Raw genomic sequence first — 57,671 nt, forward strand, 5'->3', positions numbered from 1 at the left:
CCGCATGCGGGCGCAGGCCGAGCTGACGGGCGCGGCGCATGCCCGCCTGCACCAGCGGCTGCTGCGGTATCACCCGCAGGATACGCTGGCGCAGACCAAGCGGCGCCATGTAGATGCGGAGCGACTGCTGCGCACCGCGATGAACAGCATATTGAAGGAAAAAAGCCAAAAGCTGGCTTATAGCATCAGGCAGTTGGATGCACTTAGCCCATTGAAGGTAATGGCTAGAGGATATAGTCTTGTGTATGACGAGAAAGGACAGCGCTTGGTGAAGTCGCTGAATGATGTAGAGCCTGGAGATTTGGTTAGGGTCAAGCTGACCGATGGTGAGCTGGATTGCCAAGTATGGGGCATGAGGGGGGAAGGTGACGATCATGGAGACTGAGAAGCAAACTCAAAAGGAATTACAGGGGCAGCCAGAGCAGGATTACAGCTTCGAGCAAGCAATGAATGAGCTGGAGGATATCGTATCCCAATTGGAGCATGGAGACGTTCCGCTGGAGAAGGCAATCGATCTTTTTCAAAAAGGAATGCAATTATCGCAATTATGCGGCCATAAATTATCGCAGGTCGAACGAAAAATTGAAATGATCATGGAGGCCGACGGGGAAATCGTGAAGAAGCCCTTTGATCCACTGATCGAAGAGAGCGGTGATTCAGTTGGATAAGTTTGTTATCACCCCATATATTGATGAAATATCAGCTCTAGTAACATCTTCTTTAAAGCAGGCCGTTCCGGCAGCCTGGGATGTGCCTGCTCATCTAAAAGAAGCGATGAGCTACTCTCTAATGGCGGGCGGCAAACGCCTTCGTCCACTGCTAGTTATTGCTGCCGCAGAGGCGCTTCAGGGCAGCCGCGAGGCGGCGCTGCCCGTCGCCTGCGCCGTTGAGATGGTACATACGTATTCCCTGATTCATGATGACCTTCCGGCCATGGATGATGATGATTTTCGTCGCGGCAAGCCGACGAATCATAAGGTGTTTGGGGAGGCCATGGCCATATTGGCGGGTGACGCGCTGTTGACCCATGCTTTTTACAGTGTCGTTCAGGCCAGTAAACATCATGGGGTTCCCGCTGAAGCCTCTTTGGCCATTGTAGAGGATTTGGCGCGCTTTGCCGGGCCTTCCGGCATGGTTGGCGGACAGGTTGCCGATATGGAAGGGGAGCAGGGGCTGACCGACATTGACGAGCTTCGTTACATCCACGAGCATAAAACGGGGGATTTGATCGTATTCTGCCTTATGGCTGGGGGACGGATCGCTGCCGCTACTGCAGAGCAGCTTCAAGCTTTGGAGACCTTTGGCAGATCGATTGGACTTGCTTTTCAAATCCAGGATGACATTCTTGACCTCGTTGGCGACGAGAGCAAATTAGGTAAAAAAACGCAAAGCGATGTCAAGCAGCAGAAGGTCACTTATCCTTATTTTATCGGTTTGGAGGCATCGCGTGCTGAAGTAGACCGTTTGACCACGCTCGCTCGGGAAGCGGTTTCAAATGGAGTTATTCCTCATCCTGAACGTCTGATTGGCATCGCCGATTATTTAATGAACCGAGATCGTTAGACATCGATCTGTAGAGCTAAAGAAACCTGGATAACTTCGACAAAAGTTATTCATATGTTATAATTAGTGTCATTATATTAGCAACATGAGAAATCCAATGAAGGAAGCGGGGAATTCGCTTTGCTGCTCTCTCAAATTCATGAACCCAACGATCTGAAACAGTATTCAATCGAACTATTGACGCCACTAGCTGCCGAGATTCGCCAGTTTCTAATAGAGAAGCTGTCTGTGACGGGAGGACATCTTGCGTCCAATTTGGGTGTTGTGGAGCTTACAATCGCGCTGCATTACTGCTATAACAGTCCCAAGGACAAGTTTATATTCGATGTGGGTCATCAGGCATATGTCCATAAAATCCTAACCGGACGCAGGGATCGCTTTGATACATTGCGTAAGCATAACGGCTTGTGCGGATTTGTTAAACGCTGTGAAAGCGAGCACGACGTATGGGAAGCCGGGCACAGCAGCACGTCTCTTTCGGCAGCTATGGGTATGGCGCTAGCTAGGGATCTGAAAGGCGAAGACAACAAAGTCGTTGCCATTATTGGCGATGGCGCTCTGACAGGCGGCATGGCCTTTGAAGCGTTGAATCACATCGGTCATGAACAGAAGGACTTAATGGTTATTCTGAATGACAATGAAATGTCGATTGCGCCTAATGTTGGGGCGATGCACAATTACTTGACGAAGATCAGATCGGATAAAAATTATTTGCGCGCCAAAGATGAAGTAGAGCAATTGCTCAAGAAAATTCCAGCGATCGGCGGCAAGCTCGCCAAAACGGCGGAGCGGCTGAAGGATAGCTTGAAATATATGATGGTATCCGGTGTTCTTTTTGAAGAACTCGGCTTTACGTATCTTGGCCCTGTTGACGGTCATGACCTGGCGGGACTAATCGAAGCCTTTACCCAAGCCAATAATGTGAGCGGCCCGGTGCTGGTTCATGTGTTGACGACGAAGGGGAAAGGCTATACGCCTGCGGAAGAGGATTCCCACAAATGGCATGGGATTACGCCGTATAAGATCGAATCGGGACAGGTGCTTAAGGCAGTGGGCAATCCGATGTACACGGAAGTGTTCGGCAAGACTTTAATTGAACTAGCGGAGAAGGATCAGCGAATCGTAGCGGTTACGCCAGCGATGCCGGGAGGCTCCGGGCTGGTCAAGTTTGCGGAACGATTTCCGGATCGGATGATCGACGTAGGTATTGCCGAGCAGCATGCGGCCACGATGTGCGCCGCGCTGGCGATGGAGGGGATGAAGCCGGTTTTTGCGGTGTATTCCACGTTTATGCAGCGGGCATACGATCAAATCGTGCATGATATTTGCCGCCATAACGCCAACGTTATGTTCGCCATCGACCGGGCAGGCTTTGTCGGTGCCGACGGAGAGACGCATCAAGGGGTATATGACATCGCGTTTATGCGCCACATTCCGAACATCGTGCTGATGATGCCGAAGGATGAGAATGAACTGCGCCATATGATGAAAACGGCGCTAGAATACAATGATGGGCCGATCGCATATCGTTACCCGAGAGTCAATGTTCCTGGAGTTCCACTCGATGAAGAGCTTGTCTCGATCCCGATTGGAACGTGGGAGAAGGTTCGAGAAGGGGAGCAAGTGGCGATAATCGCCGCGGGTCCGATGGTGCAGGTTGCGGAAGAAGCAGCCGAGGCTTTGAAGAGGGAAGGCGCCAATGTAGCTGTGGTGAACGCGCGCTTTCTTAAGCCGTTGGATAATAATATGTTAATGAGCCTGGCGGCGTCCGGAACGAAGCTGATCGTGCTTGAAGAGGCATGTCAGGCCGGCAGCTTGGGCAGCGCAGTGCTGGAATTCTATGCTGAGCAGGGACTAACCGGCGTAGATGTAACCCTAATGGGTATTCCCGATCGCTTCATCGAGCATGGCAGCATTAAAGAGCAGCTTGAAGAGGTTGGATTGACGGCCGAAGCTGTTGTGAAGCAAATCCATCAGTACCGTGCAGAACATCAATTTACTTTTGGCAAAAAAGTTAAACCATCATAACAAGACAAAGTCAGGAGAATGTTATGGCTGTTTCCAAAGAACGCATCGATGTCTTGTTGGTCGAGCAAGGTTATTTTGATAGTAGAGAAAAGGCCAAGACCGCAATTATGGCTGGACTCGTATTCGGAAATCAGGAGCGGATCGAGAAGGCTGGAACTAAAATACCGAGAGACACGAAGCTGACGGTCAAGGGGGCTGTTCATCCTTATGTAAGCCGTGGCGGATTGAAGCTGGAAAAAGCCTTGGAGCATTTCCAGATCGACATGAAGGAAAGAGTTATGCTTGATATCGGCTCGTCAACCGGCGGTTTTACGGATTGCGCTCTACAGCATGGCGCCAGCTACGTATATGCGATCGATGTTGGATATAACCAGCTGGATTGGTCGCTGCGAAACGATGAACGCGTCAATGTCAAGGAGAGAACCAATTTCAGGTACATGACCCCGGAAGACTTGGATGGGCCGCCTCCTAACTTTGCCAGCATCGACGTTTCATTCATCTCACTGCGAATTATTTTACCGCCGCTCCTTAGCCTGCTGAATAAGCCAGCGGATATCGTTGCTTTGATCAAACCGCAATTTGAAGCAGGACGTGAGAAAGTCGGGAAATCTGGCGTAGTACGCGAGGCAAAGGTACATCAAGAGGTGCTGGAGACCGTGCTTGGTTTCGCGACAGAATTAGGGTACACTTTGCAAGGATTAACCTTCTCTCCGATTACAGGCGGTGAAGGCAATATCGAATTTTTGGCCCATTTAAGACTTCTGCTACCTGGAGGAATGGAACAGCCCGCAGACACAGAAGTATTACAGCATATCCGCGAAACCTCGTTGCGAGTCGTGCAGGAAGCGAAGGATACATTTACGACGAAAAGCCCATCCTATTGATGGGTTTTTCTGTTTCTTTTTAATATATACATTTATTCATTAGGATGTTGCATACAGAACATCTGTTCGTTTATAATGGTTTTATACGAATAAATATGAAGCAATACTTAACAATATCCACTTTGGGACAGGAGGTTGTTCGCAAAACGTCGAATAAATCATCTGAGGTGATTTCGATGAGTGAATATACCGATGGTCTTCTCATGGTGGTCATTACGGGAATTGCGCTGCTTCTGCTGTATCGCGGATTTAGGATGTGGCTGCGCAAACCATTCACGCTGGGCTCAGGGATTGGCTTTGAGTTTAACGAGAACATCCAGGAGCATCCAGCCGTTGATTTGCTGGAGTCGGCGGGCTATGAGATTGTAAGCGACAAGCTGAAAGTTCCTCTGGCATTTCGGGTGGAAGCTCAAATACTGCACAGCCGGCTATATATCGATTATGTTGTGAAGAAGCACGGTGAATACTATATAGTGAGGAGAACCAGGGAGCGTCAGCCTGTGGAGTGGACGGGCGCTGGACTCCGGAGGGATATTCTGCCCTACCTGCTTCTATATCCTGATTGTGCTGGGGTGCTCTACATCGATGCTGAGCTGGGACAAATCAAAGAAATCACCTTAAGTACGGATTTGGATGATGCCGAGCAGGCGTCACATATTACAGATATATGGAGGACAAGATGAAGGGTCAACGGCATATTAAAATTAGGGAAATTATTTCCGGTCATGAAATTGAAACACAGGATGAGCTCGTCGAAGCGCTACGGCAGGCGGGATTTCAGGTGACGCAGGCCACGGTATCTCGCGATATCAAGGAGCTTATGCTCATAAAGGTGCCTACCGATGATGGGAAATATAAATATTCGATGCCAACGGCACAGCGCTACAATCCGGTGCAGAAGCTGCAGCGGGCGCTTGTAGACAGCTTTGTACATATCGACCATACCGGCAATTTGGTTGTCATGAAATGCTTGCCGGGGACAGCGAATTCGGTAGCGGTTCTACTTGATAATATGGAATGGCCTGATTTGCTCGGTACGATTTGCGGAGATGACACGATTTTGCTGATTTGCCGAAATGAACAGTACAGCCATTACGTTATCGATCAAATTATGGCTTTTATTTCGTAATATGCTTATTTATCATTTGTTTTAGTTGTATTTGCAACCATTGGCGAAGGGAGTGCCGTTAACTTGCTGGTTCATTTATCCATTCGGAACTTGGCCGTTGTTGAAGCGGTTGATGTCACGTTTGACCGGGGCTTTCACGTGCTAACCGGTGAGACTGGGGCAGGTAAATCGATTATTATTGATGCACTAGGGCTCTTATCCGGAGGCAGAGGCTCGTCCGATTTGATCCGTTATGGCTGCGACAAGGCAGAGATGGAAGCCGCATTTGATTTGAAGGAACACCATCCGGTTTGGGCTATTTTGGCCAAGCTTGGCATAAGCGCAGATTCTGGAGAAGCGTTGATTATCCGTCGCGAGATTAGCGCTCAAGGCAAGAGCTCGGCTCGAATTAACGGTCATTTGGTCAACTTGTCCATGCTTCGCGAGGTGGGGGAGAGCTTGATTAATTTACACGGTCAGCATGAACATCAGACCCTTTTGCACCCAGAGCGGCATTTAAAACTGCTTGATGCCTTTGGTTCTGACGACATCGCGGATGCAAAGGCTAAGTACCAGGAGGCTTATTCTGCATTTCAGCGAGTTGATAGAGAATGGAGAGAACTGCAAAGTACGAGTCAGCAGGCACTGCAAATGCTAGATTTATATCGTTTTCAGCTGGAGGAAATCGCGGCCGCTGGGCTGAGACCCGGCGAGGATGAATTACTTTCCGAAGAAAAGGTCAAGCTATCCTATAGCGAGAAAATGATGGATTCGGTGTCCGGGGCTTATGATCTACTCTATGGCCCCCAAGGGCTGGAAGCCATTGCCAAGGCGGTATCCCGGTTAGAGGACGTTACGAGCTATGACACGAAGGGAATTGCGCCGTTGTTAGAGCAGCTGCAATCAGCTTATTACCTGCTTGAGGATGTTTCGTTTGGACTGCGGGATTACCGTGACAACATTGAGTTTAATCCGTCTCGCCTAGAGGAGGTTGAGAACCGCTTAGACCTAATCTCTTCGCTGCGGCGTAAATACGGAGACGATGTCAAAGGTATTCTTCAATATTATGAGCAGATTTCCCGCGATACGGACATTCTAGAGAATAAGGACGAACGATTGGAGAAGCTGACTGTGCAGCGGGAAGAGTTGCTCCAGATTGCGCTTAAGGATGCGGCTGTGCTTAGTGCTGTACGTAGGCAGAAGGCTGCCGAGCTTGCGCAGCAAATCGAAGGGGAGCTTAAGGATTTGCAAATGGGCAGGACAAAGATTGAAGTCAAGCTGGAAGTAACCATCGATCCGCAAGGTGTTGCATGGGAAGGCAGCTTGGTACGGCTTAGCAAACAGGGGATGGACAGCGCCGAATTTCTAATATCACCAAATCCAGGGGAGCCGCTTCGTTCTTTGAGCAAAATTGCCTCTGGCGGGGAATTATCCCGGATCATGCTCGCATTAAAGAGCATATTTGCCCGTCATGACGAGGTTCCTGTGTTAATTTTTGATGAGGTCGATACGGGAGTTAGCGGTCGAGCGGCCCAATCCATTGCAGAGAAGCTGTATCGTTTGTCCGGTATGTGCCAAGTGTTCTCCATTACCCACCTGCCCCAGGTCGCTTGCATGGCGGATCAGCAATACTTGATTGAGAAAATCGTGGCAGAAGGCCGCACGATGACGAGAGTAGAGCATTTGGAGGAGGACGGGCGAATTAATGAGCTCGCACGTATGCTTGGGGGCGTGGAAATTACCGACCGTACTCGACATCATGCTCAGGAAATGCTTAAATTGGCCGAGGCGCAAAAGGGTGCGATTTAACGAGCGGAACAATGATTGACAGTAATAAAAGACCACACCCGGGGTATCTTATAGGTACGCAATTGGCGACCACCTTTTCGTCAAGCGAAAGAAGCTAAGGGAGCGTGACAGCCATTGAACCCCAACCTCAGGAGTAGATTTCTCGGTCTTTTACTAGCCTTCTTCTTTTGTTTTCTTGGCACGTCTGCCGTTGAAGGTCATTCGCCGATGCTGCCGGATGAACTGCGCATGTTTCAAGGCCAGGGTGCACAAATCGATTTGGCCATACCGGTACAGGCAGAGGTTAGTGTTGATCGACCGGATGTCGTGATGCTGAACAATCAACCTAACCCCTCAATGAAGGTATCCCTCGGCTCTCCGCTTAAGCTGTCCTCGCTTAGCAGCGGTGAGGCCAAGCTCCGCATGAAGCTTTTTGGACAAATTCCTCTGAAGACAGTTAAAGTAAATGTAATACCCGATTTAAAGGTTATACCTGGGGGACAAACGATCGGCGTAAAAGTGAAATCCGATGGCATTCTTGTTGTGGGGCATCATCTTGTTAATACGGAGAAGGCCAAAATGTCGCCGGGTGAGGCGGCCGGAATTCAACCAGGTGATTTAATTACTCATTTGAACGGTTCTCATCTCAAGGATGTTCATGAGGTGGCATCTTTGGTTGAGCGGGCAGGCAAGAATAACCAACCGCTCAATGTCATTTACAAACGAAATAATCAAAGGTTTTCCACAACCCTAACCCCGGCCTTTGACAGGCAGGACAAGGCTTGGAGACTCGGGTTATACATTCGCGATTCGGCGGCTGGAGTCGGTACTTTAACTTTCTATGCACCTAATCAAGGAGTATATGGAGCACTTGGGCATGTCATTACGGATATGAATACACAGACGCCGATTGCTGTCGGCAGCGGACAGATACTGCAGTCCAGTGTAACGTCCATTTCCAAAAGTGAGAGCGGAGAACCTGGAGAGAAACGGGCCCATTTTGTCAAAGAAGGCAAAACGCTTGGCACGATTGAGCGCAATACGCATTTCGGCATTTTTGGCAAGATGACGGAAAATCCAGACCATAGCGTATATAAGACACCGATTCCTGTTGCTTTTTCCGAAGAGGTTAAAGAGGGCCCCGCAGAAATCTTAACCGTTGTTGAGGGCCAGCAAGTGGAACGATTCAAAGTGGAAATCGCGCATGTGTCCAAGCAAAGCGCACCACAGACTAAAGGCCTAGTCATCCGCATTACCGATCCAAGGCTGGTGGAGAAAACAGGCGGGATCGTACAAGGGATGAGCGGCAGTCCCATCATTCAAAACGGTAAATTGATCGGAGCCGTGACCCATGTATTTGTTAATGACCCGAGATCAGGCTATGGCTGCTTTATTGAATGGATGCTGCAGGATGCAGGCATCTTGAAGAGGGACAACGCATCAACCAATCTTAAGGCGAGCTAGCGCCTTAAGATTGGTTTTTTATTTTGTGGTTTGCTTAGTTGAAGTACTGTATTATTAGATTTATGAAATTTTTTAATAATGGGGATGTGATTGAATTAATTGTTTTTTTTCTGGATACTTGCTTCATCAGGGTTTTGACTATATGCTTGTTGAGGAATGGAGGATTATTGGCGAAGGAAAATTAACAGAATGTATGTACTGTGGAGTATCAGGCACTCGATTACGACATGGTACGTCAATGCTTGTCGAATAGAAACGAATTACATCACTATTTGTAAGTAACAATCAATTATATATCAAATTATAAAAAAAATAAATAAAAATAATTTTCGACAGAAGGAATTTACTTTTGAGTGTCGAATCCTAGGAATTTACTTTTGAGTGTCGAATCCTTATTCTGGAAGAATGATTAAGGAAACTCATAACATAAGGAGGAAGTCGTCGGTGCAAAAAATTGAAGTGTTGTTGGCGGATGATAATCGGGAATTCACGAATTTGCTTGCAGAGTACATTTCTGAGCAGGATGATATGGTTGTTTCAGGTATTGCCTATAACGGCGAGGAAGTTTTGGAGATGATTGAACATGCTTCTAAAGTTCCGGATGTTCTAATCCTGGATATCATTATGCCGCACTTGGATGGATTGGGTGTGCTGGAACGTTTACGCGATATAAATGTATCTCCGCAGCCAAAGATCATAATGCTGACTGCTTTCGGACAAGAGAATATTACGCAGCGTGCGGTTCAGCTTGGGGCATCGTATTATATTCTGAAGCCTTTCGATATGGAAGTGCTCGCTAATCGAATTCGTCAGCTGGTGGGAGTCCAGAGCCTTTCCTCCAGCAGTTCACCATCCTCATCCTTTACGAGGTCGAATGTAGTACCGCTTGGCAAAGGCAAGAATCTGGATGCAAACATTACTTCCATCATCCATGAAATCGGTGTTCCTGCCCATATCAAGGGATACCAGTACTTGCGGGAAGCTATCACGATGGTATACAACAATATTGAAATTTTAGGAGCGATCACCAAAACATTGTATCCTGCGATCGCTGAAAAATTTAAGACGACTCCATCCCGCGTTGAACGGGCGATTCGCCATGCCATTGAGGTAGCTTGGACACGCGGCAATATCGACAGCATAAGTCATTTGTTTGGTTACACGATCAATATTAGTAAATCAAAGCCAACGAATAGCGAATTTATTGCCATGGTGGCCGACAAGCTGAGAATTGAGCACAAGGTAAGCTGAAAGCAATAGTATCAAGGGTTTTCGGGTTTGTATAAGCCAACCAATTATCACATCTGGGAATGGAATTGACGATGAAAAGGCGACTAATATCTATACATCATAACGATAAAATCACTGCTTTATTGGCTGATAAAAAAGCTGATAAAGGAGTGATTTTTTTTGTGACTGGACTTGAATTTGAACTGGATAATTTTATGCTGTACTGCACTTCAAGGAACTTGTCCAAAAAAACATTAGCAAGTTATGAGCAAGCATTAAAATTATTTTGTAATTATTTGCAGGAACATTTTAATATTGTGGATGCTAATAATGTGCAGTCAGGACATATTAGGCAGTACATCAAGTATTTGCAGGATAGGGGTAAGTATACGGTTGTTAGCAGGGAGCAATCTAAGCAGAGTAACTTTCCGAATAATCGAACAGATCACGGGAAACAGGTAAGCATGATTACGATTGCTAATTATGTCCGTAATATAAAGGTCTTTTTCAATTGGCTGCATGACGAGCGGGGTATTACCAATAACCCAGTAGCCAAAGTTGCAATCCCAAAAATTGAACGCAAAATGAAGACGCTACTTACACCGGAGCAATTAAAAAAGGTGCTTGCTCAGTTTGAAACAACTACGTTTACAGGATATCGCAATTGGATGATAACCCGCTTACTGCTTGATACAGGTTGCAGGATAAGTGAATGTTTATCAATTCAGCCAGAGCATATTGACTTTAATCATAAAAGTATTTTGATCGTCAATCCAAAAAATAAGCAAGAGCGATATGTGTATTTTTCATTTAAATTAAGCGGAGAACTAAAGAGTTGGCTAAAATATCATGATCGTTACTCTAATAGTCTGTATCTATTTCCAACGATAAGAGGAACGCAATTAGATATCAGAGGATACGAAAGGGCGCTAAAGCAAGCTGGGGCTAATGTAGGCGTTCAAATACATCCTCACCAGCTTCGTAACAACTTTGCCAAATATTACATTTTGAATGGTGGCGATTGGTTTAGCCTTTGCAGGATTTTAGGGCATTCAAGCGTGGAAGTCACGCAAAAATCTTACGCGGATTTTAGCGATTTAGAAGTCGGGAAGAAGTATCAGCAGCACAGTCCACTGTCCACGATGGACATATAGGTGGTGGCAATTATGGACACTCTGCAAGCCCTCAGGGCAATCGCTAGGAAGCAATCAGAGCTGATAAAGGAGCACCAGAGTAATAATACATCCCCAAGCCGCAAGAAGGCTCTAATGTACGAATGGGAGCGTCTGAGGATGCAGCGGGAATCATTAGCAAGGGAGGCTGGAAAAAATGGTAGTTGAACTATACGATAATGCTTTGTCACTCAATCGCTTAATGTGGGTTATGTCCAACGAAGATTTTGATAAGATGATCGTAATATCCAAACTGCATATATCACTTGTGAGCGAACATATTAATTCAAATACAACACCAGAGAGAAAAAGGGAAATCATCCGAGAAATAGAATTATTAAGGGATGCACGAGATCAATTATTTATCAAATATTTAAATCAATCAAAAGGAGAGATTGAAAAATGAAAAAATTTTTCGAGAGCCAAATGGAAGAAGTCGGAACAGATTCACTCGAGTATACTTTACTCAAGCAATATGCCAAAACGCCGGAAGATGTGAGCCGCTTTTGCAAAATTGCGAATCGAATTACTAGCGCGGATCGGCAACCGCTTATGTCGGCGATATTATATTATATCGAAGATAAAGTATTAGATACTCTAACGACTAACCAATTGGATATTATTTTCTCGTTAGCGTTTGAATCCAAACAGGGGTTATTGGAACTTATCCGCTTAGATGGGATTAATAGCTTTGACACTTATCAGTTTGTCGATGAGTGCTATACGGATGAGATAACGAAGCAGTTCGGGCAGGTATTTAGCGGTGATTTTGATCTGCTAGACTATGAGTTATTTGAGTTCTTTGAATATCTGAATCCAGCAGATGCCTGCTAAAAGTTTAGACGAAAAAAGCAGGGGCGATAATACCCCTGCTTTAACTATTATGTTGACTTCACAACTTGTCCATATGTAAAATTAAAAATAGGAGTGCATTCACCTAATTTATATTAGGTAGTTACTCCGATAGTTTTTTATGCTCTTTTTTGGAGGTGTTGCCTATATTATTACTGCCTATATAACGTATATAGGGACTAATCACTATGAAGTAGTATAAGTCATGTTTATTTAGGTGTCAAGTTTTTTTGAATATTATGAGGAGAGATATATTGCAAGTAAAAAAATTATTAAAAGAGTGGGTATCTGCCTTCAAGGATGCGAACGATGAAGGCAGACAGCAGGTAATCAGTCAACTATTGGAGGTAAACCAAAAGACTGGGGAGATAACCTTTAAAGATGGTCAGTTATTATCAATATACCTTGATGTGTCCCGCAGGTTCTTTTGGTTGCTGGGTGAAGACCTAAATAGCGAGTTCATTTTAGTTGTGCTTGAAGCGTTGGATGCAATTAAACTACATAATCATAAGACTGATACACAATACACGAATGGTCAAATTATAGAGTACTTTAAGCGCTACATAAATAACAAATTTATCGATCTAACGAGGACATGGGACCTACATTACCAAATGGAAGGGTTAGAGTCTGAGCAGGATAAATCCTACGAAGAACATAACGCTATTGATAATGACACTCCTATACGATTGTTTATAGATGACGTGGACATCCAAACTAAGTTACATAGCGATCCCAATCAATTTACAACTATACAATATCCTAGCTAATGATGCGTCTGTATTGCCCGATAGCGCGTCTATGAGGGACATAGCCAATGTACTAGACATAGGCAAATCAAGCGTACACAGGCGAAAACAGAAGCTAGAAACGACATTACGACATGAGTTTGATAACTGGCACGATCGCCGAGGTAAGCACTTAGTAAGTAGTAATCTTACATATATAATTGAGGATTTTCTTTCTTCAGGTAAATATGAGTTTGATAGCATATTTGAGTTTATATCCAGTAATTACACACTAAAAAAAGAAGAGTACGAAGAGGTTGACGACCAGGAAGCGTTGTGGGAGAGGCTAACGCTCAACAAGCCTGATTATAGATATACTATGATCAATCTATTAGAGGATTGTATGGATGATAGAGACATGTTTATTACACTATGGCGTTGCCTTAAGTACAACAATACCGATTGGCTCAGCATGGAGGATAAGCAAAAGATAGCTAAATGCGTGCTAATTTCATTGAGAAAATACATAAATAATAAATATAACATATAAACGGGACAGATGCAAGTATATAGTTTGTAGGTGTATAATTTTACTCATTTATAATTACCTTCTTACTTGTCCCTGTCAGCCTTGATGGGGACGCTACTTTTTACAATTCTATTTAAATTATTAAATGAAAGGAAGATTAATGTGTCAGTTACTACTTACACACAAGAGCAAGTACAAGAGCAAGTTAATCAGGCGATTACTGAAGCTAAACAGGCTTGGGAAAAAGATATTTTAAATCCTGTAATCACGGAAAGGGATAATTTGATGCAGTATAAACCTGTAGAGCTATCCGAGGAGCAAAAACAAATCAAGCAATTGAAAGCTGATCTAATGCAGGCGAAAGCCGTTGCTGCTCTTCGGGATGCTGATTTGGACGATTTTGTTGATTTTTTGAATGTAGAAAATGAGGAAGAGTTGCAAGTTAAGATTGATAAACTTTCAAAAGTTATCAATGATCGCAAGCTCAATAATAGATACATCCCGAGTGAGCATAGACAGACGGGTGCTTATAGTAATGCACAGTCCAAAGGGGACACAGTAGGTATGATACAAGCCAAGTTCCAAAAATTATTCAATCAACAATAATAAAAAAGGATGATATTTAATGTTTAAATCAAGCAATTTTATGCGAGATGAATCCATCTCCCTGAGCGAAGAAATCACGAAATTAGGAGTGAAACAAGCTCCTCTTACATCACTGTTAATGAGTCTTGGTAAGACGGGTAAAATCAATGCACCAGTGCATACATGGCGAGAGGTTACCCTTGATAATACTGATGATATCGGAGCGATTGAAGGTAACAAGGATATCCAATTTTATCAATCTCAGCGTGCTCAACTCAACAATGTAGCGGAGATCTTCCAAAAAGGAGTTTCGATCAGCGGCACAGCAGAAGCCATGTCAGGCAATGGTATTGGTAATCAATTCGCACAGGAGACAGATAACCGCCTTCTCGAATTAAAGATTAACCTAGAGCGCAAGCTGGTGTCAGGCGCAAAAGATGACGGTTCAGCTTCTCCTTATATCCGTAGGCTGCAAGGTGTTGAGAACTGGGTAGATAGTGCAAATATCACCACGGCGGCAACACCAGCAACTGTATCTGAGGATGATATTATTGCTACGTTGCAAAAGCTTTGGGGTAATAGCGGATCGGGTGCTTATTATGCTTTGGTTAATGCACCAATCAAAAATCAATTAGATAAGCTATATAAAGATGCCTACCACTATGTAGCTCAAACAAATTCTTTCGGTTTGACGGTGAATCGTATCCAGACCTCATACGGAACAATTGACGTGTTGTTGTCGCCATTTGCGGATGCCAATAAGATGACAATCTTTGACCCTAACGACTTAAAAATTGAATTCCTGCGTCAACCGCAATTCCAGCCGCTTGGAAAGCAAGGTGACGCTACAGAGGGCTTTGTAGTTGCAGAGGCTACACTATATGTAGCAAGCGGCAAAAAGCTTGCACAGTTGGATATTTCTTAATACATAAACATAACAATGCAGGGGAATCCCTCCCCTGCGATTTATTATACATTACTATTTAAATACTTTAATCCTAAGGAGGTTACAGGTTGCACAAAATCAACGAAAGAGAGTCATATACAGCTGTGCGGCGACGTAAAAAAATTACGCTGCGGGAAATTGCTGAATATATCGGGTGTAGTGTGAGCCTGATCTCGCAATACGAGAACGGGTCTAACAGGATACTGCCCGACAAAGTGCGTAAATACAAGCGATACATAGAGGACTACAAAAATTGAATTATGAAGAATTATTAGTTCATTTTGGGCTGGAAACGGCAGGACGTATAAAATATAGCTTTCCCATATACATGACGAATCAAGCAGTGCGACAATATCATAACGATATAGCTGACTTTGTATCAATGCCGTTGCACCATAAAATCAAAGATGCGGTAAGTTCTTTCTTCCCCAATGTAAGGATTGGGTATCACGCCACATCTAACAATAATCTCCCAAGCATCATTAAGGACATGGAGATTGCTTCAAAAAATGGAGTTTATTTTAGTGATTTTCCTATTTATTTTGCTTTCCAAATGTTTCAACAGGGGATAGCAGATTTATCAATTTTATTTTTTGATATGGATAAAGTTTCATATCAAACCGTAGACATGACAATACCAGAGTTCAATCTCGCACACTACGATGGCGAAGTCACAATAAACAAAGAATTTATTACTAGTGATCCTATTGCATTGGGTAAGATTTTCGGCATCATCCAAATTGAGGACTATAAAATTAAAGAGTTACACGTGCACGATCCACAAAAAGAAAGATTTACAGGATACAAGAGTAAGAAATGGGATAGGATTATCGATTTTTAGGAGGTAAAACAAAATGAAACTACATATTAAATTCAAGGATGGAACTGAAGCCAAAAGCCGCGAAGAATATACGGTTGAACAAGTGAAACAATTCATAGATGCGCTGGAACAAGGATATGAACTCAACCTTAATCATGACACGCTAAGCCCACACATATCCACGCCGCAACAAATTAAATATATCAAGGTGATACTGTGAGCATGATTGTTTATATGGGCTACGAGGATAAAGCTTGGGTATACAGCGATACTAGAGTATCAGCAAAGTTGGAAGGCGTTGACTATTACATTCGTGATGGATTTGATAAGGCTAGAGCATATGGTGATAAAGTGGTAATGGTCATGGGTAGCTTGCCAATGGCAGAACAAATATTTTACGATATTGATTTTAGTGATTACCAACTAGATACAATAGTGTCTATCACGAGTAAAGTATATAAAGAACATAATCAAGGTGAGATTGGGGTATATGTCCTTGCCTTAGATGATAATGATAAATACGTCATACATACAATTAGTAACTTAAACGATTTTGCAATTGAAACTGAAGTAATTACAAACAACGTAATAGGTGCAGCGGGAGCCAACAGCGATAAAGCTTTACAGCATATCAGCGAGCAACTTAAGGCTGGAATCCCAAGACATGAAGCAATTAAAAGCGCTTATCAACATGTAGCAGACGAAAAGGTTGGCGGGGATTGTATATTACATCAACTTGACAACACGAAAGAGTTTACTTTGATAATCAATAGATATAAAACGTACGAGATATTTGACGAGAACCCACTCCGTAAATTTAGCGAAATGGCAGCCATGGACGGGACAGCAAAGTTCAAGAAGTTAATTCTCACCGATGGTAATAACACTGCATTACTCAACAGTGAGACGAGAAAATTCCATTTGAATAATTGGGATATCGAAGGTGTAGGTTCCTTAGATGCTCAATTCATCCAAGCAAGCGCTCTAACGGCAGAGGATGGATTTATCAACGATCTCACCGTGAACGCGCTTAAGACGCTTGATAAGACGGATACAGTAGGCTCTAAGATTGACTATGTGCAAGCCAAGGATAATTTCTTGAAGTTGGTCACAGGTACAATTACAAATCGTATTCATGCACAAAATAGTAATGGAGAATTATTGTACTGGACAGATGCCAACAAGACAAATTTAACAACTAGCCCAACACCTTATCCATTTTATGATTTAACTTACAATCCGATTGATAAGTTCAAACTATACCTTGAAGGTGCAGGGGATACATCCTATCCACGTATGATACTAGGTGTAGGCGATGGCGTTACTGAGCTATCAGGCAAAGCAATCATCGAGAAGCCTACAGGGAAGCTTAATATTAGCTATCACAAGAGTAATACAGGCACTGTGCGAGAGGTTACGCTGGATGACATGGGAATTACGATTAGAGCTAATAACGATGGCACAGTAACGATAGAGGGACAGAATATAAAGGTAACGGCGACTAATAAGATTACATTGGATGCGACCAATGGGTACGATTTTGCTTAAGATCAATAGAAAGGGACTGGGGAGATAAAAGTTTGAATAATATTTTTAATTTAAATGATAAAGAAATACAAGACCTAATAGATAATAATATAGGAGAGGAACAAATATTTAAAAACTATAAAGAGCTATGTAGAACAATGCATATTTTTCCTGCTGAAGGTGGAAAAAACACTAGATTACAGCAAGATGAATTGAGAAGATTTATTGACTGGGAGAAGGTTGAAGGGGGCGGCAATAAAATTAGAATTATTAAAAAATATTCTAAACCCGAAAAGTATAATGGCAAACCCATAGGCAGGAAAAAAGCCGAATATTTAGTATTTATCAAGCAATTACTGATCGTCTTGCTAGTTAAAAATAATGGTAGGCTTATTAAACGTAAAAGTGAATTATCAGAGGAACTAAGCTTGATCAACAAAAACTATGGATTCTGCAAAAAAAGACATGAAAAGTTTTCAACCTATCTTGGCGTTGATATGATGAATGCCAATGAGGTTTTTAATTCGGTTGATGATATGATTGAAAATAATGTATCAAATGTACTAAATCAAATGGAGAAGGAAGAGCTAATTAAAAAACAAGAATTATTTTATGTTTGTGTCGTTGAGCAGCCATTTGTAGAAATAAACGAATTAGGCAAAATAAAATATGATAAGCCGGAAATCATTGTAGATGAATACGGTGAAGAACACTACAAGCATAGTATAAAAAGGAAAGGGAGTGAAACCCATAGACAAGCAACGTCCGAAGAAATCAAACTTATTACCGACACCGAAATGAAGCTGCTGGAAGAGTACAAATGTAAAAATAAATCTGAGATTAGGATTAAAGGCAAAAAAAAGGATTTCGACAAGCGATTAGGGGACACTTTATTTAATAGAGCTAATATTAGATATTCGTATAAAGTATTTGATGTTTACACAAATGAATTAGCCATCATTGAACGATGGAATAGATTAAACCCAGAAAATAAATTGAGCCTAGAGGATCAAGCAATGCTGGAAGAGATGTTAAATAAAAGTGTAATAAATCAAGCAAGAAAAAATGCAGTAAATCGACACAATAATGCATTAAAAGAACCTGACAGACAAAGAAAGCGACAAGAGCAACAAAAAAAGCTTAGAACTACATTTGGAGGGAAGTACATAAAGCCGAAGCACTCAAAACCGATGAAGCCAGAAGTTCAAGCGCGAAGAGCAGATAAAAAATATGTCTATGAACAACATACCATCATTGACGCAGTAATGAAAAAAGATGCACCAAATATCAGAAAAGCAGTTTTACAAACAATGATAAATTAATAAAAGATGGTACTAATTAATTCCCTTATATATTTGTATTATATATGGGAAACAATAGGTACCATCTTTTTAACTCAGCGGGGGTGTGGGGGTGCAATCATTGTAAGCCTTGGCGCACAATGCCCCCACTATATAAGCTTCTCAATGCAAAGCATTGTTCAGCTTTGCCTTTTCGATTGTTCCAATCGAACGGCTTAAATTATAAGGAGTATCTATTAAAATGGAAAATATATATGATTATGCAATTAATTCCTGTTGCACTGCATGCGACAAACAAGAATGTGAATATATCACATCGAATATATATGAGACACTTACAGGCGAATTGATTAGAGTCCCAGGCTTATTATTGTTGCGCTGTAGGGCTTGTGGTGTACTTCGTGTTCCGCCATTTGAGATAAGTAAAATTGAAAATGCTATGAGTAATATTAAAGGTAAAGGGTGATAAGAAATGAATAATATCTACAATGCATTAAAAAATATTACACCAAAGAGAAAAGAATATTTTCTCTGGAAATTTAATCTCAATTTTAGACAAGGGAATGAACGTAAATCTGAGGAAGAATTCCTTAAAGTTGTGGGCAATAAGACGCTGGATGGATTTCTTGCGTGGGAGAAATCAGAAGAGTATAGAAGTCTTGTTGCTATTTTGCTTAATACTCGATTTGACCAGGACTTGGAAGAGATCTATTCCTCCTTATCTAATAAAGCTAAAACAGGAGACGAAAAGAGTATCCGCTTATTGCTTCAAATGGGCAAAGAAATTAAAGAATACAGTAAGCAAGCAGTTAGGCAGATGACAGTAAAAAGTGAGAATGACAAAAATAATGATGATGGTTTGATTGTATAGGATTCCTTAATTGCAGGAGTCCTATTTTTTATGGAGGGGGATAAATTGACGAGCAAAACAATGACAACAGATAAAAAAATACAAAAAATCATGAATGACTTTAAGCTATTTAGTCTTAATTTTATAAAAATTGTAGATAATCACGGTGAATTGATCCCCTTTAAGTTTAATGATCAACAAAAGGAATTTATAAATAGTTGGGATAGATATAATTTTGTACTTAAGCCAAGGCAGTTGGGATTTACTACAGTTTCCTTGGCTTATTGTTTATATATGGCTTTAACCAATCCTAATACACAATATCTTATTGTCAGTTACAAGGGAGATAGTGCAAGGGACTTATTTAATAAAATTAAGCGTATGAACAGCAATTTACCTAGAGATAGCTTTCCATCATTATTTCCTAAAGTCAAACGCGAAAATAGGGATGAACTAACATTTGAAAATGGCTCAACAATTGTATCGACTACAGCTGGTAGCAATGATGAATTAGGACGTGGAATGACATTGATGTATGTTCTCCTTTCAGAGGCCGCCTTCTATGATGAATTGAAAGGTGTATTGACCAGTCTTGAGCCTTCGCTCATGAAAACGGAAAAGGCGAAAATTGTAATTGAAACTACAGCCAACGGATTTAACTATGCACAGCAACTTCACGAATTAGCCAAAAAGGGAAAAAGCAAATTTAAAGCTTTCTTTTTCCCTTTTTTCGCTTCTGCATACGAGAAGCAATTCAAATATGATATTGAATTGGCAATCAAGTGGTATAAAGCCAGAAATAAGGGGAAGCGTTTGTCTGCCGATGATTTGAACAAAGAGGAGCAACAATTACATCAAATAGGATGCAGCTTAAATATGTTAATGTGGCGACAATATAAATTGAGTGATACTGATAAAAACACATTTTACCAAGAGTATCCGGCGTACGATATCCAAGCATTTATATCGACTGGCGTAAGCGTATTTGATCAATCAAAAATATTAGAACAAATGAATCATACCCTACCGCCATTGACAAGGGATGAGCTTAAAGGTGAATTGCCTGATAGTTTGATGGAATACATAGGTAGGGGACTAGAGATATATCATTTTCCCAAGCGTGGTAAGCGCTACTATGGAGGTGTGGACGTTGCTGCGGGTGGCCAAGGAGATTTTAGCACGATTTCAATTTTTGATGATTCAGGCGAACAAGTCGCCAGCCTTAATAGAAATGATATCCCTGTTTATCGTTTTAGCGATATTGTCAGGCAACTAGGCATGTATTTTAATTATGCTTTTTACGTCATTGAGCGCAACGGATTTGGCACATCTTTGCTGGAAAGATTGCGTAAAGATACGGACGATCCATATTTAAATTTATATCGTCATCGACATTTTGACGCAAAAGGTGGCAGCGATTATAAGCTTGGTTTCCCACAAACGGCAATGACCAAAAGTCAAGCCACAACCGACGCGAAAGAAGCGTTTGAAACTGGATTAATACATATTAATTGCAAAGATACTTTGACACAGATGCAAACATATAGCGACACGGGTAAAAACAGAACAGAGGGGCATCATCATGACCTAGTCATTAGTCTAATGATGGCTGTGGTAGGACTTAAGGCAAATCGGTATTATGTGCAAGCTTAATCAAAAAGGGGAATTAAATACACATGCAAAAATTGCAACAATATATACATAAATATCATGACGGTGCTAGGGATTGGTTTATCGAAGAGGTTAGTAAGGTATATAATCAGCAGCGGACAAATCAAATCATTGATTTGAAGGAGTATCTATCAGGACATCATAAGATACTCAATAAGCCTTCCTATACATTTAATGGGAAGGTATATCATCCCAAGAAAATCGTCCTACAACTGGCTAAGACAATGGTAAGCTTTACAGTATCATATTTGCTTTCTAATCCTACAACATTAACAGGCAATGAGACAGTCACAGGAGCTTATCAGAGCGTCTACAAGCGTGGAAGATATAATAGTGTTGATTATGAGATACTGGATAAGATGGTCAAATATGGATTTGTGGTGGAGTGCATTTATTTGGATGAGGACAAAAATATTAAATCGAAGCTACTTGATCCAGCTGATTGCTATCCCATATATAATAGCAGAAACGAATACATAGCCATGATTGAGCACTACTGTATAGATTATGTTGATCATTATACAGTATATACGCCTGATACGGTAGAAGAGTGGACTAATGAGGGCGGTAAGCTAAAGCTTGAAGGTACATTAAGTAATCTATCAGGATTGCCAATTATATATCACAATCAAAGCGAGACAGATAATCTAGGCAGAAGCGACTTGTTAGATATGATTCCAATCCTTGATAATCTGGAGGATTTGATTAGTAAGACAGCAGACGGATACTATCATTATCTAACAGGGGTTCCAGTTGTCACGGGGCAGCAGTTAAAAAATGCTGAGCTACCTAAAGATTTAGTGACTGGTGGGATTGTACTTGAATATGGGAGCACATTTGACTTTAAATCAAATCCTTTTGATCATAAGGGGTTTGAAAGTATATACAAAACGTTGAGCAGCGCATTGCTTGATGTAGCCAACGTCCCGGCTGTGAGTATGTCAAAAACTGACATATCAAATTTAAGCGAAGTCTCTATACGCCTTCTTTTCGCACTCAGCGACATGAAGGGTGCAATGAACGCCAAGTTTATGCGTGAAGGTATGGATAAGCGGTTTGATGTAATACGAAAGCTATTAAAGCTAAAAGGTATTACAATTAGTGATGAGGATTACGATACACTAGATTATCATTTCCACTTTGCCAGACCGAGTAATGACAAGGAGATTGTCGAGAATCTGAAGATATTACATGAGATCGGAGCAATGAGCCAGGAGTCACTAGTTGAGAAGAATCCATACGTCAATGATGTGTCGGCAGAGATGGGAAGATTAGCTAGTGAGGGGAGTAATGCAAGTATGAATGAGTAGACAAAAATGAAGGAATGAGTATTGTAGTTTAATTAAGATTATTGTAAATATTGTGATTAGGGATGAAAAGTAATATACGACATTCACGCACCTGTTACAATGCGATACTATATATTGTGTTTTATTTAACTTTACATACTACATATAGCATCTGAATTCGTTGTTTTTAGTTTAATTATCCATATAATCCAATATAAGAAAATAAGAACTGTCCAGACCACAATACTACTAAGAATGTGGCCTACTAAGCCAACTAATACCTAGTTTATTGGCACGATTTAGACATATATTTATCTATATATGGATGGATATGGTTAATGAGGTCGGAATAGGGTAAAGTGATAAGATTTATTTATCAATTTTGGGGTAATTGCGAAGTGGATGGAGAGGAATGCGATACCCCTAGTTGGTAAAATTTCCCCTTGGCTATGCGATTTACACATGAACGAAAAAATAAAAAGAGGGAGTAACGCAATGAATTTTGATGCTTCGTCAATAGCAATTGTTATTTCAGTTTTGGCTGTTGGTATTAATTTTATTAATGTCTCACGTGTTCGAAAGGCAAACTTGAAAAATGATGAGGAAAAATTTAAAAGAGAACTAAACTTAAAAACAAGTGATGAATTTATTGAGGTATTATTTAATTCAAAAACAAATGTTCAGAAATTTAAATCACTAAAAAAAGATTTTAGTTTATTAATCTTTATTGAAGGGGAAACAGTTCAGTCATGGAGTGGACTAAATGATAAGCTATGGGATATGACAAAGGCTATTACAGACAATTATTATAGTGTCTTGTCATATTATCAGAAAAGAAAGGTAATACTACTGGGCCATACAAAAGACATCAATTCATTAGAATCACAAATAAAAACATTAGACGCTGAAATTTTGAAGGTTAAGGAAGAAATAATCAATAGTTATGACCATGAAACATATAATTTTGATACTATAACTCCCTTATTAACTAACATACTGGAGAATTTAAATGAGCATGTTACTCTATACGAGAAAATCATTGACGAGGCGCAAGTAAACTTTCTAGGAAAGCTATATACATAGTTCCCTGTGACCACTATCTACATTTTTTTGTATAATCACATAGACCTAAATTTGTTTGTATGGTAATATTTAGGTGATCCGAATAAAAGAAAAGTACAAAGACTTTGGAGGTTTATGATGATCTGGACGATATTAATTTTAATTATTGTTGTTCCTATTGTTTATGCCATGATTTATGGTTTTTACCTTTCAAATAAGGACAAGAATCAACAGGTACTATTTAAATTTGAGTCTTCATGTGTAGTTGGTGTTCCAAATATGGAACCTGGCGAAGTTGCTGAGATCGTATTAAAGAAAGAAGTACTAATGATTAACGATACCCAAATTATACCTTACAGCAGGATTTTATCTGTTGAACATATCCATGAAACTGAAATTAAATTAGATGAAAAGGAAAAATCAGTTATATTACGTGCTGTAATGGGAGGGGCTTTACTTGGGCCAATTGGAGCTATAGTAGGAGGAATAAGCGGAGTAGGAAATAAGAAAGTTGAAGAAAAAATAGAACAAAATTATATCCAGATAGAATATGAAAATGTTCATGGTGAGTTCGTTAAGGCATTGTTTTTAACAAGGTATTGGAACTCATTTTGTGATGGGATCGTTAAGAAGTTTTATGAAGTGATGGGAAGAGAGTTTCCAAAGGAGAAAGAAAATATAGATGAACAAAAATTAATACGGTCATATGAAATATAATTGCCACTACCGCCAATCAAGGCGGTTTTTTCTTTCCAAAATATAAAGGAGCAAACAAAATGACAAATATCGAACGGATCAAAATGGAGACAAAAGGGGTCGGATACCCAGACGGCGAAATTTCAATCTACCTTGAAGAAAACAACCTAAATCCAGATGACGAATATAATCCAAAATCAAACGCCAATAAGAGAGGAATATATAGCACGGCACTAGCCCTGTTGGAATCGCTTGCTAATCAGCCAGCACTGCTTAAGTCGTACAAACACGATGATATGACTGTATATGACTTTGCGGACTCGCTGCAAAGTAGAATTAAAATGCTTGAGCGCAAGCTTCGTATGATGCAAGCCAGCGACGACACAACAAGCAATAGCAACACCTTTATGTTGTTTAATTCTTGATCACTTAATTTGGCTTTCTATTTGCCCCTTACAGGCGTTTACATGGCTCACAGGTATATTCCTATTGCTCACTATGTAAACGCCTGTTTTGGCGGGAAATCAATGGGAAATGAAAGGGATAAACATAATGTATAATCTATTCAATTTTGACGCAGTAGAAAACGATTACCAATATCTAATATCAACCATGGGGCAAGATATACTAATCAACGAGCAACCTACACGTGCATTGATTACCAATACTAACTTATCCAAAAGTTATAATGATAAGAAAATATCATCATTATCTCCGATAGAAAGTGGTGACATCATCTATTACAATGGTAAGTACTTTATGATAGTCAGCGAACAGACAGGCGAACGATATAATAAAAACAAAGGGATCATGCGTCATTTGCCATTTGTACTGAAGGTAAATCGTGATTGTAATTATATTGATGTGCCTTGCTACATTGATTCAGCTACTTTTGGTGTGGCAGAAGGTAGAATAATGACAATGGCTGAGGGTAATATATATGTACATACGCAAGATAATGAGCAGACTAGGCAGATTAAGCTTAATGATAGATTCATAAAGTATCAGCAGGCGTTTAAAGTGACAGGCGTTGACCGTCTGAGTGAACCAGGCAAGCTTATTTTGTCCTGTGCCAAGGATACAATTAGCTCTAGCGATGACCTCACAAATGATTTAGCGGGAGGATTAGCTTGCGTAAAGGAGCCAGAGCAGCCTACACCGCAAATACATATAGTTATAACTGGCACGGATGACAGTCCAGACGAGATCATTCAAGATCGCCAGAAGATGTATATTGCGCAAGCATATGATGGTGATACCTTGCTTACAGGCGAAGCGGTGACTTGGGGGCTTTATGACGATGATCAAGTTAACAGCACAACTTTTGCGAGTATTGTTTTACAAAGTGACAGTGAGTGTACAGTAAAAAACAATAATGCAATCAATAAATATGTATGGCTCAAGGCAACTTTACAAAGTGATTCGTCCGTTGAGGGGTGGATAAGGATAAGGTTGAGGAGTTTGATTTAAATATAGCTTGCTACCTTAATTATCCTGTGGTAATATCTATATCAAGTTAAGCAACTAATTCGCTTGACTCAAGCCAATAAATGCTTGAATTTTATCTTGTATGTAAGATATTACCACAACCTTAAAACACTTGATATATAAGGCTTTACCAGCTCACTACACGATCAATATTAGTAAATCAAAGCCAACGAATAGCGAATTTATTGCCATGGTGGCCGACAAGCTGAGAATTGAGCACAAGGTAAGCTGAAAGCCTGAAGATCAGCGGAATCAAGATGATTAATCTTTCCGATGTTTTATCGGAAATTGCTCGGAGGCTCCGATAAAATATTGGCGCTAATCGTTTTGATCTTCCTATTTCACTTCTTCCTTCTAAGTAAAAAGCATAAGGCAATTGTCACTCTAAATCGCTCATCTTTTCCGCCATGCGGAGAAGGTGAGCGATATTTTTATGCAACTATCTGTAATTCTTAATATAAAGCCAAAAAACTCCAGATACTGAAGGTACCTGGAGAAGAGAAGTAAAAAAGGTTATGAAGAACAGTGTCTTCGTTCTAATTGTATAATTTGAATAATGAAAATTCAAGCAGAATTAGCTGGAAATTTACAGAGCGTGAGGACACCGGAATCTGTTGACAAAACCTATGCACTAGCTATAATTAACATATGAGTATATGTTCATATATCAATGGAGGTTGATGTTCAATGGATAAAAATCAACATGCTAAATTGAGAGCTGACATTATTGACAATGTATCGACCACATTTAAAGCGTTGGCTGATCCGACACGGATTCGCATTCTTTATTTGTTGTCCGAGGAGGAATGCGCAGTGTCGCATATCGCGGAAATACTGGAATTATCCCAGTCGGCTGTCTCACATCAGCTCAGTTTGTTAAGAAATTTGCGGCTTGTGAAATACAGGAGAGAGGCTAATACGTTGTACTACTCTTGCGATGACGATCATGTCATTTCACTGCTGAAGCAAGCGATAAATCATATTGATTGTGATTAAGGGGGAATTCATATGCACGGCCAAAAGGAATCACACAAACATGATCATGTTCATGGACATGGACGTGGACATGGTCACACACATAATCATTCTGGTCATAGCCACGCTCATGGTCATTTGCATGGGCATGGCTACGAAGGCGCTAGAACAGGAAATATTAAGGGGCTTGTTATTGCCCTGATCATTACGTCAGGAATCGCAATTTTGGAATTTTTCGGCGGGATAGTGACACATAGTCTGGCGCTGCTTTCTGATGCGGGTCATATGCTCAGCGATGCCAGTTCACTTCTGCTCAGCCTCATTGCTGTTTGGTTCGCTGGGCGTGCAGCGACCGCTAAGAAAACCTTTGGATTTTACCGATTGGAAATTTTAGCTGCGCTTCTGAATGGTTTAACCTTGTTCATTATTGCCGGATTTATTATCTGGGAAGCCTATCAGCGATTGTTCGATCCCCCTACTGTAGCAAGCGGGACGATGATATTGATCGCTATGGTCGGGCTTCTTGCCAACCTAGTTAGCGCCTGGACTCTCATAAGGCAGGGCGATGTTAAGGAAAATATTAACCTAAGAAGTGCATATCTGCATGTGCTAGGTGATGCTCTTGGCTCAGTTGGAGCGATTCTCGCTGGAATCGTGATGTACTTTTTTGGCTGGTATATTTTTGATCCGATCATTAGTGTGTTTGTTGCCCTGCTCATATTAAGAGGGGCGTGGGGCATTATTACTCAGACTGTTCACATTCTGATGGAAGGAACCCCGTCCTCCATTAATAAGGAGGAGGTGTCTGCTCGACTGGCCTGGATTGACGGTGTCATCGAGGTGCATGACCTGCACATTTGGACGATTACGTCAGGAATCGATTCGCTAAGCTGCCATCTCGTCGTGGAGCAAACTAGAGACAGGCAGGATGTACTTCAAACCGCAATTGATTTGTTGGAGCAGCAGTTCTCTATAACTCATGTCACGATTCAAATCGAAACTCCCCATATTAAGCATGCAGAGCTCTTTGTGTAATGTTACAGGAGAGGAGCGTCGGAGCAAATTCGTGATCTTTCAGGATAGAGTATGACTCAGAAATGACAATGACCCTTCATGCCATGGGTTCAATAAGAAGCCGATGCCTACGTCAGAAGATACGGCATTTGGAGACTGTTTTTTGGGGATATGTACCGCAATTACGCGAGACATATCCCCGGATATATCGGATTTATGAAGTGAAAGTAAAGTGGCTTAGCTGCTGAATTTGTCAAAATTGAAATGGCTGGCCGCTTCGATCGCTTCGCTAGTGGCTTTATTGATAATTTCATCCTCCATATGCGGAGCTGAATCAATTCCCTCCACGTAAATCGTAGGCAGCACTTTAACTCCTAAAAAGGTCAACAGCCCTTTAATGAACGGGTCGGCATAAGCCATTTGGACACCGTCCGAATACACACCGCCGGTTCCGTGGAAATGGATGCCGAGCTTGTTATTAAGCAAGCCTTCAGCGCCGTGCTCCGTATAATGGAAGGTCTTGCCCGCCACAGCTACAGTATCGAAATAAGCTTTGAGCATAGGAGGCACGCCTAAGTTCCAAAGGGGAGAGGCAATTACATATTTATCGGCATCGATAAATTGCTGGGTCAAGGCATCGAATTTACCGAGCTTGTCCTGCAACTGCTTATCCAGCTTGTCGAAGGACGTTCCGCTCCGAAGCTGTCCCCATGCGTTAAGCAAAGCTGCATCGATCAAGGGTATCTTCATGTCATACAAATCGAGTTCAACGATGTTGTCCTCTGGGTATCGACGTTTGCACTCCTCTAAGAAGGCTCTGGCCACGCGAGTGCTTCGTGAATGAGGCTCAGGTAACGGGCTTGATTTAATAAAAAGTATAGTTGACATCTTGTTCCACCTCTTTCTTGGGATCATTGCTTATCCTTAATCTTATCATACCCTTAATCCAGCTGGAATGAAGACCTGCACCCTCAGTTTGTGATACAATACATGGAGTGATTGGCTGCGGTGTTTATTTTTAATCGATGCTATAAGAGGAGCAGGAGTATGGACAAAATATCGTTCGACGAGGCAAAATATAAAACGCTGCTTCATGATACTTCAATATCGGAGCAGCATAGAGTGCTGATCGAGGAATTGCTGGAAGCGGCTGGACAACTGTCCGCCGAAAATATGAGACTCCGGCGAACCCTGCTGCGAGTGTCCTCCAACGGCCCAAGAATGTCGACGAAGCTGAAGGATGCTTTATATGAATAGCGGTCTAGCACGGAATTCTTGCAAACATAACAAAACCCTCTTGGGCTTGGCTTAAAAGGCCTGGTCAAGAGGGTTTTCTTATTAATAAGATAGAAAGGCGTTAATTTTAAGAAGAGGGATCTTCAGTATTTTTCTTAAAGCGCGGGCCTAAATAATTCCGTTTATGATCGCGGAAATAAATCCAGCCGCCCAAGAAGCCGATTCCTGCCAGGAACAGGACGAAGCCAAAACCGAAATCGAGCCAATCGAAGTGTACATGGGTTAAAGAATCATCGCCGTGCCTCGACATATATATAAATAAAGCATCCTTCATCTTAAGGAAGCCGATCATAGCGGCAATACCTGGTATTACGAGAATAATGATGGCGATAAAACGGGATATCATCAATTTCATAAGCCTGTGTATTTCCTTTCTTCTTGAAAGTAAGTCAGTCTTAATTAGCCATGCTATTTATGGCCGCATTACGTTAATCATACCCTCTTCTTAGACGGCTGTCTATTTCGTTCTTGGTTTGTAATGCGAAGAAAACGAGGTACAATAAGAAACGAGAAGTAGGTCTGGCAATTTTTTTGGGATAGGTGGAGATCAGATATGACGATAACATGTGACGTAGCAGTGCTCGGCGGAGGAACAGGTGGCTATGTGGCGGCCATTCGCGCAGCCCAGCTCGGCAAGCAAGTGGTAATTATCGAGCAGGACAAGCTTGGAGGAACATGTCTGCACCGAGGCTGCATTCCGAGCAAAGCACTGCTGCGCAGCGCGGAGCTATACGCGCAAATGAAGGACAGCGAAAGCTACGGCATTGAGACAAACGGGGTGTCTCTTGTTTTCCCGAAGGTGCAGGAAAGAAAACAAGGCATCGTGGATCAGCTTCATAACGGAGTTCAATATTTGATGCGTAAACATAAAATTCAGGTCATTCATGGAAAAGGCAGGGTAATCGGCCCTTCCATCTTCTCGCCGAAGAGCGGTGCTGTTGCAGTTGAGCTGCATGACGGGGAAATGGAGACGATCGTGCCGACTCATCTGATCATTGCGACAGGATCGAGACCGCGTGTTCTTCCCGGGCTGGAGCCCGATGGCCGGCATGTGCTTAGCAGCGACGAGGCCTTGCTGCTAGAGGAGTTGCCAGCTTCGATGATTATAGTGGGCGGTGGCGTTATTGGAGTTGAATGGGCTTCGCTGCTCCATGACTTTGGGGTTAAGGTAACTGTAGTTGAGGCGGCCTCACAGCTTCTTCCAAATGAGGATGAAGAGGTGGCGCGTGAACTGCAAAAACAGCTGCAGCGCCGCGGAATTGAAATTATGACCGGCTATCAGGTACAGGCAGGCACATTGGTTAAGAACGGCGAGGGTGTGGTTATCACCGCAGCGCAAGGTGAAGGTACGATAGATTTGCAAGCGGACAAGCTGCTGATATCGATTGGGAGGCAAGCAAATATCGAGAATATTGGGCTTGAGAACACGGATATTGCCTTGCATCAAGGCTTCATCCGCGTAAATGACGTGATGCAAACGACCGAACCTCATATTTATGCGATTGGCGATTGCATCGGAGGATTTCAGCTTGCCCATGCCGCAAGCCATGAAGGACTAGTAGCTGTGCATCATTTAGCCGGAGAGGCGCCGCATGGTTATAATGCCCGTCATGTTCCTCGCTGTGTATACACTCGGCCTGAGGTGGCATCCGTAGGTTTGACGGAGAGAGAAGCGAAGGATAAAGGGATCGGCGTAAAGGTTGGAAAAGTCCCGTTCTCGGCGATCGGCAAAGCGCTCGTTCACGGAGAGAAGGAAGGATTTGTGAAGGTAATAGCTGATCGTAATACCGATGATATTGTGGGCGTGCATATGATTGGAGCCCATGTCACCGAGCTGATCAGCCAAGCGGCGCTTGCTCAGGTATTGGATGCGACGCCTTGGGAAATAGGACAGACTGTGTTTGCTCATCCATCGTTGGCCGAAATATTGGGAGAGGCCGCATTGGCCGTGAATGGCAAAGCGATCGGAATCTAACGAAATATTCACGTTTAGTCACATAAACAACACATACGTCATAAAGAACATTTTCTTTTTGCGAGGAAAGGGATTATAATAAGGTTAACCCAAGTCTTAGTACCAGGTTTTAAGATAAGAGCAAACATGGACGAAAGCGACGAAGGGTTCTAATCGAAGGAGGTAACTCCCATGAACGCAAAAGTATCAACGAAGACACAGCCCAAGCATGAACAAGTCGGATTGACGAATGCTGAAGTAGTGGACATGTACAAATATATGCTGCTGGCGCGCAAATTCGACGAACGCAATTTGCTGCTGCAGCGGGCGGGGAAAATTAACTTCCACGTTTCTGGCATTGGGCAGGAGGCAGCTCAAGTTGCGGCGGCCTTTGCCTTAGATCGCCAGAATGACTATTTTCTGCCGTATTACCGCGATTATGGTTTTGTTCTGTCTGTGGGAATGACGCTGGAGGAATTAATGCTGTCCGCCTTTGCCAAAGCGGATGATCCTAATAGCGGCGGCCGGCAAATGCCTGGTCACTTCGGCAGTAAACGCCTGCGGATCGTCACAGGCTCAAGTCCTGTAACGACCCAGGTTCCGCATGCGGTCGGCATTGCGCTTGCCGCTAAAATGAAGAAGAAGGATTTGGTTTCCTTCGTCACTTTTGGGGAAGGCTCCAGCAATCAGGGAGATTTCCATGAAGGCTTGAACTTTGCCGGTGTGCAGAAGCTGCCGGTCATTTTCATGTGCGAGAACAACCAGTACGCGATTTCCGTTCCTGTGAAGAAGCAGCTTGGCGGCAAAGTAAGCGACCGGGCATTAGGTTACGGCTTTCCGGGCATTCGCGTGGATGGCAACGATGCCTTGGAGGTTTACCGCGTCGTGAAGGAAGCGCGCGAGCGGGCGATTCGCGGCGAAGGGCCAACGTTGATTGAAGCGATGATGTACCGTCTGTCTCCGCATTCTACCTCGGATAATGATCTCGTATACCGCACAAAGGAAGAGGTTGAGGAGAATTGGAAGAAGGACGGAGTACCGAAGATGAAGAGCTATCTCATCGAGAACGGGCTGTGGAGTGAGGAACAGGACGAGGCACTCGTGAAAGATATTCAGCTGCAATTAAAGGAAGCGATCGAGCGGGCGGAGAATGCGCCGTTTCCTAAGCCTGAAGATACGCTGCTGCATGTGTACGCGAATAGCGAAGGGGAGGAATAATCATGCCGGTGATGGAATATATCGACGCTATTCGTCTTGCCATGAAGGAAGAAATGGAGCTTGACGACAACGTATTCGTGCTTGGCGAAGATGTCGGCGTAAAGGGCGGGGTGTTTACGACGACGAAGGGGCTGCAGGAGCAATTCGGGGAGCTGCGCGTTATGGATACGCCTCTGTCGGAATCCGCTATCGCTGGTGTAGCGATCGGAGCGGCTATGTACGGGATGAAGCCGATCGCCGAGATGCAATATTCCGATTTTATGCTGCCCGCGACGAATCAAATCATTAGTGAAGCAGCGAAAATCCGCTATCGCTCCAATAACGACTGGAGTTGCCCGGTCGTCATCCGCGCGCCGATCGGCGGTGGAATATTCGGGGGCTTGTATCATTCCCAGTGCACGGAATCGATTTTTTTCGGAACGCCTGGTCTTAAAATCGTAGCTCCCTATTCGGCATACGATGCTAAAGGACTGCTTAAAGCGGCGGTTCGTGATCCAGATCCCGTACTATTTTTTGAGAATAAAAAATGTTATAAGCTGATCAAGGAAGATGTACCTGAGGATGATTATATCGTTCCGCTTGGCAAGGCGAATTTGCTTCGGGAAGGAACGGACATTACTGTGATTGGCTACAGCTTGCCCCTGCATTTTGCGATGCAGGCTGCGGAGGAGCTTGCCGTAGAACAAGGGATAAGCGCCCACATCTTGGATTTGCGGACGCTGCAGCCGCTAGATCGTGATGCGATTATTGAAGCGGCACGCAAGACTGGCAAAGTGTTGATTGTGCATGAGGATAATAAGACCGGCGGTGTTGGAGCAGAAGTATCGGCCATCATCGCGGAGGAATGTCTGTTTGAGCTGGATGCGCCGATCGCGCGGCTCTGCGGGCCGGATGTTCCGGCTATGCCGATTAGCCCGCCGATGGAGAAGTTCTTTATGCTCAGTAAAGATAAGGTCAAGGAAGCGATGCTTCAGTTGGCGCTGTATTAATGGGAGTGAGAGACGATATGTCATCAAATAAAACATTGCAGGATGTCGTGATGCCACAGCTTGCGGAATCGCTTGTATCGGCGACCATCGGCAAGTGGTTGAAGAAGCCGGGAGACCCCGTAGAGCAGTATGAGCCGATTTGCGAGGTTATTACCGATAAGGTGAATGCTGAAATACCTTCCACCTTAGATGGGGTGATGGGTGAATTATTGGCTGAAGAAGGCCAAGAAATCGAAGTCGGAGCCGTAATTTGCAGAATCGAAACAGCAAATAACGCGGCGGTAAATGCCCCTGCGGCAGGTGCAGCATCGATAGTCGCTGCCTTCGCTGGTCAGGCCCCTGCTCCCGAAGCAGCGGGAGCATCAGGAGCGTCTGGCGATCAATCACAGCGGAGCCGATATTCTCCTGCTGTTCAATCGTTAGCGCATGAGCACGGCTTGGATCTAGGAGCCATTTCCGGCAGCGGACTTGGCGGCCGGATTACCCGCAAGGACGTACTGAATTACCTGGAGAGCAGCAAAGGAGCTGCAAGGGGAGCAGGGCAAAATAATAATAATTATCAGCCATCCGTATCGGCTCAGATATCTTCTGCATCCCAGCCCGTGCCGACGAGCGCCGCGCCTGCGGCAGCATCTGTATCCTCGGCTGATCCTAGCCGCGCCTCTTCGGAGCAAGTGCGGAACTCTGGCCTGCATTTGTCGGAAACGCCGAAGATTCCGACGATCGAAGTTGAGGGCGGCAATCGTTCGGAATATTTCATAGATGTCACACCGATCCGAAACACGATTGCTACGCGCATGCGGCAAAGTGTATCGGAAATTCCTCACGGCTGGATGATGATCGAGGTCGATGTGACCAATTTGGTGCAACTGCGCAATAAGCTCAAGGATGAGTTTAGGCAAAGAGAAGGCGTTAATCTAACTTATCTCGCTTTTCTGCTAAAAGCGGTTGTCGGCGCCATCAAGGACTATCCGATTATGAATTCGGTGTGGGCCGTCGATAAAATTATCGTAAAGCGTGATATTAATATTTCGCTTGCTGTCGGTACAGAGGATTCCGTCATGACTCCGGTCATCAAGAAGGCCGATCAGAAAAATATCGCCGGGCTGGCTAGAGAGATTGAAGACTTGGCGACGAAGGTCAGGGCCGGCAAGCTTAAGCTGGACGATATGCAGGGCGGCACTTTTACCGTCAATAATACGGGTTCATTCGGTTCTATTTTGACCCAGCCGATCATCAACTACCCGCAAGCAGCGATCCTGACGTTCGAATCGATCGTGAAGAAGCCCGTCGTTATTAACGACATGATTGCCGTTCGTTCCATGGCGAATTTGTGTCTGTCGCTCGATCATCGTATACTGGATGGTGTAATTTGCGGCAGATTTATGCAGAGAGTCAAAGATAACATGGAGAGCTATTCTTTAGATACGCAGGTTTATTAATGCCGGGCTTATCAATATATACGTTAGTCTTCATGAATCATTGGAAAGGCGATGAACCGTATGACAAAATCTTTGGAAGTCAGATATTTCCCGATGATGGAATACGGAGAGGCCTGGAATAGGCAGAAAGAAATCGTGAAGGCCATTGACGAAGGACAGCAGCAGGGGCACCTGCTGCTTCTTCAGCATCCGCCGACGTACACGATCGGCTCTTCGCGCCATCCGGAGCATTTGCTGCTCAGCCCGGAGCAGCTGAAGGAACGTGGAATTTCCCTGTTTGAAATTGATCGTGGGGGAGATATTACATACCATGGACCTGGTCAGCTCGTCGGTTATCCTTTACTATGGCTTGACGGGAATAAGGGGATCGATCTGCATGGATATTTAAGAGAAATCGAGCAGGTCATCATTAATTACTTGGCACAGTACGGGATTTCAGGCACGCGAAAATTGGGGTACACCGGCGTTTGGGTAGGGAATGCCAAAATTGCCGCCATCGGCGTGAAATTCAATAAATGCCGCCGGAGAAAAGGATTTATTACAAGCCATGGGTTTGCATTCAACATTAAATCCGGGATTCAGGAAGATGGATTCCGTGGTATCATCCCCTGCGGCATTCAAGAATATGGCGTGACATCATTGGAGGATATGACCGGGCTCCCCTTTTCGGTAGAACAGGTTGCCCGTGAAATTCTGCCTTATTTCCATGAGGTATTTCAGATTACTAAGGTTAAGGAGTACTGGGAATATCAGCTCTAGCGAATAAGCAGCGGCTCAAGAAACGCGAGCAGCATGGAACCGACCATGGCGAAAATCATAAGGTATACGACGACTTTGAACCATTTTTTCTGCATCATAAATTTTAGAAGCTCCTTTAACTTGTACTTAAATCTATATTCATTAATATTAGCGCAAAAGAGAAAGCGAGGAAAGTCCAGTGATTAATAAGGACAGAATCATCGCACAATTTATGCAACTCGTGCAAATCGACAGCGAAACGAAGGACGAACGTCAAATTGCCGATTTTTTGAAAGCTACGTTCACTGAACTTGGATTAGATGTCGTCGAAGACGACTCGCAGAAGAGAACCGGACACGGGGCAGGCAATCTGATCGCCACTTTGCAGGCGAAGCCAGGTACCCAGGCACTGCCATTTCTGTTTACGTGCCATATGGATACCGTTGCACCTGGAAATGGAATTAAGCCAGTCATCGGGGAGGACGGCTGGATCCGCAGCGATGGAACAACGATTCTTGGTGCGGACGACAAGGCTGGCCTAGCCGCTCTGATTGAAATCATTCAAGTGCTAAAGGAGCAGCAGCTTCCTCATGGACAAATCCAGTTTGTTATTACTGTTGGAGAGGAATCGGGGCTTCTTGGTGCGCGAGCCATGGATCGAAGTCTCATTCATGCAAGCTTCGGCTTCGCGATGGATTCGAACGGGGAAGTTGGCTCCATTTGCGTAGGCGCTCCGACGCAAACGAGAATTGAGATTGAAATATTCGGCAAGTCCGCGCATGCCGGGGTAAATCCCGAGGACGGAATCAGTGCGATTCAAGTGGCTGGCAAGGCGATTGCCCGGATGAAGCTTGGCCGCATCGATGAGGAAACAACGGCAAATATCGGCAAGTTTGAAGGCGGCGGGCCAACGAATGTCGTTACGGATTATGTCAAGCTGTATGCCGAAGCGCGCAGCCTGTCCCAGGAGAAGGTTGATAAGCAGCTCGCGCTGATGAAGGATGCCGTCGATACAGCTTGCCGTGATTTTGGAGCCAGAGGAGAATTTAGAAGTGATACCATCTATCCAGGCTTTCATCTTAGCGAGGAGGACGCAGTCGTCCAGCTTGCCCAAAAAGCTGCAAGCAAGCTTGGGCTAACCGGGCATACCTTCACCTCTGGCGGAGGCAGCGATGCCAATATCATCAATGGATTCGGAATCCCAACGGTAAATCTTGCTGTGGGGTATGAAGGGATTCATACGACGGAGGAGCGCATCAAGAGCGAAGATATCGTGAAATTAGCCGAGTATGGCCTGGAAATTGTTGCGCAGACGGTGAGTTCAGCAGATTAATTCCTAAATATGAAGGTGTCCTGATGACTGTAGTATCATAGTTGTCTAAGGCACCTTTTTCCTGTTTAATTCATTTAATTCAGATGATATGATCGATGATGCTGCAAATTTCTTTGCTGGGCTGGACTCCATAATGTATGCCAGTTTGATTCGTTCATAATGAGCAAGGATTGCTGGATCGTTTCGAGATACTTATCGATTTTGAGCCTCTCCTCCTCGGAAGGATGGTACAGCTCAATGCGTCTAAATAGATTGTTCATCGTTTCATGCAAATAACAGGATGCTGCGCCAAAGCGTGCCTCGGCCATGTCGGGAGCTTGCTTGACGAGCGCTTTGAAAATGCGGGACGCTTCGGCATAGCATTCTTCATCATGCAGCATTTCAGCCGAGATAAACGCAGTTTGTTGAAATATTCGCTGTGCTCCTAGCGTTAGCGGGTCGGGAAGGCTGGTTAGATGATTTTTGGCAGCAACGTTATATCCTTGCCGATAAAGTGCACCGATGAAAAGGCATTGCAGATAATTATCGCCGGATGAAGCCAGCTTAAAGGCTAATTCGTTTAATCCATACTTGACGGCCTGACCGATTAAAGCGGCTAAGCGGGAAAACGGGATGTTATCGAGCAAGCATCCCCCTTCCATTTGAAGCTGGGAAATTTCGAATAACTGATTCATTTTTGTACTGAATCCAACTTCGTCCTGAGTTTTAGTTTTCATGCATTCTTGAATAAAAGAAGCAGCTTGCTCCACGTTGCCGATATGGATCAGGGTTTCGGCATACATTAATCGCATGGGCTCTTCATGCAGCAACTCCGGAGTGATTACCCCAGCGGCGCTACGGTAGGCTCCTAGCTGATATAAGACGGAGAAGAGCAGCTTTTTGCCATCCGTCAGCTTGTCCTGCTCAATGAGATCCATTAGCGCTGTAGCGATCTCTTCGTCATTTCTATGGGATCGATGTAGACTAAGCCCGAACTGCAGCAACTGCTGCTCAGACTGCGTTGATGGAACTATCGCTGATTCCATTATCGATTCACATTTTTCATTCATATCCACGATCAATCACCTTCGGATTTATATTCTGCCGAGATGCAATAAAATCTTTAACTTTGCCGGTTGGGCTGGATTGCCGCTGCCATTGATTCAGCATAATACGAATTTGCCAGGCTTTGCCCTGGGCGCGAAGAGAGTTGTCCGAGAAATAGCTCTTCATCAGCGTTACCCCTTCCTTATTCGGGTTTAGTATAATAACACCATATGTTGAAAAAGGACAAGTTATGAATGTTAATCATTAGGGAGGATTTCATATGCCAACAGTAAACGATAAATTAAAGGAAACGACTGTATCTACGGAGCATATTTTTACGGGTAAGGTTATCTCTTTGCAGGTGGATACCGTGCAGCTGCCCGACGGTACTCAGGGTAAGCGTGAAATCGTGAAGCATCCTGGCGCTGTAGCCGTGCTAGCCATCCATAAAGGGCGCTTACTGCTCGTTGACCAATATCGCCAAGCGATGGGACGCTGTGAGTTGGAAATACCCGCCGGGAAGCTCGAACAGGGTGAAGACCCGCTGGAGGCGGCAAGACGTGAGCTGGAGGAGGAGACGGGGTATCGCTGCGGCCAGTTGACTCTACTGCATTCCTTCTACACGTCGCCAGGATTCGCCGACGAAATTATCCATTTGTACTGGGCCGAGGATTTAGCTGCGGGTGAAGCTTCGCCTGACGAGGATGAATTTCTGGAGGTCATTGAAGCGACCTTTGAGGAAACACAGCAGTATATCGCAGAAGGACGAATTTCAGACGCGAAGACGATTTTGGCCGCATATATATGGCAGCAAAGACAGGCTGTTCATAACGGAAGCCAAGGTGCATAAGCATGAACGACAAGAGAAGTAATATTGAAATTGGCAGGGTTAATAGCGAAATAGCTGCAAATTCGGATACAGCCGCAGCTTCTATTGGAAATGCCAACAACAATGGTGGTCCGGACTCTTTAGGGACATATTACGCTGATCTTCATGTACACATCGGGCGAACAAACGCGGGAAACCCCGTTAAAATCAGCGGCAGCCGAAATTTGACCTTTGGAAATATCGCAAGGGAGGCAGAGGAGCGCAAGGGCATTTCCTTGATTGGGATCATCGACTGCCATTCTCCCGGCGTACAGCAGGATATCGATAATTATCTCCAGGCCGGAGAGATGAAAGAGCTGCAGGAGGGAGGGATCGCCTACGGGGGAACGACGATTCTGCTCGGAAGCGAGCTTGAGATTCGTGAGCCGGGGATGGGGCCAGCTCATTTGCTCGTCTTCTATCCTGATTTAGCGGCGATGAAATCCTTCACGAAATGGCTGGAGAAGCATATGAAGAACGTGAATTTGAGTTCGCAGCGCATATATGTGCCTGCACGAAAGCTCCAGCAGGAGGTTTATGCACGGGGCGGCATCGTTATACCGGCACATATTTTTACGCCACACCGCAGCATCTACGGCAGCTGCGCGCCTCGAATGGAGCAGGTGCTTGACCTGGAACGGATTAGCGCTGTGGAACTGGGACTGAGTGCGGATAGTGAAATGGCAGGATTGCTCAGCGAGCTGGATCCTTATACGATTCTGACGAATTCGGATGCCCACTCTTTAGGGAAAATCGGAAGGGAGTATAATGAGCTGCGGATTGCCAAGCCCAATTATCAGGAGTTCGAGAAGGCGCTGAATAGGAAAGAAGGAAGAAGGGTGGCTGCCAATTACGGTTTGAATCCGCGCCTTGGAAAGTACCACAGGACATTTTGCGGGGGCTGCAGCTATATTATCGACGAGGCAGGCATCTCGGTCGAACGTTGCCCATATTGCGGCTCTACAAAGCTGGTACGCGGTGTGCAGGATCGGATCCGCTCTATCGCGGATCGGACGGAGCCTGCAGTTCCATCGCACCGCCCGCCCTATCATTACCAGGTGCCGCTGGAATTCATTCCAGGCCTTGGGCCTGCTAAATTTGAAGCGTTGCTGCGTGCCTTCGGAACGGAGATGAATATCCTGCATCAGGTTTCCGAGCAGGAGTTGTCCGGGGTGGTCGGCAGCGAATTGGCCGGGAGCATTTGTGCGGCGCGTGCTGGGCGGCTGGCTCTATCTTCGGGCGGCGGCGGGACTTACGGCAAGGTTGATAAATCAAATGGATTGAGCAAATAGAGCATAAGGGAGCAGGCTTGTTCATATTTTTTACTTAAAGAGGTTATCGCCCTAGGTAAATCATGTGAACGCTGAAAGGAGTACGCCCGCATGCTTCGACCTTTTCGTTATGCTCTGAAGGATCAGACCCCTTTGTATGTATTTGTATCGGTGCTCTTTCTAATGGGCGTCGTGTTCGGCGCGTTGATGGTCAATGCTCTTACCTTCGAGCAGCAGCAGGATTTGTCTCGTTATTTGGGGAATTTTTTCATCTCCATCAACGAAGGAGGAGCCGACTTTCATTCAGTGACGTTATGGGAGGTTGCATTCCTACATTTGAAATGGCTGGGATTGATTTGGATTTTAGGCTTATCGGTCATCGGTCTTCCGGGGATTCTGATTCTGGACTTCCTAAAAGGTGTTCTGATCGGGTTTACCGTTGGATGCCTAGTAGGCCAATTTACTTGGAAAGGCCTGCTGTTTGCACTGGTATCCGTCGCTCCGCATAATTTGCTTATTATACCTGTGCTGCTGATTAGCAGTGTGGCGGCCATCGGCTTTTCGCTGAATATCATTCGAACCCGGGTGCTAATGAACCGTAGCGGAAGCGCTGCGCGCCCTTTTTTGACATATACGGCGCTAACCCTATTTCTGGCCGTGGTCATCATGGCTGCCTCCTCGTTCGAAACCTGGGTTACCCCGGTCATGATGGGATGGGTTACTCCAATGATGTAGCCAATAGCCTTGTATCCATTGATTTTATTGGGTTTATAGACGGTATAAAACCCGATAAAATTACGGAAAAATCACATTTACTGCGTTTCCTCTGGATTAAGGATACTCCCAAAGTGAATTTTCACTTTTTCGGTAGCATCCTTTTTCATTTTTTAGTTACATGTGTATATATCTTAAGCGTAGTTTTTGCATCATCGTGACCGACACGCGCCATGATCGTCGGCAAATCGACTCCTGCTTCGATTAACATGCTGATGTGCGTATGCCTAAAAATATGGGGAGTCGCCTTCTTTGTAATAGATGTCCTCTTTAATATACGATTCATCCGTTCCAAAAGGAATTTCTGATTTTTGGGAACGCCATTATCTCGCGGAAATATAAAATTCTCATCGTAAAAATCCTGGTTGTTTTTTTATATCGTTCTTGCCTAGCCGCTAGATTTTTTTTGTAATCCTTCAGCATTGTTAATATACTTTCGTCAAGTTCAATAGTCCTAATTGATCCGACAGTCTTTGGCGGTGTTAGCTCATAATTGTACATATTATTCTCTGGTGTGTACAAAGTTTTCGTTATTCGTAGCTCACGAGTTTTGAAGTTGATGTCTGTCCATTTAAGGGCACAAAGTTCCCCAGGACGTAATCCGCTGAAAGCAATCAAATAAAAAGCCTCTTTATCCCCGTAAAGAGCACACGTTCAATTACAGCTTCGAGAAACTCACGAAGCTCCTCGCTCTCCAAATATTTTTCTCCAATAACATCTCGTTCTATATCTTCAACGGTAAGTTGTTTCTTATGGAATCTTTGCTCCTTTAGATGGATTAAGTTTTGTTAAGTTATTCACAAGATGGATGCAATCGCCCTTTGCTGGGCGTATCATCTCTTCGCTTCTTAAAATTACTTCTGCAATAAACGAAATAAACCTATAGAAAATAATATTCCTCCAAATAAGCGATAGCTGAAGATATAGGCTTCCAGATGAATTTTTATATCCTCGGAGTCCACTGAACCCCCAACATTTCTAATAAATGCAAATACCTTATCGTCTCCCATGTCAGCTGAATTTAAAATGAAGTTTGTCCTCACCAGAATATATTAAATGAAATTTGTCTATAACCTGGGCACAACATGACCACAAGTTGAACACCATGTGACGGATTTACATGGTAGTATGTAAGCATAGAAAAAGGCGAGAATGACACGCACGGCTGCATGAATGCGGCGATGAACCGGGGCGTACCTCTTCCTGCCTTTTCTGTTTTCCTGCAGGAATAAAGTCCCATCTGTCGAATGTTTACGATAACAATATTCGATGGAGGATTCAGGAAATGGCGAGAAGAAAGAGCAAGGCGAAACAAGAAGAGGAGCTTGTTCAGGCGCTGCTAACTTTGATAGTCTTTATTTCAATATTTGGTACATTCAGTCTGACAAAGTCTCTTCAGGCAACCATCACTGTCACTGTGCTGGCCGTGGCTGTGTTCATTGCAGTACTTATCATTATAGGCATCAAGCGTACTGAACGCTTAAAGCGCTCCGGGATCGCGGACATCGATAAGATGGAAGGAGTCCAGTTCGAACAATACTTGGGTCATTTATTCCAAGCCCAGGGATATAAAACCCAGGTGACCAAGGCCGCGGGCGATTTTGGAGCGGATCTGATACTCCAGAAGGCAGGCAGGAAAATAGTCATCCAGGCAAAGAGATACAGCAAGAACGTCGGAATTAAGGCGGTGCAAGAAGCGCAGGCAGCCATTGCTCACTATGGAGCTGTAGAAGCCTGGGTGGTCACGAATAGCGATTTCACTGCAGCCGCTTATGACCTTGCAAAATCAAATCAGGTTCGCTTAATAAACCGCGAGGCACTTGTCGAAATGATCCTTGCTATGAATCCGGGAACTGCGCCTGCGCCAAAGGCGGTAATGGCGGCGACGCCGATTGACGAGATGACTTGTCCTAAATGCGGGAATAAATTGGTGCTCCGGAACAGTGCGAAAGGTCAGTTTTACGGATGCAGCAGCTTTCCGAAGTGCCGATACATGAGGAAAAGCCAGGTTGGATAATGAAATAGTGAGGAAAATGAAGATTTCTTTGGGCGGGGCGGAATTAACTTGGAGATTCAACGATTTAGATTTTTGACCCTGTTCTTCAACAATCAATATAATGATCTTGTAATACGTATCTAGTTACTAAGTACGTATTCCTTTATAGCAAAGAGCGCAGCGTTTTTGCGGCGGCCGGGTACGGACGCAATTCTCTAATGCGTATAAATCCCTTAAATATCGTCATTAAAACCACGAAAACCGTTATTCAGGTGATGAAATCGTACATATTCAATCGAAGTCGTTCCGTCCTGGAGCGGCTTTTTTATTTTGTCGGACGGAGCGTGATTGCATGAAAATCCTTCAATGGTTGGTTAAGATGACATCGGAGTAGCCAAGAAATAGAGGTAAGCGGAGACATGACTGGCAAACGTAATAAGTTGCGGAGACCACGTTATGAACCGAAGCAGCCGAGAAAGTGTAAGGACTGCATTTGGGGATATCGTGGACAGGGACGAAACAGCTCTGCAGCAAGCAACGATGTGTGAATCAGGTAAATCCTTCCTGATGTCGAATCATCATGTTGGAGGGATTCTAGTGAAAATTGATAATATCGTAGATTATTCTCTGAAATCAATAGCTCGTAGAATTAAGAAAGCACCGAGCAAGAAGATAGCAGAGTTTGCTTCGAAAAATGTTCTGAGGAGCACTTATATGTAGTTGATGATCCTGATCTAGTGGCAGCAAACTTTCCGAAAGATGTTAATCTATTTGGGATACAAGGCATTCATGAACGCATGACGACAGCGGAAAACAGGCTTTCGCCGCTGCAATCACAAGGAAGGGCGTTTCTGCAAGTGCCAATGATTCTAACACCGTGTTGGTGGGGAAAATAGATCAGATTGTTACAGGAATGAAGAGTGCTTCTGGTTCGTTAGAATTTTCAGGTTCGCTCGATCAACGCACTATATCAGGACTCGCTTTTATACCGAAATTAATAATACTACGAGTCACTCTTGAGAGAAGTGCGTATACTCCCAACGACACCAATGGATTTAACTTCAAGGCACATTTTATTGTAACTTCAACTACCCCGAACTACTCCTTTGACGGGTCTGTCAATAGCCCGATTTATGGAACACATAGAATAAGCGCGGGAGTGAATGTAACATTTGGAGCGAATTTTATTGTACTAAATTTTACAGGTACCAATTTATACCCCTATCAGACCGTAACATATACAATTTACGGTGAATAGTACTTCCCATGAAATAAAAACGAAGGGTGTTGAAGATGATCTTAATGCCTCTAGAGTGAATTCTATCTGTCCTCCTCACGTCCCCTTACTGTCCGTAATAAGGCCAATAAATACCCTGTGCTTCTTATAGAATGAATGTAGCAGATATAAGAAATAGTTGTCACGTACTATAAGAAGCGGAGGTATTCATTCATGGCAAAAACAGATTGGACATTAACGGATACGGTAAAGCCGGATGACTTCAATAACATTGGGCGAGAAATTAATCAGTTGCGTACGGATGTGGATCATATTGAGGTTCCAACAGCATCGTTAACGGAAGCGGGGATTGTGCAACTGTCGAATGCAACGAACAGCACCAGCGAAATCGAGGCGTCAACTTCAAAGGCGACTAAAACGGCTTATGACACAGCGGTGGCCGCACAAAATACCGCTAACGCAGCCAATACAGCGGCAGCAGCTGCGCAGGCAAAGGCAAACGCGGCAGAGACGCCGTCTGGAGCACAGGCCAAAGTAAATGCGGCGGTCGGCCCGCTGTCCAGTTTGCTCACATCGGCCAAAGGCAACACCGTCTCGGCGATCAACGAGCTTTTTACATCTGCCAGTAACGGTAAAACTGCGGTCGCTGCCGCTATTACTGGCAAAGGGGTTCCAGCGTCAGGCAGCGATACATTTGGGCAATTGGCAACGAAGATTAGATCAATATCCACATCCACTTATGGGACAATACCTCGACAGCCCGAGCAGTCGGATTTTCTTAATAGAAACGGAGAGAGACGTGACAGAACTATAGCAACCCTACCAGCAAGTAAAGGGATATATATTATCCCATACTTAACATTATCCTGTGATAGTTATACAGTTCCAAGGGAAGCCAGCATACAACTATCGCTGAAAAATACCAGCACAAATAAAACTATAAATTTAGGCATTACTGGCGGCGTCACAGGTTCTTCGTTTAGATTGGTTATATACAACATGATTATTGATACAGCAGATGGAGGGAGCTATGTAAAAGAACTTAGTTATCCTAACTATAGTAACACAAGGGAAGCAATCAGTTTAAATGACTTTACCCTTGATGCTCCTATTGATTTGATTTTTACGTATTATATTCAAGACACCGATTACAGATACTTTAGGTGGAGCGTAGACAAAATATCATATGCGTAGAAGGGTGTTGACAAGGATCAGAATGTTTCAATCGAAGGATCGCGTCGAAGCAATTGAATCTTCGATACAGACGCAGCGACGATACAACAAATTATTAAGTTCACAGGGAAGGGGGTTACACTTGATTATGATGCTGATGGCAGTGTTAGAGTAGGGATCAAGAAAGATGCTAAAAGCGTTCTCCTAGTTAAGTTAGGTCAGTTTATTTACAAAACCAGCAGCAACGAGCTGGGCGTTTGTGATTATGAATACCTGATATCAGAATACGAAGAAATTACTGAAGCAGCAGAATAGAATAAGAGGCAGCGCCGTAAGGTGTTTTTTATGACAAATTCCAAACACAAGCGAAACAACCTAGTATATGGTAAATTCGTCGCATTCATTTAAAGTTAGCAAGCGATATAATAGAGTTCGAATCTAGCGATTCTAATATACTGTAAAGGGTGGAAGAACATGAAATTTAAGAAGATGTTAACTGTTCTCTTTACATCAATGATGCTACTTACATTCTCGTCGTCTGCAAATGCTGCTGTTGGATTCGCTGATACTAAGGCACAAGCATTTTCGATTCAACCAAAGGCAGCTGGTAATGAGTCGATGTCTATGTCACTTTCAAGTAGTAACGATGTCGATTGGTACAAATGGACAAATAACACCGGTACAGATAAGTTTATTAGTACTGCCATTGTTGTGTTTGATAATACCAGTCGAAGTAAGTACCACATCGGACATGAACTTGTTTATAAAGACGGACGCAGTACAGATATCTTCTATTCTTATGACGGGAGGGGGATTTCTCATATTTACGTACCTGCTGGTGCGACACTCTATACTAGAGTAGAAGCAAATGTCTTCATTGATCCATCTATAGTTTATTGGCTATTTGTTGTAAATCACGAGTTAGACTAGTGGTGGTTATATGAAAAGCGCCCTCGGGTGCTTTTTTTATGCCCTCGGAGCCGATCCGGGGGCTATTTGTATTGGGGGAGAAGGAATGGACATTGCGGCAATCGTCGGATTGGTAGCTGCGATCAGTGGAGTCATACTTGGCTGGACTGGTCGATCGCGCCAGATTCGGAAAGAAGGACGGTCAGATGGCAGTGGAGAAGGGGCTCTGCGGCAAGATGTGGAGTACATTAAGCGGGGCGTCGATGACATCAAGGTTGATATGCGAATTCAAAACCAGCGCAGGACGGAATATCTGAGCGCGTCACACGGGTGGAAGAGTCGGCCAAGCAAGCACACAAGCGGCTTGACAGGTTGGAAGAATAATATATTGAAAGGGAGGAAGCAAGATGAAAGATTCTGATTTTATCGCTAAGATTGCTGCCTACGCCGTTGCAGATATGCAGGATACATTTATCCCCGCATCGTTAACGATAGCTCAGGCGGCGCTAGAGAGTGCCTGGGGAGCAAGTGGGCTAACAAGCAAGGCTAATAATCTTTTCGGAATCAAGGGGACTGGCCCGGCCGGTAGCGTAACTATGCCGACGACCGAGTATGTAAATGAGTAAACCAATAAAAGTTAATGCGGCATTTAGGGCATACAACAACTGGGGCGAGTCGATCCGCGACCACTCAAAATTAATTCTCAATGGTGTCTCTTGGAACAGAAATCTGTACAAAAAGGTGATTGGCGCGGATGGCCGAACAGCAGCTCGCGAGATCGCCGCAGCTGGCTACGCTACTGATCCGGGATACGCCACTAAGATAATATGCATTGATGGAGTAGTACGATCTGTACAAATATGACGGGCAAGGGAAGGGTGTTGAGAAGGTGGCAGAACGTGATATTAACAAAGTTAGTGCTTGGGCGGCAGAAAATTGGTCAGAGGCTGTTAAAAATGGCTACTTCGACGGGAGCCGTCCGGGTGCGGCAATGATGCGGGAAGAGATGGCGTAACTATGCACTTTGGATCGTATCGTTTCTCAAGTGTTGTTGCAGTTGCAGTTGCTCGGCCACCTGACAGAAGCCTTTGAGTTGACTGATATTATGGCGCGAGGATATCCTAACTGTCGCTAACGTGTTCTTGGGGTTGCTAGCTACACTCGGAATTATCAGTAACCCAACTAAGCCGAATAGCGGCGGGGATAATCTGTAAAACCAAAAGGGGATTCTGTTGGAAGGAGTCCCCTTACTTACATATAATGAGTGTTTTATTCGCCTTTAAAGGCAGTTTAATGGATATACATATTGCAAAATCATTGTTTGAAAACAATTGCGCCGAGCTACATTAGGAAACAACTAGCAATGGCACTTGTGATGGCTATTAAAAAATGAAACTGTAATTTCGTGCGCACATTCAGAGGGTGAGAATTCATTTTGTCTGATATATAATTCTGAAGTTATGAGATTATCAATGAGTCGGATGGATCAAGAAATACAGTTAAAGGCAATAGAAATCATAGAGAAGTCATTTGGATAACCGATGAGGACATTTAACAAAGAGAGCAGTAATGATCCAGGGTTGAATATTTTTTATTTAGAATGGAACAGTGAAGTTTGTCAGGTGATTATGAAGGAATTATACGACGAAGATATGCTTTAATCCTCTGGTTCTTCACTAACGGTTAACTGCAAAAAGTGCAGTAATCAGCTCAACAAGCCAAGCGTAAGTGGATGAACTAACAGATTAAATAAATCACGGAAAAATCACGAAAACGGAAAAGCGCCAGAAAGCTGTACGGAGGGAAATCCATAATTACATCTGTATCCACTAAAAAAATGGACAAGAACTAACTGCGTGAAAGTGTGTGGAGAAATGCACATGATGGGATGGGTTACTCCAATGCTTGATCTGGCCTAGAACTCTAGCAAAATGTTTGACTTTGTTGATTAACTCCCCCTATAATGAAAGAAGTGATTGTAGATATTAGATCAATGAGCGGCGATTCCTGGGGGAGGGAGAACATGGAAGCAAAGATCGACAAAATCAAGCAGCAGTTACAATCCCAGGGTTATAAATTAACGCCCCAACGGGAAGCTACAGTACGGATACTGCTCGAGAACGAAGACGATCATCTTAGTGCGGAAGATGTTTTCATGCTCGTGAAAGATATTGCTCCTGAAATTGGTCTTGCGACCGTTTACCGTACTTTGGAGTTGCTAAGTGAATTGCATGTCGTAGAGAAAATCAATTTTGGCGACGGCGTTGCCCGCTATGATTTAAGAACCGACACGAGCAAACATCATCACCATCACCTCATTTGCGTACAATGTGGAGCGATGGATGAAATCCGCGAGGATTGGCTTGGGCCACTGGAAGAAAGGCTGGAGGAAGAGTTTAACTTCTCTGTACTCGATCACCGTCTTGATTTCCACGGGATTTGTTACCGTTGTAAAGATAAGAATGACAACAATCCCGAATCCGGCGATAAGAAATCTTAAGTCCGCATTTAAAGCTCCGCACGGCCGCCGCGCTGTGAGGGGCTTTTTTAAGATTATAAAACTTATTAGGTCGAAGCCTGCTTGGTTCATCGCGATACTGGAATACATAACGTTATGGATTGATTTTGTCCAGGTACCAGCCACATAATCCCTCGGTGTCTCCTATATACTATAAGATAAGGCGCCTGTCCGGCCTGATTGAGGTTGAATGACAGGCGAGAACGGGTATAGAAAGAGGGAGAGGATTATGGTAATCTCGCTTCGGAAATGTCTGCGCAGTGTAAAGTATGTAATGATATTTCTTGCACTGGCTTATTTATTGTACAAGGTGACAGGGGCTTTTGGCGGATATTTGTTCCCTGGGGATAAATACCGTATTCCCGATAGCTCTGCCGTAAAGGTGTTTCAGACGGAAGGAAGCAGCAGTAAGGGACTAGAATATATGGCTGACCGCTTAAAACTGTTTTATTGGTACGGGGAATAGCGGGGGAATCGAAGGGGAAATGGGGGCGCGAGTCTTGGAACAATATATTGCCCCATTTATGGGTTATTTAGCTGATCATAAAAGGTTGAGCGCGGCAACATTGGAGTGTTACCAGAGAGATGTTGAGCAATTCATCGGTTATTTACGGGAGCGGGAAATCGTAGAGCCAGTCCAAATCACGAAGGCAGGCGTGAAGCTGTATTTTTCAACGCTAAGCAAGGCGGGCAAGGCCCCGGCCACGATAGCCAGATCCTCGGTATCTTTGCGTGCTTTTTTTCAATATTTGCAGCAAGAACGGTTTGTTGATCATGATCCGGGTCATTGGATCGAGTCGCCAAGAGTCGACAAATCTCCGCCGCAAACCCTAACCGTGGAAGAAGTGGATTTACTGTTGGACATGCCCGATACCTCTCAAGCATCAGGACTAAGGGATAGAGCGATGATGGAGCTGCTTTACGCTACGGGAATTCGGGTTTCCGAGTTAATTGCCTTGAATGTCCAAGACGTGGATACCACGATGCGGTATGTGAGATGCTCTGGGGGGAAGGAACGAATTATTCCGATGAGTACCGTTACAGCGCATTGGATTCAGCAATATTTAAGGGAGAGTCGTCCGCTCTTATCGGGGGAGTCTACTGTAGAGGTGCTGTTCACGAACGCAAGGGGGGATCGCCTTACTCGCCAAGGCTTCTGGAAGATCGTTAAGAAGTACGGGAAAGAGGCGGGCATCGAGGCAGACATTACACCGCATATGCTCCGTCATTCTTTTGCTGTGCATTTATTAGAAGGCGGTGCAGATGTGAAATCGGTGCAGGAGATGCTGGGTCATACCGATATGGTTACAGTGCAAATGTATTTAAGCAAGACGAAGCCCAATTTGAAATCTGTTTACGAAGCATTTCACCCCCGCGCACGATCACAGACGTCAAAGTCTCCTGCGGAGTGAGGCTTCGTGAATATTCCTTTTAACATATGCCTTAACGATTGAAATGAAATTATGAAAAGGAGATCAGTATTATGACAACGACATTAACGCAAGGAATGATTCAGGAAGCGGCGGACTATATTCGCTCGAAATCTAACGTAACGCCGAAGCTCGGGCTGATTCTTGGCTCAGGGCTCGGTGTGCTGGCTGAGCATATCGATGATGCTGTCAGCATCGCTTATCAAGATATCCCTTACTTTCCTCAATCCACGGTTGAAGGGCATGCGGGGGAAATGTTGATTGGCACAGTTCAGGGGACATCCGTCGTACTGATGAAAGGGCGCTTTCATATGTATGAAGGCTACGGGCCGGAGCTTACGGCGTTTCCGGTGCGGGTGATGAAGGCGCTGGGCGTATCCAAACTGCTCGTAACGAACGCAGCCGGGGGAATTAACACATCGTACGAGCCAGGCGACCTAATGCTGATTTCGGATCATATCAACATGACGGGCAGAAACCCTTTAGCGGGGCCGAATGACCCAGAGCTCGGGCCACGTTTTCCGGATATGTCGGAGGCATACAGCCGCAAGTTGCGCGAGATTGCGAAGCAGGTTGCTTATGAGAAGGACATCCCGCTGCAGGAAGGAGTTTATGTCGGTCTCTTGGGGCCTTCTTATGAAACTCCGGCCGAAATCCGTATGTTCCGTACTTTAGGAGCAGATGCCGTGGGCATGTCTACCGTATCGGAGGTCATTGTGGCCAGACATGCGGGCATCGAGGTGCTAGGTATTTCCTGCATCAGTAATATGGCTGCCGGCATCCTCGATCAACCACTTTCACATGAGGAAGTTATTGAGACGACGGATCGGGTTCGCGAGAAGTTTCTGAACCTCGTATTAGGAATTATCCCGAAGCTGTAACAAGGCAGACTTCAGCCAATAAAAATATAAGCGGCGTTTCCGAGTGATCTGATTATAGATCTTTGGAAACGCCGTTTTTTTTACTTTTGCAGGAATATATTGGCTTTGTTTCGCCGATACTAGGTTAGCAGAATCCAATATTTTGTAAAACTTGTCGAAGGGGGACTAATCTTGAGCAAGCGGTTGTTAATTTGGAGCTTCGCAATACTGCTAACCTTTTCAGCTTGGCCAGCGGGAATGTTTGCCGCACCGGCTGAGACACACGAGGAAGGGGATGCTCTGCTAGCCGAGAATGCAAACTCTGCCATTCTAATGGATGCAGATACGGGTACGATTATTTATGAGAAGAAAAGCCATGAAAAGCTGCCTCCGGCCAGCATTACGAAAATCATGACGATGCTGCTGACAATGGAGGCGATCGAAAAAGGCATTTTGAAGCTGACGGATAAAGTCACTACAAGCGAATATGCGGCCTCCATGGGCGGCTCGCAAATTTTCTTGGAGCCCGGGGAGCAGATGACCGTTGATGAGCTGCTCAAAGGTATAGCAATGGCATCAGGCAACGATGCTTCCGTGGCAATTGCTGAGAAGATTGCCGGTTCCGAGAAGGCCTTCGTAAGACTGATGAATGAGCGGGCTGCTGAGCTTGGAATGAAAGATACGCAATTTAAAAATTGCAACGGGCTGCCGGTTGAGAATCATTACAGCTCTGCCCATGACATTGCGATCATGAGCCGGGAATTGCTGAAGTATCCAGAGGTTACGAAATACACGGGTGCTTATCAAGACTATTTGCGGCAAAACACGCAGAAGCCATTTTGGCTGGTGAATACGAACAAACTGGTTAGGTTTTATAGCGGCGCCGACGGTTTAAAGACCGGATACACATCCGAAGCGAGGTTTTGCTTAGCAGCTACTGCGCAGAGAGACGGGTTGCGGCTAATTGCGGTCGTGCTTGGGGAACCGAATACGAAGACGCGGAACAGCGAGGTATCCGCGATGTTCGATTACGCCTTCTCCCAATATGCACTGCTACCGATTTACAAAGCGGGTGAAGCCATTGGGCAGGTTAAAATCCAGAAAGGCCAATCTTCGCTGTTAGAGCTGTCTGCTGCACGCCAGTTGAATGTGCTGGTCAATAAGGGAGTAAGCCCGGGCAGCATCACTCATAAGCTTGAGGTGCCTGAGAAGCTGGCTGCTCCGATCAAGAAGGGACAGAGCATCGGAAAGCTTATCGTGTATCAGGATGATAAGGCGATTACAGAATTCCAACTGCAGTCACCAACTGATATCGATAAGGCAGGCTGGTGGACGATGTTCAAGCGCTCGGCCTCACACCTCTTTTTTGTAGATTAATAGGTTTTTTCTTCTAGTTTTGTCAAGGGGAAGGAATTCGTTGCCGTCTTATAGAATTGTTGTGTTCATGTCAGGGAGGAGAGTGAGCAGACGTGAATTTACATGTGGAAATGGTAAGACACCGCGATACGCTTATCGTGCGGTTAAGCGGAGAACTGGATCACCATACGGCCGATGACGTCCGTATACGAATGGATGAGGAGATTGCGCGGGGGGATTGCCGCCATCTAGTGCTCAGCCTGAAGTCCTTGCAATTTATGGACAGCTCGGGCCTCGGGGTCATTTTGGGCAGATACAAGCTGATCAAGCACAAAGGCGGCAAAATGGTACTGTGCGACGTAAACCGCTCGGTGTATCGACTGTTCGAAATGTCGGGGCTCTTTAAGATTATGAGCATAGTCGAGAACGAGAGCGCCGCGCTCTCTGAATTGGAGGTCGCATTATGAGCCAAACCGCCAGCAATTTTATGTCTCTGCAATTCGCTGCAAGGTCGGAGAATGAGTCTTTTGCCAGAGTGACGGTTGCGGCGTTTGTATCGCAGCTTGATCCGACGATGGATGAAATCACTGATCTCAAGACTGTCGTATCTGAAGCCGTGACAAACAGCATTATTCACGGATATGACAGCGATCCAGAAGGGATTGTCACGATTTCAGCCCATATTGAAGGGGATACGGTAACTTTGGTGATTGAAGACAAGGGACAAGGAATCGAGGATGTAGAGCTTGCGAAGCAGCCTCTCTACACGTCCAAGCCGGAATTGGAGCGTTCGGGCATGGGCTTCACGATCATGGAGAATTTCATGGACGAGTTCGACGTCACGAGTGAGATGGGTGGCGGCACGTCCATTCGGATGAAAAAGAGGATTGTATCCAAGAAAGCTTTATATAATTAGGGGTTGGATCTATGGATGCCGATGTAAAGCAAACCTCAAGAGAGTTTTTGGATGATGCCGAAGTGAAGCGGTTGATCGCTCTGAGTCAATCCGGGGATCACGGTGCCCGCGACCGTCTTGTCAACTGCAACATTCGGCTCGTCTGGTCGGTAGTGCAGCGGTTTATGAATCGGGGGTATGAGCCCGAGGATCTGTTCCAGATCGGCTGTATCGGCTTGCTGAAATCAGTGGATAAATTCGATCTCAGCTATGACGTCAAATTTTCTACGTACGCCGTTCCGATGATTATCGGGGAAATCCAGCGTTTTCTGCGCGATGATGGAACGCTTAAGGTCAGCCGCTCCCTCAAAGAGACGGCGAACAAGGTTCGCAAGAAGAAGGATGAATTGTCGAAGGTGTTGAATCGCCTGCCCACGGTGAAGGAAGTGGCCGATGAGCTCGGCTTGACGCCAGAGGATGTCGTATTTGCCCAGGAGGCTAATAAACCGCCGACCTCGATCCATGAGACGGTATTTGAGAACGATGGCGATCCGATCACGCTGATGGATCAAATTGCGGATGAATCGCAGGAGCGCTGGTTCGACAAGCTGGCGCTTCATGAGGCAATAGACGGCTTGTCCGAGCGCGAGCGATTAATCGTATATTTGCGTTATTACCGCGATCAGACTCAGTCAGAGGTGGCGAGCCGGCTTGGCATTTCCCAGGTCCAGGTGTCGAGACTGGAGAAAAAAATACTGCAAAATATCCGCGACCAAATCGCGCAATAACCTAAGCATTGCGTTCAGAAGTGAAGTATATATTTAAGCAAGAACGGCTTTCCGGATTATCTGGAAGCCGTTTTTTGTCATGGTTAAGAAAGGTGCTGAGGCTTCGGCTTTCGCTTATCGCGAGTAAAGCATCCTCCCGCTTGGCATACTATGGACAATTCGTCCTGAAAAGAGGTGTTAGGATGAAACAGGACACCGCTACGATCTATTTGCAGCTGCGCAAGCATGTCAAGCTCCCTATTGGTCAGGCTGTACGAATTCGCGATGTGGCGCGCGTTCTGAGTAATTCGAAGCTGGAATCAAGCCTCCTGGATGTCGTGATCAAGCAACCGCGGGAGCAGGACGGCAATTTGGTTCTCATCGATATGCTTCAGATTATAGCGAGCATACAAGACTGTGACCCGGCTATACAGGTGGAGTACATCGGCGAGCCGCAGGTGATCGTTGAAATGGTCAGACCGGGCAAGAAGCCGCTGTTCCTTTTGTTTATACTTGTTTGGCTTCTGCTGTTCTTCGGTTCGGCGCTGACGATCATGAATTTTCATGCCGATGTAAGCATGCAGGCCGTTCAAGTCCGAATTGTCGAAATGATCACCGGTGAGCGTGATGAGCATCCTTACTTGTTCCAAGGGGCTTATTCTATTGGCATTGGGTTCGGGATGGTCGTATTCTTTAACCATCTGTTTAAGAAAAAGTGGAATGAAGAGCCCACGCCGCTTGAGGTTGAAATGTATTTATATCAGGAAAATTTGAATCAATTCATTATTTCCGAGGAATACAAGAAGATGCATAATGCGGCTGGACGGGGGGAGAAGCAGCCTTGATCTCACCTTGGCCGGTGGTGGTATTTATTTTTCTGGGGCTAGCTGGAGGCATTGCGGTGGGAGGCGGAATTATCGCCCTGTTCATCGTGCTGGACGTTATTCCGAGGCTGGCCCAAGTGACGAGCACCTATAATAAGGTGCATTGGTATGAAGGAGCGATGGTTAGCGGAGCGCTAGTTGGAACAGTGGCAGATTTCTATCAGTGGCATATTCACGGCCCTTGGCTGATTAGCGGCTTCATCGGCCTGCTGAACGGTGTCTTCGTCGGCTTACTCGCGGCGGCATTGACCGAGGTGCTTAATGTTCTGCCGATTCTTGCCAAGAGACTACGGATGCAGCATTATTTGTTCGGGTTGCTTCTTGCCATGGTATTTGGAAAAGTTGCTGGCTCATTGTTTGAATTTTTTGTATATACCCCTAAGTAGAGATTAGATTGATGCGAGCGCAAGCAAGGAGGTAAAAGCATGTCGGATCGGGAGCAAAACGGATTTACGCATGAGGAGCAGCATCCGCCGGAATTCATTCCTTATCCGGAGGAGTATTCCGCCGAGGAGACGGATGGTGTGAACGAGGAGAGGGGGAAAAGTAACGAGGAACTGCGGAATATAAAGGTTGAGAATGAGCGCTCGGACACGATCGAGGAGTCGGTCATCTATTGGCAGAAGAGCGGCCAGATCAGCGAGGAATTGGATACGACGAAAAAGACGCTGGAGGAGGTCGTGGGTCTCGGTAGGAGCTTCGACGTTGACTTTCGTGAAATGACGTTCGGAGACATACGAACAGGATTGTTCTTTGTCAGCGGCTTTGCAAAGGAGGATATACTACAGGAAATACTTAAAAGGCTGACTTATCTGTCGCCTGATAACTTGTCCTCCGGTGCACTGCATGCTTTTTTTGATCTCTATATCCCGCACGTTCAGGTCAAAAAAATCGATAAGCTGAGCGATGTCATTACGATGGTGCTAAGCGGGATGAGCGCTTTGTTCATTGATGGCGAGCAGGAAGCTCTAGTGATGGATACCCGCTCTTATCCGATACGAAGTCCGGAGGAGCCGTCGCTTGAACGCGTTGTTAGGGGGGCGAGAGACGGCTTTACGGAGACCTTGCTTACGAATGTCACCTTAGTGCGCCGCCGGCTTCGAGATCCAGGCTTGACTTTCGAGATGCATAAGGTAGGACGTCGAACGCATACCGATGTTTGCCTCGCGTATATCGATGATATTGTAGATAAGACCCAAGTCGATGCCGTACGGGATAAGATCACCTCGATCGATATCGACGGCATTCCGCTTGCGGACAAGCAATTGGAGGAAGCAATCGTGCGCAAGGGCTGGAATCCGTATCCGCTCGTTAGATATTCGGAGCGACCGGATGTCGTTGCTTCGCATATATTAGAAGGGCGGGTAGCGCTATTCAGCGATACATCACCCAGCGTCATTATTCTGCCGACCACATTCTTTGATCTGTGCCAGCATGCGGAGGAGAATAGACAGACGGCGTTTATGGGATCGTACTTGCGCTGGGTTCGCTTTATCGGCATCTTTGCTTCGTTGTTTCTGCTTCCGTTATGGCTGCTGCTGGTCATCCATCCGGAACTGAAGCCAGCTTCGTTGTCGTTTATTGGCCCGCAGGCGAATGCAAAAATTCCGCTGATCGCTCAGTTCCTGCTGATTGAATTTGGAGTCGATTTGCTGCGAATGGCCGCTGTACATACGCCAACCCCTCTTGCCTCGGCCATGGGCCTGATCGCTGCGATATTGATCGGTGATATCGCCGTCAAAACAGGCCTGTTCGTCAATGAGGTGGTGCTGTATATGGCCGTAGCGGCTATCGGGATGTTTGCCACGCCGAGTTATGAACTGGGACTCGCCAATCGGGTGATCCGGCTGGGATTGCTGATCGCCGTCTCAATATTCGGCGGCCCCGGGTTTGTGGTAGGAGTGACGGCGTTTATTATTTGGCTCACACTAAGACGATCCTATAACTCCTCCTATCTGTGGCCGTTTATTCCGTTTAATGCAAAGGCGATGACTGCGATTTTATTCCGTTTGCCGGTCATGACTTCCAAGCAAAGGCCTTCCTTCAATAAGACAAGGGATCGGACGCGAATGCCGCGGCAGGAGTAGTCAAATAGGTTGTCCGACAAAAAATGCAAATGATCATCGTAAAAATCCATTTTTCAGTTCACCTAATGTTTGCTATACTGGTGTAAAAATTGAAAGTGGAGAGTGCTAAATGTATTTACATGGTACTAGTAACATTAATGCCAAAGGGCATCTTGAAATCGGCGGCTGTGATACGGTCGATTTGAAGCAGCAGTATGGTACACCGCTTTACATCGTTGATGAAGCACTTGTACGGCAAAGATGCCGCGAATATATGGATGCATTCAAGCAAACGGGCCTTACGTTTCAAGTGGCTTATGCGAGCAAGGCTTTCTGTGTAATGGCGATGTGCAGAGTGGTAGAGGAAGAAGGCCTGTCGCTTGACGTTGTTTCTGAAGGGGAACTGTATACGGCGCTTCAAGCCGGATTCCCGGCGGAGCGCATTCATTTCCATGGCAACAACAAAACATTGGATGAGCTGGAAATGGCTATTTCTGCGGGCATTGGCTGCTTCGTCGTAGATAATTTCACGGAGCTGCAGCTGCTCCAGGCCGTAGCCGCTGAGAAGGGCGTTGCCGTAAACGTTCTGCTGCGTGTAACTCCAGGGGTGGAGGCGCATACGCATGAGTTTATTTCTACCGGACAGACCGATTCGAAATTCGGCTTCGACATCGGCAATGGTTCGGCTAAAGAGGCCGTGGTGCTGGCTTCCGGAAGCTTGAATCTTCGTTTGCTCGGCGTGCATTCGCATATCGGCTCTCAGATTTTTGAGGTGGAGGGCTTTGAACTGGCTGTAGAGCGCGTAGCTCAATTTGCGGCAGACATTAAGGAAACGCATGGTGTTGTTTTCAAGGTTATTAACTTGGGTGGCGGCTTTGGTATCCGTTACACAGGGGAAGATCAGCCGCTACATGTCTCTCAATATGTAAAGTCGATTACGGATGCGGTCAAGAAGCATTTTGCGGAAGTCTATGCGCAAATTCCAGAAATCTGGGTAGAGCCGGGCCGCAGTATTATCGGCGATGCTGGCACGACGCTTTATACCGTTGGCTCTACAAAGGATATTCCGGGCGTGCGCAAATATGTCGCTGTTGACGGCGG

At 44.7% G+C, this 57,671-nt stretch carries 67 protein-coding genes and 1 pseudogene (1 of these 68 only partly in view); 61 read left to right on the plus strand and 7 right to left on the minus strand.

Features of this window, described 5'->3' with window-relative positions; genetic code table 11:
- From CZ379_RS26685 to CZ379_RS15205, 31 genes and pseudogenes are all read left to right on the plus strand, one after another.
- A partial coding sequence (locus CZ379_RS26685; protein WP_324616446.1) for an exodeoxyribonuclease VII large subunit occupies window positions 1–385 on the plus strand: 385 nt, incomplete at its 5' end.
- Complete coding sequence (gene xseB, locus CZ379_RS15055) at window positions 375–668, plus strand: exodeoxyribonuclease VII small subunit (protein WP_110932361.1); 294 nt, start codon at window positions 375–377, stop codon at window positions 666–668. The genes CZ379_RS26685 and xseB, both read left to right, overlap by 11 nt.
- Window positions 661–1,563, plus strand: coding sequence for a polyprenyl synthetase family protein (locus tag CZ379_RS15060; RefSeq protein ID WP_234404917.1), 903 nt, complete (start codon window positions 661–663; stop codon window positions 1,561–1,563). Before xseB ends, CZ379_RS15060 begins: the two co-directional genes overlap by 8 nt.
- 120 nt (window positions 1,564–1,683) lie before the next feature.
- Window positions 1,684–3,591 (plus strand): 1-deoxy-D-xylulose-5-phosphate synthase, encoded by a 1,908-nt coding sequence (gene dxs, locus CZ379_RS15065; RefSeq protein ID WP_110932362.1) that lies wholly within the window; start codon window positions 1,684–1,686, stop codon window positions 3,589–3,591.
- Between the two features lie 23 nt (window positions 3,592–3,614).
- Window positions 3,615–4,475: a TlyA family RNA methyltransferase gene (locus tag CZ379_RS15070; RefSeq protein WP_110932363.1), complete on the plus strand. Its 861-nt coding sequence runs from the start codon at window positions 3,615–3,617 to the stop codon at window positions 4,473–4,475.
- A 176-nt stretch (window positions 4,476–4,651) separates the two neighbouring features.
- The gene (locus tag CZ379_RS15075) at window positions 4,652–5,158 is read left to right on the plus strand and encodes a hypothetical protein (RefSeq protein ID WP_110934400.1); all 507 of its coding nucleotides are present in this window, start codon (window positions 4,652–4,654) and stop codon (window positions 5,156–5,158) included.
- A complete protein-coding gene (ahrC, locus tag CZ379_RS15080; RefSeq protein ID WP_110932364.1) occupies window positions 5,155–5,604 on the plus strand; it encodes a transcriptional regulator AhrC/ArgR in 450 nt (149 codons plus the stop codon). The genes CZ379_RS15075 and ahrC overlap by 4 nt, the downstream gene beginning before the upstream one ends.
- A gap of 63 nt (window positions 5,605–5,667) precedes the next feature.
- Window positions 5,668–7,392, plus strand: a complete 1,725-nt coding sequence (gene recN, locus CZ379_RS15085) for a DNA repair protein RecN (protein ID WP_110932365.1) — start codon at window positions 5,668–5,670, stop codon at window positions 7,390–7,392.
- 114 nt (window positions 7,393–7,506) lie between these two features.
- Window positions 7,507–8,835, plus strand: a complete 1,329-nt coding sequence (spoIVB, locus tag CZ379_RS15090; RefSeq protein WP_110932366.1) for a SpoIVB peptidase — start codon at window positions 7,507–7,509, stop codon at window positions 8,833–8,835.
- Between the two features lie 444 nt (window positions 8,836–9,279).
- Window positions 9,280–10,086: a sporulation transcription factor Spo0A gene (gene spo0A / locus CZ379_RS15095; RefSeq protein WP_110932367.1), complete on the plus strand. Its 807-nt coding sequence runs from the start codon at window positions 9,280–9,282 to the stop codon at window positions 10,084–10,086.
- A 161-nt stretch (window positions 10,087–10,247) separates the two neighbouring features.
- Complete coding sequence (locus tag CZ379_RS15100; protein WP_407668703.1) at window positions 10,248–11,219, plus strand: tyrosine-type recombinase/integrase; 972 nt, start codon at window positions 10,248–10,250, stop codon at window positions 11,217–11,219.
- A 175-nt stretch (window positions 11,220–11,394) separates the two neighbouring features.
- Window positions 11,395–11,643 (plus strand): hypothetical protein, encoded by a 249-nt coding sequence (locus CZ379_RS15105; protein WP_110932369.1) that lies wholly within the window; start codon window positions 11,395–11,397, stop codon window positions 11,641–11,643.
- The gene (locus CZ379_RS15110) at window positions 11,640–12,071 is read left to right on the plus strand and encodes a hypothetical protein (RefSeq protein WP_110932370.1); all 432 of its coding nucleotides are present in this window, start codon (window positions 11,640–11,642) and stop codon (window positions 12,069–12,071) included. The genes CZ379_RS15105 and CZ379_RS15110 overlap by 4 nt, the downstream gene beginning before the upstream one ends.
- Window positions 12,072–12,343: 272 nt before the next feature.
- The gene (locus CZ379_RS15115; RefSeq protein ID WP_110932371.1) at window positions 12,344–12,859 is read left to right on the plus strand and encodes a hypothetical protein; all 516 of its coding nucleotides are present in this window, start codon (window positions 12,344–12,346) and stop codon (window positions 12,857–12,859) included.
- A 649-nt stretch (window positions 12,860–13,508) separates the two neighbouring features.
- Window positions 13,509–13,952: a hypothetical protein gene (locus CZ379_RS15125; protein WP_110932373.1), complete on the plus strand. Its 444-nt coding sequence runs from the start codon at window positions 13,509–13,511 to the stop codon at window positions 13,950–13,952.
- Between the two features lie 19 nt (window positions 13,953–13,971).
- Window positions 13,972–14,856: an SU10 major capsid protein gene (locus CZ379_RS15130; RefSeq protein WP_110932374.1), complete on the plus strand. Its 885-nt coding sequence runs from the start codon at window positions 13,972–13,974 to the stop codon at window positions 14,854–14,856.
- An 89-nt stretch (window positions 14,857–14,945) separates the two neighbouring features.
- Window positions 14,946–15,134, plus strand: a complete 189-nt coding sequence (locus CZ379_RS15135) for a helix-turn-helix domain-containing protein (RefSeq protein ID WP_234404918.1) — start codon at window positions 14,946–14,948, stop codon at window positions 15,132–15,134.
- On the plus strand, window positions 15,131–15,718 hold the full coding sequence (locus CZ379_RS15140; protein WP_110932375.1) for a hypothetical protein: 588 nt from the start codon (window positions 15,131–15,133) through the stop codon (window positions 15,716–15,718). Before CZ379_RS15135 ends, CZ379_RS15140 begins: the two co-directional genes overlap by 4 nt.
- A 13-nt stretch (window positions 15,719–15,731) precedes the next feature.
- Window positions 15,732–15,917, plus strand: coding sequence for a hypothetical protein (locus tag CZ379_RS15145; protein ID WP_110932376.1), 186 nt, complete (start codon window positions 15,732–15,734; stop codon window positions 15,915–15,917).
- Window positions 15,918–15,919: 2 nt separating this feature from the next.
- Entirely contained in the window at window positions 15,920–17,245 is a 1,326-nt protein-coding gene (locus CZ379_RS15150) for a hypothetical protein (RefSeq protein WP_110932377.1), read from the plus strand.
- A 32-nt stretch (window positions 17,246–17,277) separates the two neighbouring features.
- The gene (locus CZ379_RS15155; protein ID WP_110932378.1) at window positions 17,278–18,546 is read left to right on the plus strand and encodes a hypothetical protein; all 1,269 of its coding nucleotides are present in this window, start codon (window positions 17,278–17,280) and stop codon (window positions 18,544–18,546) included.
- A gap of 451 nt (window positions 18,547–18,997) precedes the next feature.
- Entirely contained in the window at window positions 18,998–19,396 is a 399-nt protein-coding gene (locus tag CZ379_RS15160) for a hypothetical protein (RefSeq protein WP_110932379.1), read from the plus strand.
- Window positions 19,397–19,441: 45 nt separating this feature from the next.
- Window positions 19,442–21,028, plus strand: coding sequence for a terminase large subunit domain-containing protein (locus CZ379_RS15165; RefSeq protein ID WP_199925624.1), 1,587 nt, complete (start codon window positions 19,442–19,444; stop codon window positions 21,026–21,028).
- A 23-nt stretch (window positions 21,029–21,051) separates the two neighbouring features.
- Entirely contained in the window at window positions 21,052–22,356 is a 1,305-nt protein-coding gene (locus tag CZ379_RS15170) for a phage portal protein (RefSeq protein WP_110932381.1), read from the plus strand.
- Between the two features lie 381 nt (window positions 22,357–22,737).
- Window positions 22,738–23,418 (plus strand): hypothetical protein, encoded by a 681-nt coding sequence (locus CZ379_RS15175; RefSeq protein WP_199925625.1) that lies wholly within the window; start codon window positions 22,738–22,740, stop codon window positions 23,416–23,418.
- 117 nt (window positions 23,419–23,535) lie between these two features.
- Complete coding sequence (locus CZ379_RS15180; RefSeq protein ID WP_110932383.1) at window positions 23,536–24,114, plus strand: hypothetical protein; 579 nt, start codon at window positions 23,536–23,538, stop codon at window positions 24,112–24,114.
- 59 nt (window positions 24,115–24,173) lie between these two features.
- Complete coding sequence (locus tag CZ379_RS15185) at window positions 24,174–24,518, plus strand: hypothetical protein (RefSeq protein WP_110932384.1); 345 nt, start codon at window positions 24,174–24,176, stop codon at window positions 24,516–24,518.
- Between the two features lie 109 nt (window positions 24,519–24,627).
- The gene (locus CZ379_RS15190) at window positions 24,628–25,563 is read left to right on the plus strand and encodes a hypothetical protein (protein WP_110932385.1); all 936 of its coding nucleotides are present in this window, start codon (window positions 24,628–24,630) and stop codon (window positions 25,561–25,563) included.
- Window positions 25,564–25,720: 157 nt separating this feature from the next.
- Window positions 25,721–25,813 (plus strand): annotated as a pseudogene (locus tag CZ379_RS15195) (sporulation transcription factor Spo0A); the annotation flags it as partial.
- A 455-nt stretch (window positions 25,814–26,268) separates the two neighbouring features.
- Window positions 26,269–26,577 carry an ArsR/SmtB family transcription factor gene (locus tag CZ379_RS15200; RefSeq protein ID WP_110932386.1) on the plus strand — a complete coding sequence of 103 codons (309 nt, stop codon included), beginning with the start codon at window positions 26,269–26,271 and terminating at the stop codon, window positions 26,575–26,577.
- Window positions 26,578–26,589: 12 nt separating this feature from the next.
- Window positions 26,590–27,591 carry a cation diffusion facilitator family transporter gene (locus CZ379_RS15205; protein WP_110932387.1) on the plus strand — a complete coding sequence of 334 codons (1,002 nt, stop codon included), beginning with the start codon at window positions 26,590–26,592 and terminating at the stop codon, window positions 27,589–27,591.
- 216 nt (window positions 27,592–27,807) lie between these two features.
- Here the strand turns inward: CZ379_RS15205 and CZ379_RS15210 are convergent, their stop codons facing one another.
- Window positions 27,808–28,458 carry an FMN-dependent NADH-azoreductase gene (locus tag CZ379_RS15210; RefSeq protein WP_110932388.1) on the minus strand — a complete coding sequence of 217 codons (651 nt, stop codon included), beginning with the start codon at window positions 28,456–28,458 and terminating at the stop codon, window positions 27,808–27,810.
- Window positions 28,459–28,617: 159 nt separating this feature from the next.
- On the opposite strand from CZ379_RS15210, the gene CZ379_RS15215 reads away from it, so the two are divergent.
- Window positions 28,618–28,827, plus strand: coding sequence for a hypothetical protein (locus CZ379_RS15215; protein ID WP_110932389.1), 210 nt, complete (start codon window positions 28,618–28,620; stop codon window positions 28,825–28,827).
- 106 nt (window positions 28,828–28,933) lie between these two features.
- On the opposite strand, the gene CZ379_RS15220 is transcribed toward CZ379_RS15215, so the two are convergent.
- On the minus strand, window positions 28,934–29,221 hold the full coding sequence (locus tag CZ379_RS15220; RefSeq protein ID WP_110932390.1) for a DUF2627 domain-containing protein: 288 nt from the start codon (window positions 29,219–29,221) through the stop codon (window positions 28,934–28,936).
- Between the two features lie 198 nt (window positions 29,222–29,419).
- Between CZ379_RS15220 and lpdA the strand changes: the two genes are divergently transcribed.
- The 5 genes from lpdA to lipB all read left to right on the plus strand — a co-directional run bounded on the left by lpdA (window position 29,420) and on the right by lipB (window position 35,228).
- Window positions 29,420–30,841 (plus strand): dihydrolipoyl dehydrogenase, encoded by a 1,422-nt coding sequence (lpdA, locus tag CZ379_RS15225; RefSeq protein ID WP_110932391.1) that lies wholly within the window; start codon window positions 29,420–29,422, stop codon window positions 30,839–30,841.
- Window positions 30,842–31,012: 171 nt separating this feature from the next.
- Window positions 31,013–32,038: a thiamine pyrophosphate-dependent dehydrogenase E1 component subunit alpha gene (locus tag CZ379_RS15230; protein WP_110932392.1), complete on the plus strand. Its 1,026-nt coding sequence runs from the start codon at window positions 31,013–31,015 to the stop codon at window positions 32,036–32,038.
- A 2-nt stretch (window positions 32,039–32,040) separates the two neighbouring features.
- The gene (locus tag CZ379_RS15235) at window positions 32,041–33,027 is read left to right on the plus strand and encodes an alpha-ketoacid dehydrogenase subunit beta (RefSeq protein WP_110932393.1); all 987 of its coding nucleotides are present in this window, start codon (window positions 32,041–32,043) and stop codon (window positions 33,025–33,027) included.
- Between the two features lie 17 nt (window positions 33,028–33,044).
- Window positions 33,045–34,469, plus strand: a complete 1,425-nt coding sequence (locus tag CZ379_RS15240; protein ID WP_110932394.1) for a dihydrolipoamide acetyltransferase family protein — start codon at window positions 33,045–33,047, stop codon at window positions 34,467–34,469.
- A 51-nt stretch (window positions 34,470–34,520) separates the two neighbouring features.
- The gene (gene lipB / locus CZ379_RS15245; protein ID WP_110932395.1) at window positions 34,521–35,228 is read left to right on the plus strand and encodes a lipoyl(octanoyl) transferase LipB; all 708 of its coding nucleotides are present in this window, start codon (window positions 34,521–34,523) and stop codon (window positions 35,226–35,228) included.
- Here the strand turns inward: lipB and prli42 are convergent.
- Window positions 35,225–35,326: a stressosome-associated protein Prli42 gene (prli42, locus tag CZ379_RS15250; protein ID WP_199925626.1), complete on the minus strand. Its 102-nt coding sequence runs from the start codon at window positions 35,324–35,326 to the stop codon at window positions 35,225–35,227. The two genes, lipB and prli42, sit on opposite strands and share 4 nt — an antisense overlap.
- Window positions 35,327–35,406: 80 nt before the next feature.
- Between prli42 and CZ379_RS15255 the strand changes: the two genes are divergently transcribed.
- Window positions 35,407–36,540: a M20/M25/M40 family metallo-hydrolase gene (locus CZ379_RS15255; protein ID WP_110932396.1), complete on the plus strand. Its 1,134-nt coding sequence runs from the start codon at window positions 35,407–35,409 to the stop codon at window positions 36,538–36,540.
- A gap of 74 nt (window positions 36,541–36,614) precedes the next feature.
- On the opposite strand, the gene CZ379_RS15260 is transcribed toward CZ379_RS15255, so the two are convergent.
- Window positions 36,615–37,589 (minus strand): hypothetical protein, encoded by a 975-nt coding sequence (locus CZ379_RS15260; RefSeq protein WP_110932397.1) that lies wholly within the window; start codon window positions 37,587–37,589, stop codon window positions 36,615–36,617.
- On the minus strand, window positions 37,582–37,752 hold the full coding sequence (locus CZ379_RS15265; RefSeq protein ID WP_110932398.1) for a Z-ring formation inhibitor MciZ: 171 nt from the start codon (window positions 37,750–37,752) through the stop codon (window positions 37,582–37,584). The genes CZ379_RS15260 and CZ379_RS15265 overlap by 8 nt, the downstream gene beginning before the upstream one ends.
- A 94-nt stretch (window positions 37,753–37,846) precedes the next feature.
- Here CZ379_RS15265 and CZ379_RS15270 point away from each other — a divergent pair, with 94 nt between their 5' ends.
- The 3 genes from CZ379_RS15270 to spoIIM all read left to right on the plus strand — a co-directional run bounded on the left by CZ379_RS15270 (window position 37,847) and on the right by spoIIM (window position 40,440).
- On the plus strand, window positions 37,847–38,416 hold the full coding sequence (locus CZ379_RS15270) for an NUDIX domain-containing protein (RefSeq protein ID WP_110932399.1): 570 nt from the start codon (window positions 37,847–37,849) through the stop codon (window positions 38,414–38,416).
- A 2-nt stretch (window positions 38,417–38,418) separates the two neighbouring features.
- Complete coding sequence (locus tag CZ379_RS15275) at window positions 38,419–39,726, plus strand: endonuclease Q family protein (RefSeq protein ID WP_234404919.1); 1,308 nt, start codon at window positions 38,419–38,421, stop codon at window positions 39,724–39,726.
- Window positions 39,727–39,816: 90 nt separating this feature from the next.
- Window positions 39,817–40,440 carry a stage II sporulation protein M gene (gene spoIIM, locus CZ379_RS15280; protein ID WP_110932400.1) on the plus strand — a complete coding sequence of 208 codons (624 nt, stop codon included), beginning with the start codon at window positions 39,817–39,819 and terminating at the stop codon, window positions 40,438–40,440.
- A 145-nt stretch (window positions 40,441–40,585) separates the two neighbouring features.
- On the opposite strand, the gene CZ379_RS26965 is transcribed toward spoIIM, so the two are convergent.
- Both CZ379_RS26965 and CZ379_RS26690 read right to left on the minus strand, forming a co-directional pair.
- A complete protein-coding gene (locus CZ379_RS26965) occupies window positions 40,586–40,774 on the minus strand; it encodes a tyrosine-type recombinase/integrase (RefSeq protein WP_267890495.1) in 189 nt (62 codons plus the stop codon).
- The gene (locus tag CZ379_RS26690; protein ID WP_267890496.1) at window positions 40,762–41,097 is read right to left on the minus strand and encodes a site-specific integrase; all 336 of its coding nucleotides are present in this window, start codon (window positions 41,095–41,097) and stop codon (window positions 40,762–40,764) included. Before CZ379_RS26690 ends, CZ379_RS26965 begins: the two co-directional genes overlap by 13 nt.
- A 667-nt stretch (window positions 41,098–41,764) precedes the next feature.
- Here CZ379_RS26690 and CZ379_RS15290 point away from each other — a divergent pair.
- The 20 genes from CZ379_RS15290 to lysA all read left to right on the plus strand — a co-directional run.
- The gene (locus tag CZ379_RS15290; RefSeq protein ID WP_110932401.1) at window positions 41,765–42,496 is read left to right on the plus strand and encodes a restriction endonuclease; all 732 of its coding nucleotides are present in this window, start codon (window positions 41,765–41,767) and stop codon (window positions 42,494–42,496) included.
- Between the two features lie 435 nt (window positions 42,497–42,931).
- Window positions 42,932–43,195: a hypothetical protein gene (locus CZ379_RS15295; RefSeq protein ID WP_110932402.1), complete on the plus strand. Its 264-nt coding sequence runs from the start codon at window positions 42,932–42,934 to the stop codon at window positions 43,193–43,195.
- A gap of 730 nt (window positions 43,196–43,925) precedes the next feature.
- Window positions 43,926–44,906 carry a phage tail protein gene (locus tag CZ379_RS15300; protein ID WP_110932403.1) on the plus strand — a complete coding sequence of 327 codons (981 nt, stop codon included), beginning with the start codon at window positions 43,926–43,928 and terminating at the stop codon, window positions 44,904–44,906.
- 453 nt (window positions 44,907–45,359) lie between these two features.
- On the plus strand, window positions 45,360–45,815 hold the full coding sequence (locus CZ379_RS15305) for a hypothetical protein (RefSeq protein WP_110932404.1): 456 nt from the start codon (window positions 45,360–45,362) through the stop codon (window positions 45,813–45,815).
- Window positions 45,816–45,900: 85 nt separating this feature from the next.
- Window positions 45,901–46,215 (plus strand): hypothetical protein, encoded by a 315-nt coding sequence (locus CZ379_RS15310; RefSeq protein ID WP_234404920.1) that lies wholly within the window; start codon window positions 45,901–45,903, stop codon window positions 46,213–46,215.
- A complete protein-coding gene (locus CZ379_RS27055) occupies window positions 46,202–46,420 on the plus strand; it encodes a glucosaminidase domain-containing protein (RefSeq protein WP_324616450.1) in 219 nt (72 codons plus the stop codon). Before CZ379_RS15310 ends, CZ379_RS27055 begins: the two co-directional genes overlap by 14 nt.
- Complete coding sequence (locus CZ379_RS27060) at window positions 46,413–46,658, plus strand: glucosaminidase domain-containing protein (RefSeq protein WP_324616451.1); 246 nt, start codon at window positions 46,413–46,415, stop codon at window positions 46,656–46,658. Before CZ379_RS27055 ends, CZ379_RS27060 begins: the two co-directional genes overlap by 8 nt.
- A gap of 25 nt (window positions 46,659–46,683) precedes the next feature.
- Window positions 46,684–46,809, plus strand: coding sequence for a hypothetical protein (locus CZ379_RS26970; RefSeq protein WP_267890497.1), 126 nt, complete (start codon window positions 46,684–46,686; stop codon window positions 46,807–46,809).
- Between the two features lie 1,008 nt (window positions 46,810–47,817).
- Window positions 47,818–48,294 (plus strand): ferric iron uptake transcriptional regulator, encoded by a 477-nt coding sequence (gene fur, locus CZ379_RS15320; RefSeq protein WP_110932405.1) that lies wholly within the window; start codon window positions 47,818–47,820, stop codon window positions 48,292–48,294.
- A gap of 247 nt (window positions 48,295–48,541) precedes the next feature.
- On the plus strand, window positions 48,542–48,778 hold the full coding sequence (locus CZ379_RS15325; RefSeq protein ID WP_110932406.1) for a DUF4227 family protein: 237 nt from the start codon (window positions 48,542–48,544) through the stop codon (window positions 48,776–48,778).
- Window positions 48,779–48,812: 34 nt separating this feature from the next.
- Window positions 48,813–49,724 carry a site-specific tyrosine recombinase XerD gene (xerD, locus tag CZ379_RS15330; RefSeq protein WP_110932407.1) on the plus strand — a complete coding sequence of 304 codons (912 nt, stop codon included), beginning with the start codon at window positions 48,813–48,815 and terminating at the stop codon, window positions 49,722–49,724.
- Between the two features lie 71 nt (window positions 49,725–49,795).
- On the plus strand, window positions 49,796–50,623 hold the full coding sequence (locus CZ379_RS15335; protein ID WP_110932408.1) for a purine-nucleoside phosphorylase: 828 nt from the start codon (window positions 49,796–49,798) through the stop codon (window positions 50,621–50,623).
- A gap of 171 nt (window positions 50,624–50,794) precedes the next feature.
- On the plus strand, window positions 50,795–51,979 hold the full coding sequence (locus CZ379_RS15340) for a D-alanyl-D-alanine carboxypeptidase family protein (RefSeq protein ID WP_407668674.1): 1,185 nt from the start codon (window positions 50,795–50,797) through the stop codon (window positions 51,977–51,979).
- Window positions 51,980–52,071: 92 nt separating this feature from the next.
- Window positions 52,072–52,425 (plus strand): anti-sigma F factor antagonist, encoded by a 354-nt coding sequence (gene spoIIAA, locus CZ379_RS15345; RefSeq protein WP_110932409.1) that lies wholly within the window; start codon window positions 52,072–52,074, stop codon window positions 52,423–52,425.
- Entirely contained in the window at window positions 52,422–52,874 is a 453-nt protein-coding gene (spoIIAB, locus tag CZ379_RS15350) for an anti-sigma F factor (protein ID WP_110932410.1), read from the plus strand. Before spoIIAA ends, spoIIAB begins: the two co-directional genes overlap by 4 nt.
- An 11-nt stretch (window positions 52,875–52,885) precedes the next feature.
- Entirely contained in the window at window positions 52,886–53,641 is a 756-nt protein-coding gene (gene sigF, locus CZ379_RS15355; protein WP_110932411.1) for an RNA polymerase sporulation sigma factor SigF, read from the plus strand.
- Between the two features lie 182 nt (window positions 53,642–53,823).
- Window positions 53,824–54,465 carry a stage V sporulation protein AA gene (locus CZ379_RS15360; RefSeq protein ID WP_110932412.1) on the plus strand — a complete coding sequence of 214 codons (642 nt, stop codon included), beginning with the start codon at window positions 53,824–53,826 and terminating at the stop codon, window positions 54,463–54,465.
- A complete protein-coding gene (locus CZ379_RS15365) occupies window positions 54,462–54,890 on the plus strand; it encodes a stage V sporulation protein AB (RefSeq protein WP_110932413.1) in 429 nt (142 codons plus the stop codon). The genes CZ379_RS15360 and CZ379_RS15365 overlap by 4 nt, the downstream gene beginning before the upstream one ends.
- A gap of 39 nt (window positions 54,891–54,929) precedes the next feature.
- Window positions 54,930–56,591 carry a spore germination protein gene (locus CZ379_RS15370; RefSeq protein WP_110932414.1) on the plus strand — a complete coding sequence of 554 codons (1,662 nt, stop codon included), beginning with the start codon at window positions 54,930–54,932 and terminating at the stop codon, window positions 56,589–56,591.
- Window positions 56,592–56,700: 109 nt separating this feature from the next.
- Window positions 56,701–57,671 carry the 5' portion of a diaminopimelate decarboxylase gene (lysA, locus tag CZ379_RS15375; protein ID WP_110932415.1) on the plus strand. It continues 361 nt past the right edge of the window, so the window shows 971 of its 1,332 coding nt (coding positions 1–971); its start codon is at window positions 56,701–56,703; its stop codon lies off the right edge, out of view.

Source organism: Paenibacillus bouchesdurhonensis, assembly GCF_900155685.1.
Taxonomy (GTDB): Bacteria; Bacillota; Bacilli; order Paenibacillales; family Paenibacillaceae; genus Fontibacillus; species Fontibacillus bouchesdurhonensis.

Coding starts and splice junctions, on each gene's coding strand:
- CZ379_RS15295 (WP_110932402.1), top strand. CDS start 42,932: ATGAACCGAAGCAGCCGAGAAAGTGTAAGGACTGCATTTGGGGATATC.
- CZ379_RS27055 (WP_324616450.1), top strand. CDS start 46,202: ATGAAAGATTCTGATTTTATCGCTAAGATTGCTGCCTACGCCGTTGCA.
- CZ379_RS15325 (WP_110932406.1), top strand. CDS start 48,542: ATGGTAATCTCGCTTCGGAAATGTCTGCGCAGTGTAAAGTATGTAATG.
- CZ379_RS15105 (WP_110932369.1), top strand. CDS start 11,395: ATGGTAGTTGAACTATACGATAATGCTTTGTCACTCAATCGCTTAATG.
- CZ379_RS15290 (WP_110932401.1), top strand. CDS start 41,765: ATGGCGAGAAGAAAGAGCAAGGCGAAACAAGAAGAGGAGCTTGTTCAG.
- CZ379_RS15070 (WP_110932363.1), top strand. CDS start 3,615: ATGGCTGTTTCCAAAGAACGCATCGATGTCTTGTTGGTCGAGCAAGGT.
- CZ379_RS15185 (WP_110932384.1), top strand. CDS start 24,174: ATGACAAATATCGAACGGATCAAAATGGAGACAAAAGGGGTCGGATAC.
- CZ379_RS15200 (WP_110932386.1), top strand. CDS start 26,269: ATGGATAAAAATCAACATGCTAAATTGAGAGCTGACATTATTGACAAT.
- CZ379_RS15210 (WP_110932388.1), bottom strand. CDS start 28,458: ATGTCAACTATACTTTTTATTAAATCAAGCCCGTTACCTGAGCCTCAT.
- CZ379_RS15150 (WP_110932377.1), top strand. CDS start 15,920: ATGATTGTTTATATGGGCTACGAGGATAAAGCTTGGGTATACAGCGAT.
- sigF (WP_110932411.1), top strand. CDS start 52,886: ATGGATGCCGATGTAAAGCAAACCTCAAGAGAGTTTTTGGATGATGCC.
- CZ379_RS15270 (WP_110932399.1), top strand. CDS start 37,847: ATGCCAACAGTAAACGATAAATTAAAGGAAACGACTGTATCTACGGAG.
- CZ379_RS15370 (WP_110932414.1), top strand. CDS start 54,930: ATGTCGGATCGGGAGCAAAACGGATTTACGCATGAGGAGCAGCATCCG.
- CZ379_RS15180 (WP_110932383.1), top strand. CDS start 23,536: ATGATCTGGACGATATTAATTTTAATTATTGTTGTTCCTATTGTTTAT.
- fur (WP_110932405.1), top strand. CDS start 47,818: ATGGAAGCAAAGATCGACAAAATCAAGCAGCAGTTACAATCCCAGGGT.
- spoIIAB (WP_110932410.1), top strand. CDS start 52,422: ATGAGCCAAACCGCCAGCAATTTTATGTCTCTGCAATTCGCTGCAAGG.
- CZ379_RS15175 (WP_199925625.1), top strand. CDS start 22,738: ATGGAGAGGAATGCGATACCCCTAGTTGGTAAAATTTCCCCTTGGCTA.
- prli42 (WP_199925626.1), bottom strand. CDS start 35,326: ATGATGCAGAAAAAATGGTTCAAAGTCGTCGTATACCTTATGATTTTC.
- CZ379_RS15335 (WP_110932408.1), top strand. CDS start 49,796: ATGACAACGACATTAACGCAAGGAATGATTCAGGAAGCGGCGGACTAT.
- lpdA (WP_110932391.1), top strand. CDS start 29,420: ATGACGATAACATGTGACGTAGCAGTGCTCGGCGGAGGAACAGGTGGC.
- ahrC (WP_110932364.1), top strand. CDS start 5,155: ATGAAGGGTCAACGGCATATTAAAATTAGGGAAATTATTTCCGGTCAT.
- CZ379_RS15310 (WP_234404920.1), top strand. CDS start 45,901: ATGGACATTGCGGCAATCGTCGGATTGGTAGCTGCGATCAGTGGAGTC.
- CZ379_RS15275 (WP_234404919.1), top strand. CDS start 38,419: ATGAACGACAAGAGAAGTAATATTGAAATTGGCAGGGTTAATAGCGAA.
- CZ379_RS15360 (WP_110932412.1), top strand. CDS start 53,824: ATGAAACAGGACACCGCTACGATCTATTTGCAGCTGCGCAAGCATGTC.
- CZ379_RS27060 (WP_324616451.1), top strand. CDS start 46,413: ATGAGTAAACCAATAAAAGTTAATGCGGCATTTAGGGCATACAACAAC.
- CZ379_RS15235 (WP_110932393.1), top strand. CDS start 32,041: ATGCCGGTGATGGAATATATCGACGCTATTCGTCTTGCCATGAAGGAA.
- CZ379_RS15170 (WP_110932381.1), top strand. CDS start 21,052: ATGCAAAAATTGCAACAATATATACATAAATATCATGACGGTGCTAGG.
- CZ379_RS15265 (WP_110932398.1), bottom strand. CDS start 37,752: ATGAAGAGCTATTTCTCGGACAACTCTCTTCGCGCCCAGGGCAAAGCC.
- CZ379_RS15130 (WP_110932374.1), top strand. CDS start 13,972: ATGTTTAAATCAAGCAATTTTATGCGAGATGAATCCATCTCCCTGAGC.
- CZ379_RS15110 (WP_110932370.1), top strand. CDS start 11,640: ATGAAAAAATTTTTCGAGAGCCAAATGGAAGAAGTCGGAACAGATTCA.
- CZ379_RS15075 (WP_110934400.1), top strand. CDS start 4,652: ATGAGTGAATATACCGATGGTCTTCTCATGGTGGTCATTACGGGAATT.
- CZ379_RS15300 (WP_110932403.1), top strand. CDS start 43,926: ATGGCAAAAACAGATTGGACATTAACGGATACGGTAAAGCCGGATGAC.
- lipB (WP_110932395.1), top strand. CDS start 34,521: ATGAACCGTATGACAAAATCTTTGGAAGTCAGATATTTCCCGATGATG.
- CZ379_RS15190 (WP_110932385.1), top strand. CDS start 24,628: ATGAAAGGGATAAACATAATGTATAATCTATTCAATTTTGACGCAGTA.
- CZ379_RS15215 (WP_110932389.1), top strand. CDS start 28,618: ATGGACAAAATATCGTTCGACGAGGCAAAATATAAAACGCTGCTTCAT.
- CZ379_RS15145 (WP_110932376.1), top strand. CDS start 15,732: ATGAAACTACATATTAAATTCAAGGATGGAACTGAAGCCAAAAGCCGC.
- CZ379_RS15160 (WP_110932379.1), top strand. CDS start 18,998: ATGAATAATATCTACAATGCATTAAAAAATATTACACCAAAGAGAAAA.
- CZ379_RS15220 (WP_110932390.1), bottom strand. CDS start 29,221: ATGAAATTGATGATATCCCGTTTTATCGCCATCATTATTCTCGTAATA.
- spoIIM (WP_110932400.1), top strand. CDS start 39,817: ATGCTTCGACCTTTTCGTTATGCTCTGAAGGATCAGACCCCTTTGTAT.
- CZ379_RS15260 (WP_110932397.1), bottom strand. CDS start 37,589: ATGAATGAAAAATGTGAATCGATAATGGAATCAGCGATAGTTCCATCA.
- CZ379_RS15230 (WP_110932392.1), top strand. CDS start 31,013: ATGAACGCAAAAGTATCAACGAAGACACAGCCCAAGCATGAACAAGTC.
- CZ379_RS15240 (WP_110932394.1), top strand. CDS start 33,045: ATGTCATCAAATAAAACATTGCAGGATGTCGTGATGCCACAGCTTGCG.
- CZ379_RS15205 (WP_110932387.1), top strand. CDS start 26,590: ATGCACGGCCAAAAGGAATCACACAAACATGATCATGTTCATGGACAT.
- xseB (WP_110932361.1), top strand. CDS start 375: ATGGAGACTGAGAAGCAAACTCAAAAGGAATTACAGGGGCAGCCAGAG.
- CZ379_RS15305 (WP_110932404.1), top strand. CDS start 45,360: ATGAAATTTAAGAAGATGTTAACTGTTCTCTTTACATCAATGATGCTA.